This is a genomic window from Pseudomonas sp., from assembly GCF_051660785.1.
GTDB lineage: Bacteria > Pseudomonadota > Gammaproteobacteria > Pseudomonadales > Pseudomonadaceae > Aquipseudomonas.
Window position 1 is genome coordinate 1 of sequence record NZ_JBOFQE010000111.1, and the last position, 57,671, is coordinate 57,671.

The following is a 57,671-nucleotide window of genomic DNA, read 5'->3' on the forward strand; positions in this document are numbered from 1 at the left end:
GGCTTGCTGGCGATCCTGCGCCGCGGTGTGTCAGGCATACCGCATCGCCTGGATCGCCAGCAAGCCGGCTCCTACAAGGATCGCGTTTCAAACCCCAGGTTTGATTCGATCCGCCGGCCGCCGTACTCCGGCAACAATCTTATCCACAGCCTTGGTCGCCGCGACCATGCCAAACGTTGCGGTGACCATCATCACCGCGCCAAACCCGCCGGCGCAGTCGAGCTTCACGCCATCGCCGACAAAACTCTTCTGCAAACAAATGCTGCCATCCGGCTTCGGGTAGCGCAGTTGTTCGGTCGAAAACACGCATGGCACGCTGTAATGACGGGTCACGGTGCGCGAGAAGCCGTAATCACGGCGCAGGGTCGAGCGCACTTTCGAGGCCAACGGATCATTGAAGGTCCGGTTCAGGTCGCAGACCTGAATCAGCGTCGGGTCAATTTGCCCGCCCGCCCCGCCGGTGGTGATGATCTGAATCTTGCGGCGTTTACACCAGGCAATCAGCGCCGCTTTCGCATTCACGCTGTCGATGCAATCGATCACGCAGTCGATGTTCGGCGTGATGTATTCAGCCATGGTCTCGCGCGTCACGAAATCCGCCACGGCGTGCACTGTGCAGTCCGGGTTGATCCCACGTAAACGCTCGGCCATCACCTCGACCTTGGGTTTGCCGACGGTGCTGTCCAGCGCGTGCAACTGACGATTGGCATTGCTGACGCAGACATCGTCCAGGTCAAACAGCGAAATCTCGCCCACGCCACAGCGGGCGATGGCTTCCGCCGCCCAGGAACCCACGCCACCAACGCCGACGATGGCCACATGGGCTGCGCGCAGGCGCTCCAGGCCGTCGATGCCATACAAACGGGCGATGCCTGCAAACCGCGGATCTTCTGTACTCATGACCAATACCCCAAAAACCGGCGCGCATTATAGGGCTACACGGCCACAAGATCTAAGTTACCGCGACAAGTGAAAGAACTTATGCGAAACGGGATTGCCAAACGTAGGGCATTTCCCTGCCAGCTATACGCTCAAGGAATGCCCGGTGTAGGATGCGCGCCCCTTGGCACACGCCGACCGGTCCTTCGTTCCACAGCCTTTGGAACCTGAAATAACTATGTCATCGCGTAAATTTGGACTCAACCTGGTCGTGGTGCTCGCCATCGCAGCCTTGTTTACCGGCTTCTGGGCGCTGATCAATCGCCCGGTTACCGCTCCCAACTGGCCCGAACAGATCTCCGGCTTTTCATACTCGCCGTTCCAGCAGGGTCAGTACCCACAAAAAGAGCAGTACCCGACCGACGATGAAATGCGTCGCGACCTGGAGATCATGAGCAAGCTGACGGACAACATCCGTACTTACTCGGTCGACGGTTCCCTGGGAGACATTCCCAAACTGGCGGAAGAATTCGGTCTGCGGGTCACCCTCGGTATCTGGATCAGCCCGGACGAAGAGCGCAACGAGCGTGAGATCCTGCGCGCCATCGAACTCGCCAACACCTCCCGCAGTGTGGTTCGCGTGGTGGTAGGCAACGAGGCGATCTTCCGTAAGGAAATTACCGCCGCGGAACTCAGCATCATTCTGGATCGCGTTCGCGCGGCGGTGAAAGTGCCGGTGACCACGTCCGAGCAATGGCACGTCTGGGAAGAGAATCCGAGCCTGGCCAAGCACGTCGACCTGATCGCTGCCCACGTCCTGCCGTACTGGGAACATGTGCCGATGGAGCAATCCGGGCAGTTCGTACTCGACCGTGCCCGCGACCTGAAAAAGATGTTCCCGAAAAAGCCGCTGCTGCTGTCGGAAGTCGGCTGGCCGAGCAACGGCCGCATGCGCGGTGGCGCCGATGCATCGCCAGCGGACCAGGCGATTTACCTGCGCACGCTGGTCAACAAGCTCAACCGCCAGGGTTTCAACTACTTCGTGATCGAAGCGTTTGACCAACCGTGGAAGGCCAGCGACGAAGGTTCGGTGGGCGCTTACTGGGGTGTTTTCAACGCGGCGCGCCAGCAGAAATTCAACTTCGAAGGCCCGGTCGTTGCGATCCCGCAATGGCGCGTGCTGGCGGTCGGCTCGGTGGTGCTCGCGCTGCTGTCCCTGACCCTGCTGATGATCGACGGCTCGGCCCTGCGTCAACGCGGCCGTACCTTCCTGACCTTTATCGCCTTCCTCTGCGGATCGGTATTGGTGTGGATCGGCTACGACTACAGCCTGCAATACAGCACCTGGTTCAGCCTGACGGTCGGGGGCCTGCTCGCCCTCGGCGCACTCGGGGTCTTTATCGTGCTGCTGACCGAGGCGCATGAACTGGCCGAAGCGGTCTGGACCCACAAGCGCCGGCGTGAATTCCTGCCTGTGGTCGGCGAATCGGACTACCGACCGAAGGTCTCGATTCACGTCCCTTGCTACAACGAGCCGCCGGAGATGGTCAAACAGACCCTCAACGCCCTGGCCAACCTCGACTATCCGGACTTCGAAGTCCTGATCATCGACAACAACACCAAGGACCCGGCGGTCTGGGAACCAGTGCGCGATTACTGCGAAACCCTCGGCCCGCGCTTCAAGTTCTTCCACGTCGCACCCTTGGCCGGTTTCAAGGGCGGCGCGCTGAATTACCTGATTCCGCACACCGCCAAGGATGCTGAAGTGATTGCGGTGATCGACTCGGACTACTGCGTCGACCCGAACTGGCTCAAGCACATGGTGCCGCACTTCGCCGACCCGAAAATCGCGGTAGTGCAGTCGCCGCAGGATTATCGCGACCAGAACGAAAGCACCTTCAAAAAGCTGTGCTACGCGGAATACAAAGGCTTCTTCCACATCGGCATGGTCACCCGCAACGACCGTGACGCGATTATCCAGCACGGCACCATGACCATGACCCGCCGTTCGGTGCTCGAGGAACTGGGCTGGGCTGACTGGTGCATCTGTGAAGACGCCGAGTTGGGCCTGCGAGTGTTCGAAAAAGGCTTGTCGGCGGCGTATTACCACACCAGCTACGGCAAAGGCCTGATGCCCGATACCTTTATCGACTTCAAGAAGCAGCGTTTCCGCTGGGCCTATGGCGCGATTCAGATCATCAAGCGTCACACCACCAGCCTGTTGCGCGGCAAGGGCACCGAGCTGACCCGTGGCCAGCGTTACCACTTCCTCGCGGGCTGGTTGCCGTGGGTCGCGGACGGCATGAACATCTTCTTCACCGTTGGCGCCCTGTTGTGGTCGGCGGCGATGATCATCGTGCCGCAGCGGGTCGATCCGCCGCTGCTGATTTTCGCGATCCCGCCATTGGCGCTGTTCGTGTTCAAGGTGGGCAAGATCATCTTCCTCTACCGTCGTGCGGTCGGGGTCAACCTCAAGGATGCATTCTGCGCGGCACTGGCCGGGCTGGCGTTGTCGCACACCATCGCCAAAGCGGTGCTGTACGGCTTCTTCACCAGCAGCATTCCGTTTTTCCGCACACCGAAGAACGCCGATAACCACGGCTTCTGGGTGGCGATTTCGGAGGCGCGCGAAGAAGTGTTCATCATGTTGCTGTTGTGGGGTGCGGCACTGGGGATTTACCTGGTGAACGGCATGCCGAGCAACGACATGCGTTTCTGGGTGACCATGTTGCTGGTGCAGTCGCTGCCGTATCTGGCAGCGCTGATCATGGCGTTCCTGTCTTCGCTGCCGAAACCGGCGGTCGCGACAGAGACGGCGCCGGCAGTCTAAATCTTTGCAGATGCACTAAACGGCGGCCAATGGCCGCCGTTTTGCTTTAAGATAACCGCCATTTTGCGGGGCTTGGCGTGATATCCATCCCTGTGGGAACCAGCCTGCTGGCGATGGTAATGTCACAATCACCCTTTATGTTGACTGCCACACCGCTATCGCCAGCAGGCTGGCTCCCACATTTAGTCCGCGCCCAAATTCATGATTCCGGAGTTTTCCATGACGGCCCACGCCGACCTTTCGCCGACCCTTCAACTCGCCATCGACCTGATCCGCCGTCCGTCCGTGACGCCGGTCGACGCCGATTGCCAGAAGCAGATGATGCAGCGCCTGGGCAATGCCGGTTTCACCCTGGAACCGATGCGCATCGAAGATGTGGATAACTTCTGGGCCACCCACGGCAAACACGACGGACCGGTGCTGTGCTTCGCCGGTCACACCGACGTGGTGCCGACCGGCCCGGTGTCCGCCTGGCAGATCGACCCGTTCAACGCGCTGATCGACGAACACGGCATGCTCTGCGGCCGTGGCGCGGCCGACATGAAAGGCAGCCTCGCATCGATGACTGTAGCGGCCGAGCGCTTCGTCGCCGACTACCCGGACCACAAGGGCAAGGTCGCTTTCCTGATCACCAGCGACGAAGAAGGCCCGGCTCACCACGGCACCAAGGCTGTGGTCGAACGCCTAGCCGCCCGCAAGGAGCGTCTGGACTGGTGCATCGTCGGCGAACCGTCGAGCACCACGCTGGTGGGTGACGTGGTCAAGAACGGCCGTCGCGGCTCCCTGGGCGCCAAGCTGACCGTGCGCGGTGTGCAGGGTCACGTGGCGTATCCGCATCTCGCGAAGAACCCGATCCACCTCGCCGCCCCGGCCCTGGCCGAACTGGCTGCCGAGCACTGGGACCACGGCAACGATTTCTTCCCGCCGACCAGTTTCCAGATTTCCAACGTGAATTCCGGCACCGGCGCGACCAACGTGATCCCGGGTGACCTGGTGGCGGTGTTCAACTTCCGCTTCTCCACCGAATCCACCGTCGAAGGCCTGCAAAAGCGCGTCGCCGACATCCTCGACAAGCACAATCTTGACTGGCACATCGACTGGGCGCTGTCCGGCCTGCCTTTCCTGACCGAGCCAGGTGCGTTGCTGGATGCCGTGGCGTCGAGCATCAAGGACATCACCGGCCGTGAAACCAAGGCCTCCACCAGCGGTGGCACTTCCGACGGCCGCTTCATTGCGACCATGGGCACGCAAGTGGTTGAACTGGGCCCGGTCAACGCGACGATCCACCAGGTCAACGAGCGTGTACTCGCTGCCGATCTCGACGTGCTGACCGAAATCTATTACCAGACCCTGATCAAGTTGCTCGCCTGATGCTCGCCTGCCCGATCTGCAGCGAACCGCTGAACGCGGTGGACAACGGCGTGGCCTGCCCCGCCGGGCATCGTTTCGACCGTGCGCGGCAGGGTTACCTGAACCTGCTGCCGGTGCAGCACAAGAACAGCCGCGACCCTGGGGATAACCTTGCCATGGTCGAAGCCCGTCGCGATTTCCTGAACGCCGGCCATTACGCGCCGGTGGCCAAGCGTCTGGCGGAGCTGGCTGCTGAATATGCACCGCAGCGCTGGCTGGACATCGGTTGCGGTGAGGGTTACTACACCGCGCAAATCGCCGAGGCCTTGCCGAACGCTGACGGGTACGCCCTGGACATCTCCCGGGAAGCGGTCAAACGCGCCTGCAAACGCAACCCGCAGCTGACGTGGTTAATCGCCAGCATGGCCCGGGTGCCGTTGGCCTCGGGTAGCTGCCAGTTTCTCGCCAGCGTCTTCAGTCCGCTGGACTGGGAGGAAGCCAAGCGTTTGCTGAGCTCCGGTGGCGGCCTGATGAAAGTCGGACCGACCAGCGGCCATCTGATGGAATTGCGCGAGCGGCTGTACGACGAAGTGCGCGAGTACACCGACGACAAGCATCTGGCGTTGGTACCGGAAGGCATGGCACTGCAACACAGCGAAACCCTGGAATTCAAACTGACGCTTTCAAAGGGTCAGGATCGCGCCAACTTGTTGGCCATGACACCCCACGGCTGGCGCGCCAGTGCTGAACGCCGCACGGCGGTCATCGAACAGGCCGAGCCGTTCGAGGTCACCGTGTCGATGCGCTACGATTATTTCGTACTTCAATAATTTTTGGTTTCGAGCAATGGCTCGAGGCCGGCTAAATCCGCGAATGGATTTTTCAGACCCGCAGTGAGGACATCCATGCGCCAACCCGATATCGAGATTTACCTGAAAGACGCCGACGTCGACTACAAGGCCATCGCCGCCTGGCTCGGCACTGCGTTAGGCCCTTGCACCGACTGGGTCCAGAAAGGCCAGACCTTCAAGTGCAAGGCCGGCAACGTGCCCGTCACCTGGCTACCGAAGGCCGTGGGCAAATGGAACAGCCTGTATCTGGAGAGTGATCAAACCCCGTGGGACGACGACATCGCCTGCGCCCGTGCAGCTTTTGCCGCGCTGAACGTCGAAGTGCGTTGCGCACCGGGTACTTGGGTCGAGGAAGAAGGTGAAGAAACAGCAGATCGCTGGATGCGCATCAGCGCGGATGGTGAAGAAGAGATCACCTGGAAAACTGCTTAAAACCAGCACACAAAACCTGTGGGAGCGAGCCTGCTCGCGATGAGGCCCTGTCAGTCAACATCAGTGTTGAATGTCAGTCAGTCATCGCGAGCAGGCTCGCTCCCACAGTGGTTTTAGGTGATCTGAAGATCGGGTTTACAAGCCCACTACATCTTCGGCCTGCAACCCCTTCTCCCCCGTCACCACGGCGTATTCAACCTGCTGACCTTCAGCCAGCGAACGGTGCCCCTCGCCACGAATAGCGCGGTAATGCACGAACACGTCCACCCCGTCCTCGCGCTGAATAAAGCCGTAGCCCTTGGCGTCGTTGAACCACTTCACATTGCCGGTTTCACGTGTTGCCATCTGTTCATACTCCTTTCTTATTATTGATCGGGCTTTTCGCAGGGAAGCCTCGGGAACATTGCTTGCACTGATAGGTGCCACTGTCTGGCCAGTGCGGGCACGCCGAGTATATGACAGGCAACAAAACTCTCAACAGGAGTTTACTTCACCGCTTTTTTGCCGATTTTCGATGAATCCGGCACACTATCGGCCGCCCGAGCAAACGCTCGGTTTCAATCACTCACGCAGAAGCCGTATGACCCGTTCCCCGCTCCGCCGTCTTGTGTTTGGCACCCTGCGCCGACTGCTCTATCTCTGGGTTCGCTCGGAGACGATCAATCAGTCGTCGTTCACCCTCAACCTCGACCGCAGTCGTCCGGTGTTCTACGTCCTGCAAAACCCTTCGCTGACCGACCTTGCCGTAGTCGACACCGAATGCACCAAGGCCGGTCTGCCGCGCCCGGTGTTACCGGTGTCTGTAGGCAATCTGCTGGAGCCTGCCGCATTCTTCTACCTGACGCCGGAGCCCGACTGGCTCGGTCGTCAGGACAAGCGCGGCGCGCCGCCGACCCTGACCCGTCTGGTCAGCGCCCTGAGCCAGAACGCCGTCGAAGACGCGCAGATCATTCCCGTCAGCGTGTTCTGGGGGCAGTCGCCGGACAGCGAATCGAGCCCGTGGAAACTGCTCTTCGCCGACAGCTGGGCGGTCACCGGGCGTCTGCGTCGCTTGTTGAGCATCATCGTGCTCGGGCGCAAAACCCGCGTGCAGTTCTCGGCGCCGATCCACTTGCGCGAGCTGATCGAGCACGACAAAGGCCACGAGCGCACCGTGCGCATGGCACAGCGGATCCTGCGGGTCCACTTCCGCAACCTCAAAGCCGCCGTCATCGGCCCGGACATTTCCCACCGTCGCAACCTGGTCAAGGGCCTGCTCAATCAGCCGCTGGTCAAGCAAGCGATCCTCGACGAAGCCGAGCGCGAAAACATCTCCCCGGAGAAGGCCAAGGCCCAGGCCCTGCGCTATGGCAACGAGATCGCCTCCGACTACACCTACACCGCGATCCGCTTTATGGAAGTGGTGCTGAGCTGGTTCTGGAACAAGATCTACGACGGCATCAAGGTCAACAACATCGAAGGCGTGCAGAAGGTCGCCCCGGGTTACGAAGTGATCTATGTGCCGTGCCACCGCAGCCATATCGACTACCTGCTGCTGTCCTATCTGCTGTTTCGCAACGGCCTGACCCCGCCCCACATCGCCGCCGGGATCAACCTCAACATGCCGGGCATCGGCGGCCTGCTGCGTCGCGGCGGTGCGTTCTTCATGCGCCGTACCTTCAAGGGCAACCCGCTGTACACCTCGGTGTTCAACGAATACCTGCACACCTTGTTCACCAAAGGTTTCCCGGTCGAGTACTTCGTCGAGGGCGGGCGCTCACGCACCGGGCGCATGCTGCAACCGAAAACCGGGATGCTGGCAATTACCCTGCGCAGCTTCCTGCGTTCATCGCGCATGCCCATCGTGTTCATCCCGGTGTACATCGGTTATGAGCGTGTACTGGAAGGCCGGACTTATCTCGGTGAACTGCGCGGCGCGAGCAAGAAGAAAGAATCGATCTTCGACATTTTCAAAGTGATCGGCGCGCTCAAGCAACGCTTCGGCCAGGTCGCAGTGAACTTCGGTGAGCCGATCAAACTGGCGGAGTTCCTCGACAGCGAACAGCCCGACTGGCGCAAACAGGAACTCGGCCCGCAATTCAAACCGGCGTGGCTCAACGAAACCACCAACCGTTTGGGCGAGAAAGTCGCGCAACACCTCAACGAAGCAGCAGCGATCAACCCGGTGAATCTGGTGGCGCTGGCCTTGCTGTCCACCACCCGGCTGGCGCTGGATGATCGGGCCATGGCACGGGTGCTGGATTTGTACCTGGCACTGTTGCGCAAGGTTCCCTACTCGCCGCACACCACGCTGCCCGAAGGTGATGGCCGGGCGCTGATCGAGCATGTGAAGGACATGGACCTGCTGTCCGAACAGAGTGATGCCCTGGGCAAGATTCTGTACCTGGATGAGCAGAACGCTGTCCTCATGACTTACTACCGCAACAACGTGCTGCACATCTTCGCCTTGCCGGCGCTGCTGGCGAGTTTCTTCCAGAGCGCCTCGCGCATGAGCCGCGAACAGATCCTGCGCTACACCCGGGCGCTGTATCCATACCTGCAGTCGGAACTGTTCATTCGCTGGACGCTGGACGAGCTGGATGGCGTGATCGATCAGTGGCTCGAAGCGTTCGTCGAGCAAGGTCTGTTGCGTTTCGAGAACGACGTTTACCTGCGTCCGGCGCCAAGCTCGCGGCATTTTGTGTTGCTGACTTTGTTGTCGAAGAGCATCGCTCAAACGCTGCAACGCTTCTACATGACCGTGTCATTGCTACTCAACAGCGGCCAGAACAGCATCAGCGCCGAAGAGCTGGAAGACCTGTGCACGGTCATGGCTCAGCGCCTGTCGATCCTGCACGGGCTAAACGCCCCGGAGTTCTTCGACAAGAGCCTGTTCCGCCATTTCATACAAACCATGCTGGATCTCGATGTGCTCAAGCGTGACGAGGCCGGCAAGTTGAGTTATCACGAACTGCTGGGTGAACTGGCCGAAGGTGCGGCCAAACGCGTGTTGCCGGCGGAGATTCGTTTGTCGATCCGTCAGGTGGCGTTGCACCGCAGTGAAGATGCGGCGGATCAGGTCGGCGTGCAGCCTCAGACTTGATGCAATACCTGTGGGAGCGAGCAAGCCCCGCTCCCACCTCAATCGGAACTCTGCGATGAAAAAACTCACTCTATTAGCCATGACCGCGTTGCTGGGAGCCTGTCAGTCGATGCAACCTGGTGCGAAAACCAGCCTCGATGGCGAAGTGTTCTACCTGCAACGCATCGCCCTGCCGCCGAGCGCCATCCTGAGCGTCAGCCTGCAGGACGTGTCCCTCGCCGACGCGCCTGCGGTTGTCCTCGACGAACAGGAAGGTCCGGTCAAAGGCCAGGTGCCGCTGCCGTTTCATCTGAGTTACGATCCGGCCCAGGTCAAACCCGGCCATCGCTATTCGGTCAGCGCACGTATCGAAGTCGACGGCAAACTGATGTTCATCACCACCGAACACCACCCCGTACAGCTTGATGGCAGCGATCCGCAGCCACTGAAAATCCGCGTCGACGCCGTCCGCTAATTGCCTCTTTCGAACAAGGAAGCCGCCATGCTCCGCCCTACCCTTCGCTTCGCCGGCCTCTGCGCAGGCTTGATGATCTCCGCCAGCGCGATGGCGCTGTCGCTCAGTGACCTGTCGCAAAAAGACGCCACCGGCGGCCTCAAGGATGCCCTGACCCAAGGCGCGCAACTGGCCGTCAAACAACTCGGTACTCCGGGCGGTTTCAGCAACAACCCGGACGTGAAAATCGAACTGCCGGGCAAACTGGGCAAAGTCGCCAGCAAAATGAAACAGTTCGGCATGGGTGATCAAGTCACTCAGCTGGAAACCAGCATGAACAAAGCCGCCGAAACCGCTGTGACCCAGGCCCAGCCAATCCTGGTGGACGCGGTCAAGAAGATGAGCGTCGAGGATGCCAAAGGAATTCTCAGCGGCGGCAATGACTCGGCCACCCAGTACCTGAGCAAAACCAGCCGCGAACAGATCCGCGCCAAGTTCCTGCCGATCGTCAAGCAAGCCACCGACCAGGTCGGCCTGGCCAAGCAATACAACACGTTCGCGGGCCAGGCAGCGACCATGGGTGTGCTGGATGCCAAGAACGCCAACATCGAAAGCTACGTGACCGAGCAGGCGCTGAACGGATTGTTCGAGATGATCGGCAAACAGGAAGAAACCATCCGCCAGAACCCGGCGGCTGCGGCGACGAGTCTGGCGAAGAAAGTTTTCGGTACGCTCTAAGCCTTAACACCGATCATGTGGGAGTGGGCTTGCCCGCTCCCACAAAAGATCAGATCGCCGATGCGGCACGCAGAAAGAACACCCACTCACGCCCCATCTTTCTCTTCTCAAACACATTCAACTCCACCAGCCCGTTCAACGTGGCTGAGGCGGTGTTGTATGAGCAGTCCAGATTCTCTTTCACATTGACCGCCGTGAACTCTTTGGCCATCCCACTCTTGGCCACTTGATAAACGGCACGCTGCTTCTCGGTCAGTCGATCGAAAAATCCGGACTCTGCCAGCCAGCGATCAAAGCGTTCCGTATACGCCAGACTTTTCCGATAAGCCTCGGTAAAACCACTGACAGCTCGCAGAATCACCGAACACTGAAAGTCGATGAAATAAGTCAGGTCCAGATCATCCGCCTCGGTATTCAAATAGGATCGCCCGTATTTCACAGGCGCATTGCGCAGCAAGATGCTGATCGCTATATAGCGGAATGCAGAAAAATCATTCTTGAACATGAGCCAGTAGAACAGCGCCCGCGCGACCCGGCCGTTGCCGTCACGGAAGGGATGCTCATAACCCAGGGCAAAATGCAGCGCGATGCCTTTGATCATCGGATGCAGATAATCCGCCTGCTCGGGATCGTGGTGTGACTGGTTGATCCATTCCGACAATGTCCGCAATCGCGAAACCAGACCCACGGCAGGTGGCGGCGTATGAACGGTATTGCCCTGCCCGTCCTGCACCACCACATCGTCGTTGGCCCTGAATTCACCGGGTGAATACTGTGCATCGTCAATCCCCTCGACACCAACGCGATGCATCGCCGTTATCAGCTGGACGCTCAGGGGTTCGTAGCGCTGTTCCCAGGCGAAATTCATCATCTTGTAATTCCCCACCACCATTCGCTCATCCGGTGTGCGCGGCAACCTTTTGCGCTTAAGCATGTCCTTGGCCACTCGCGTGGTGGTAGCCGCACCTTCGAGCTGACTGCTGCTGATGGCTTCGTCTTCGATCAGGTCGTTGAGCAAATAGCTGAAATGCGCATGCTCACCGATCCGGCTGGTCATGTACTCCAGCGCAGCTGTCGTGGCTTGTCGGTCTACCGCCGAAATAGCTTTTTGCGCCAACGGGGTCAGCACGAAGTTGCTCCACTGAACGGGATCACCCAATGGCAGAAGACTTGAATATTGAGCGGTCCGGGCTTTCTTCACCAACGCCCAGCACAGACTCGAGTCCATTCCTGGCGGCCAGCGATAGCGCAATTCGTCGAATGAAAGGTAGCGCCCCTGATCATCCAGCGGCTTGAGTAAGACGAGATAATCCGCAAGGCGCTCTTTGTGAGGCGACTGCGCCAACAGATCAAACACCGGGTCCGGACGTCCCGTGAACAAGGGTGGTTTTTTCACTATTGCTGTCTCAAAAGCTCATTAAACTGAGCCTCGAGTACAGCATTAGGACCTCTCTGACTCAATATCAGAGAGATCCGAGATTGTTGTAGGAAGTCAGACCGACTCTTTCTTGATCCTGAACCACGCCGCATACAACGCTGGCAAAAACAGCAGCGTCAACGCCGTCGCCACGATTAGCCCGCCCATGATCGCCACCGCCATTGGCCCGAAGAACACGCTGCGGGACAACGGGATCATTGCCAGCACCGCCGCGAGCGCCGTTAACACGATAGGTCGGAAGCGCCGCACCGTGGCTTCGATAATCGCTTGCCACGGCTTGAGCCCGGCGGCGATGTCCTGCTCGATCTGGTCCACCAGAATCACCGAGTTACGCATGATCATCCCGGACAACGCGATGGTCCCGAGCATCGCCACAAAACCGAACGGCTGACGGAACACCATCAAAAACAGCGTCACCCCGATCAAGCCCAGCGGCGCGGTCAGGAACACCATTACCGTGCGCGAGAAGCTGCGCAATTGCAGCATCAGCAAGGTCAGCACCACTACGATGAACAGCGGCACGCCGGCCTTCACCGAGTTCTGGCCACGGGCGGAGTCTTCCACGGTGCCGCCGACGTCCAGCAAGTAACCGTCCGGCAATTCGGCGCGGATCGGGTCGAGGGTCGGCATGATTTGTTGCACCAGCGTCGCCGGTTGTTCCTTGCCGTAGATGTCGGCGCGGATCGTCACGTTCGGCAGGCGGTTGCGGTGCCAGATGATGCCTTCTTCGAAGCCGTATTCCAGCGTTGCGATTTGCGACAGCGCCACGCTGCGACCGTTGTCGGTCGGCACCGCCAGACTCGGCAGCAACGACAGTTCGGTGCGCTCATGCAAAGTGCCGCGCAGCAGGATTTCGATCAACTCGTTGTCTTCGCGGTACTGGCTGACACTGGAACCGGTCAGTGAGCTTTGCAGGAACTTCGACAGGTTCGCCGTGCTGACACCCAGCGCCCGGGCGCGGTCCTGATCAACGTTCAAATAGACAACTTTGCTCGGCTCTTCCCAGTCCAGATGCACGTTCACCACGTGCGGGTTCTCGCGAACCTTGGCCGCCACTTTACGGGCCAATGCGCGGACTTCTTCAATGTGCTCACCGGTCACCCGGAACTGCACGGGATAGCCAACCGGCGGACCATTTTCAAGACGTGTGACACGCGAGCGCAGGGCCGGGAACTGTTCGTTGAGGGTTTCGATCAGCCAGGTGCGCAGGGTTTCGCGCTCCTCGATGGTCTTGGCCAGGACCACGAACTGGGCGAAGCTCGCCGCCGGCAATTGCTGGTCCAGCGGCAGGTAGAAACGTGGCGAACCGGTGCCGACGTAGGCCACGTAGTTGTCGATGCCGGCGTGATCTTTCAGCAAGGCTTCAAGGCGTTTGACCTCATCGGCGGTGTTGCTCAGGGACGCGCCCTCAGCGAGTTTCAGATCGACCATCAACTCCAGTCGACCCGAGGCCGGGAAGAATTGTTGCGGCACAAAGCGAAACAGCACGATGGAGCCAATGAACAGCACCACGGTCAGCACGATGACGGTTTTACGCCAGCGCACGCACCACTCCACCAAGCGCCTGACGCGCTGATAGAACGGCGTGCCGTAAGGATCGGGCTGTCCCGTGCCATGCTTGGCGGCATGAATCTTCGCCAGGTCCGGCAGGAGTTTTTCCCCCAGGTACGGCACGAAAACCACCGCCGCAATCCACGAGGCCAGCAACGCGATGGTGACCACCTGGAAGATCGATCGCGTGTATTCGCCAGTGCCCGACTGCGCGGTGGCAATTGGCAAGAAACCGGCAGCGGTGATCAGGGTGCCGGTGAGCATCGGGAACGCGGTGCTGGTCCAGGCGTAACTGGCGGCCTTGATGCGGTCGAAGCCCTGCTCCATTTTGATCGCCATCATTTCCACGGCGATGATCGCGTCGTCCACCAACAAGCCCAGCGCCAAAACCAACGCGCCGAGGGAAATCTTGTGCAGGCCGATGCCGAGGTAATACATGCAGGCGAAAGTCATCGCCAACACCAGCGGAATCGCCAGCGCCACCACCATACCGGTGCGCACGCCGAGGGAGAAAAAGCTCACCAGCAACACAATCGCCAGGGCTTCCACCAACACTTGAACGAACTCGCCGACACCGGTTTTCACCGCCGCCGGTTGATCGGACACCTTGCGCAGCTGCATGCCGGCAGGGAGGTTTTTCTGGATGCGGTCGAACTCGATTTCCAGCGCCTTGCCCAGCACCAGAATGTCGCCACCGTCCTTCATCGCCACCGCCAGGCCGATGGCGTTTTCCGCCATGAAGCGCATGCGCGGTGCCGGTGGATCGTTAAAGCCGCGACGCACATCTGCCACATCGGAAATACGGAAGTTGCGATCACCGACGCGGATCGGGAAGTTCTTGATCTCGTCGACTGTCTGAAAATTCCCCGACACCCGTAGCTGCAATCGCTCGCTGGTGGTCTCGAAGAACCCGGCCGTGGACACCGCGTTCTGTTCTTCGAGGGCTTGCTGCACGGCGGCCAATGGCAAACCGAGCGTTGCGAGTTTGACGTTGGAGAGTTCGATCCAGATTTTCTCGTCCTGCAGCCCGAGCAGATCGACCTTGCCCACGTCCTTGACCCGTTGCAGCTGGATCTGGATGCGGTCGGCGTAATCCTTGAGCACCGCGTAATCAAAACCGTCGCCGGTCAGCGCATAGATATTGCCGAAAGTGGTGCCGAACTCATCGTTGAAAAACGGCCCCTGAATGCCCGGCGGCAAAGTGTGCCGAATGTCACTGATCTTTTTGCGCACCTGATACCACAACTCCGGTATCTGCACCGAATGCATGGAGTCGCGGGCAATGAAGGTCACCTGGGATTCGCCGGGGCGCGAGAACGAGACGATGCGCTCGTATTCGCCGGTTTCCATCAGCTTCTTTTCAATGCGTTCGGTGACCTGGCGCGAGACTTCCTGCGCCGTGGCGCCCGGCCAGTTGGTGCGGATCACCATGGCTTTGAAGGTGAACGGCGGGTCTTCGCTTTGACCGAGCTTGGTGTAGGAAAGCGCGCCGACGATGGCCAGCAAGAGCATCAGGAACAGTACGATCTGGCGATTGCGCAGCGCCCATTCGGAAAGATTGAAACCCATCGGGGATTACTCCTTGTCGGCCAGATTGACCACGCGGTTGGAGCGATCCACCGGGCGCACTTGCTGCCCTTCAAGCAGGACATGGACGCCAGCGGCCACCACCCAGTCGCTGGCATTCAGGCCTTCGAGCACCGGGACGGTTTTCTCGCCGAAGGCACCGACCCGAACCGGGGTTTTCTTCAAGGTGTTGTTGGCACTGACGACCCAGACGTAAGTCGCGCCGTTTTCCGCCGTCAGGGCCGACAGCGGCACAGACAGCGGTATCACGTCAGCGGTCTGGACGAATACCCGGGCGCTTTGGCCGAGTTCGGCCGGGACCTTGCCGCCGGTGAATGAGATTCGCGCAGCGAAGGTGCGGGATTTTGGATCGGCAGCGGGCGACAGTTCACGGATGCGCCCGGCGAAACGCTGATCGGGTTGGGTCCAGAGTTCGACCGACACCGGCTGACCGACCTTGAAGCGGCCGAAGCTCTGTTCCGGCAGGCTGATCAACACTTCACGCTCGCCATCGGTGGCGAGGGTAAACACGGTTTGCCCCGCCGCCACCACTTGCCCGACTTCCACCGCGCGCTTGGCCACCACGCCATCCTGCGGCGCACGCAGCACCGCGTAGCTGGCCTGATTGGTCGAGACGTTGAATTCGGCTTTGATTTGCTTGAGGCGCGCTTCACCGGATCGGTAAAGGTTTTCGGAGTTGTCATACTGCGAACGGCTGACCATCTGACGGTCCATCAGCGTCTTGTAGCGATCACGCTCGGCGCGCACCAGGCTCAGATTGGCTTCGGCGGCGGCCACCTGGGCACGGGTGGCTTCCAGTTGCAGGCGTACGTCCTGGGGATCGAGTTCGGCCAGAGGCTGATCGGCCTTGACCCGCTGCCCTTCTTCAACCAGCCGTCGGCTGACCTTGCCGCCAATGCGAAACGCCAGGTCCGGCTCATAACGAGCCCGCACTTCACCCGGATAACTTTCCATTGCCTGCGCCGAAGGTTCTGGCTGCACCACCATCGCGGGGCGGACAGTGGTTTTCGGCGCCTCTTCGTGGCCACACGCAGACAATAACAACGCCAGACTGACTGGCAACGCGAGGGGCAAGGCATAGCGGAACATGGTGAAGGACCTTTCGCTAATGGTGCTTGGAATAATTATACTGGCGAGTATGTTATTAATAGCAAACTCACCAGTCCAGTATTAAAAGCGAAGAATGTCGAACAATCTTTCAGCACCCAACGGTCCGGGCCGTCCCAAGGATCTGGCCAAGCGCCAGGCCATCCTCGATGCGGCGAAAATTCTGTTTCTGAGTAATGGTTACGCCAGCACCAGCATGGATGCCGTGGCGGCGGAAGCCGGTGTGTCAAAGCTGACCGTCTACAGCCATTTCAACGACAAGGAGACGCTGTTCTCCGCTGCCGTGATGGCCAAGTGCGAAGAGCAGTTGCCCACACTGTTTTTCGAGTTGCCGGACGGTGTTTCGGTAGAAACGGTGCTGCTGAATATCGCGCGCGGTTTTCATCAGCTGATCAACAGCGATGAATCGGTGAACCTGCATCGGCTGATGATGGCCTTGGGCAGCCAGGACCCGAAACTCTCGCTGATCTTCTTCGAAGCCGGGCCGCAACGCATGTTGCATGGCATGGAGCGATTGCTGGCCAAGGTTGATCAGAGCGGCGCGTTGAGCATCGACAAACCGCGCAATGCGGCCGAGCATTTCTTCTGCTTGCTCAAGGGCGCGGGGAATTTTCGCTTGCTGTATGGCTGCGGTGAGCCGGTGACGGGGGATGCGGCCGAAGAGCATGTGCGGGAAGTGGTGGGGTTGTTTATGCGGGCCTACAGGCCTGAGACAGCCTGATAGTTTTTGGTTGTCTGATCTGGTGCCATCGCGAGCAGGGCTCACTCCCACAAGGGTTAGCGCAGATCCTGTGGGAGCGAGCCTGCTCGCGATGGGGGCGACTCGGTCTCAGGGCTTGAGTGCTTTTTTCGGATAGATGTCATACCGACTGGATTTCCCGTCTAGCGCATGACTTGGCTTGGGCCCCGCAATGCAAGGCGCCTTGCGCGGTCGCTTGACCACCACCCGATGACTGGCCAGTGCCAATGCGGCTTCGAGCAGGGCTGGTGCATCCGGGTCATCACCGACCAATGGCCGAAACAGACGCATTTCCTTCTTCACCAACGCCGTTTTCTCACGGTGCGGAAACATCGGGTCGAGGTAAATCACCTGCGGCGGCTCCCCTTCCCAGTTGCGCATCACTTCGATCGAGTTGCCCTTGAGCAACTTCATCCGCGCCACAATCGGCGCAACGTCGAAATCTTCCGCACCCCGGGCCAGCCCATCCTCAAGCAACGCACCAATCAGCGGCTGACGCTCGATCAGGCTCATCTCGCAGCCCAGGCTCGCCAGCACGAACGCATCCTTGCCCAGCCCCGCCGTGGCATCCAGTACACGCGGACGCACGCCCTGCGCGATGCCAACCGCCTTGGCGATCATCTGCCCCGTGCCACCGCCGAACAACCGGCGATGCGCCGCGCCACCTTCGACGAAGTCCACCCGCACCGGCCCTGGTGCGTCCGGCCCGAGTTGTTGCAGTTGCAAACCCTGCTCGCCCACCTGCAGGGCAAACTCGCCGTCATCCACGTGCAACGGCAAGCCCAGGCGTTCGGCCCATTGCTCGGCTTGTGGCTGAAACGCCGGGGCCGAGGCCTCGACGTGGATGCGGCAGGCCGCAGGTTGCTCAATCATGGGAAAACACGCTCAAAAAATTAATGATCGGCAAAAACGGCCGATAACAAAACTAACGAGCATTTTGCCAGAGCTGAGCGTCGACCGAGAAAAATGTCAGGCATTCAATCCACATCCGTTGGCTACATTTCGCGTCATGGCGATTATGGTCTGCGAAATTCACAGGCACTGAGCGGCGTCAGTCACCTGTGGCAGGATTTTTTTGCCCAGGCCCTGGCCGAACAGTCGACCGATGTGGTGCCGGCGTGCGGGACTTTCCCACCGGTTGATCTTGAAAGCCCTGTCGAGCCTACCGTCGGCAGCGAGCTGCTTGCGCACATCGTTTCCCAGCGCGAATGCGATGTGAAAGAAACCGAAGTCAAGCCACCCGAGCCGCTGTTCCTGCCAATCGCCGAGTTCGAAATGGACCTGGCCGACAAACCTTTCCCGCCGTTCCCGGCCGAAGAAATCGTCGCGCAACAGAAACAACAAGACTTCGAAAGTGGCTGGGTGCGTCCGATCGTGCTCACCGCCGGCCAGCCTGTACCCGAAGCCGGCCCGGCGCCACAACCGCGCCCGCTGCGTTTGCCGATCGCTGAATTCGAAATGGACCTGCTGGACAAACCGTTCCCGCCGTTCTCCCCCGAAGAACTGGTGGAGCAACAGAAACAATTCGATTTCGATAACGGCTGGGCTCGCCCGATCGTGCTGCAGAACCTGCGCATCGCCGCCTGACCCTCAACAAAAATCCCTTAGCGACACACCCACCACGGCCCGACATCGACATGAAAGTGATTGCGATGGGCGGCGTTGTAGTCCGGGCTCAACACCACACTGAACAGACCACAGGCGCCATCGCGAACCTGGCGCAGAAACCGTGCGTCCTGATTATCCTTCGGCCAATCCTTGAGCACGCTGATGGCTCGACCGTCAGCCAGGCGGAAACCGGCAATGTCCAACGCATCGGCGCTGGCATGCTGGCTTCGCCGGCCGTTTTCGCGACCGTAGACGTTGCGACAGGCAAAGCTGCCGAGATGATCGACCCGGCTGACGGACTGTCCATACACCGCTTGCGCAGCGGGTTGCAGGGCATGGTGTTCGAACAGGGCAAACGAAACCGCCAGGCGACAACTGGCGAGGAAGCTGCTGCTGAGTGCGACATCGCCGCCCTGCACACGCAAGGTGTTGATCAACGGACACGTCGCGCCGGGGCTGTCGGCCTGATGTGCGACGCGTAAACCGGAGCTGCTCAACGCCTGATCACACAATTGTGGATCATCACGCAGGCTCATCAGTTTGTAGCGCGTCAAAAAATTCGGTTCGGCCTTCACGTCCAGCGGCGCCCAAGGGTTCCATTGGGGTGGCAGCGAGATCCAGCCGCGCCAGACGCCCACGCCCGCCGCACCGATGATCAACAGCATCAACAACAGCCACCACCGAAAACGCATCGTCAGCCTTTGAACAATTGATTAGCCTTGGCATACGGCATGGACCGCGACGTGAACCCGAAGGTGCCCGACGTCTTGATCTCTTCGGCGGCGCGGAAAAACTCGCCGTACGCCGCCAAGGCCAGCGCCGAACCGACGCTGATGCGTTTGACGCCCATTTCGCTCAACTGCTCGACCGTCAATTTGAGCCCACCGGACATCAACACGTTGACCGGTTTGTGTGCCACCGCACGGACCACTGCCAACACGTCTTCAGCGCTGCGCAGGCCCGGCGCGTACAACACGTCGGCACCCGCCTCGGCGAACGCCTGCAAACGGCGGATGGTATCGGCCAGGTCAGGATTACCGTGCAGAAAATTTTCGGCGCGGGCGGTCAACGTAAAAGGGAAAGGCAGGCTGCGCGCCGCTGCGACGGCGGCTTCAATGCGTGCCACGGCGTGTTCGAAGCAGTAGATCGGCGCGTCTTCACGGCCGGTGGCATCTTCGATCGATCCACCGACAGCACCCGCCGCCGCGGCCTGCAAGATACTTTTTGCGCATTCTGCGGGATCGTCAGCAAACCCGTTTTCCAGGTCCACCGCCACCGGCAAGTCGGTTGCCGCGACAATCGCGCGGACGTTCGCCAGCGTATCGTCCAACGTCAACCCGCCATCGGGGCGGGCGTTGGAAAAGGCGTAACCGGCACTGGTGGTCGCCAGCGCCTCGAAACCCAGGCTGGCGAGCATCTTCGCCGAGCCGGCGTCCCAAGGATTGGGAATGACAAAAGCGCCCTCGCGTTCGTGCAGTGCTTTGAACGCCAGGGCTCGAAGGGTTTGCGCATCCATTGGCAGGCTCCTGAAAGGGGGACGAATCCGCCTCAGAGCAGGCCAAGTTGCTCGGCGGCGGGCTCTCTGTATAGCTCAGGCAACGGCGGCAAGCCAGGTAAACGCAGCATCAGTTTTGCGTGAAAACGTTGCGCCAGTCTGGCGGCCAGCAGGTTATCGGCGGTGTGCAGAAAGATGTAGGGCGTACGACCCTCTTCGATCCACTCGGCGATTTTCTCGACCCACGGCGCCAGGAACGGATCGTTCGCCTCAAGCTGGGGATGGCCGATGAAACGAACCTGCGGGAATTGGGTAAACGCTGCCGGACGCGGCGGCACCCTGGGCTTTTTCGATTGGGCGTGGAGCACCGACGGATCGGTCGACGTGCAACTAAACAGCGCGCGCGGATCGAGGCAGATGCGCTCGACGCCACGGTCCAGCAGCAGACGGTTGAGCATTCGCTCGCTATCCCCTTTGGCGAAGAACTCGTCATGCCGCACTTCCACGGCCAACGGTCGCTCAAGAGCTTCAATGAAACCGGCCAGTTCCGGCAATCGCTGCGGGGTGAAGCTTTTCGACAGTTGCAGCCACAGCGGCGAAACCCGTTCGCCGAGCGGGCTCAGCAATTGCAGGAAGGTTTCGGCGGCGGTCAGTTGTTCGCGCAGGTCACCGCCATGGCTGATGTCGCCGGGAAACTTGGCGGTGAAGCGAAAGTGTTCGGGCATGGTCTCGGCCCAGCGTTGCACGGTGCTGGCAGCCGGGCTCGCGTAGAATGTTGTATTGCCTTCTACGGCGTTGAATATTCGGGAATAGAGATTCAGGAATTCGGCGGGTTTGGCGTCGGGCGGATACAGATAATCGCGCCAGGCGTTTTCACTCCATGACGGGCAGCCCAGGTAGTAAGGCAACATCAGATGTACAGATCGAGGCCCATTACATCCGTATCCCAATCCACAAAACCGGCAGTGCTCAGGTAGCTGGCGAGTGCCGTGGCGACACTTTTGCTCATGGCACGGTGGTAGATCATGTCTTGCTGACGGGCCGGAAGATTGCTCAGGCGTTGCGCGGAAGCCTTGGCGGCACGGGCGGCCAGCTGCTCCTCGGACGGAATTTCCAGTTCGCCGTCGATATCGACGTAGTCGTCATCCGCCACCGGGCCTTTGCGGGGCTTGCGCTTGATGGGGTAGGACTGGGAGGAAACGCCGTCTATACGCATGGAGTACATGTCCGGTATCAGTAGTGGCAGTCTAGTGGCACATAACCCACTTCGCAAACCGCCGAGTGATAACTAGAACACAGAAATACGAAAAGGTTTAAAAGCGGGGATCAGAAAGTGACGATTGGCTGCAGTTGGAATGTTCATTGTGGCGAGGGAGCTTGCTCCCGCTGGGCTGCGAAGCGGCCCCAATTGTAGACAGGTACTTCGCGCAGTCAGCATTTACGACTGCTTCGCAGCCGGACGGGAGCAAGCTCCCTCGCCACAGAAACGCGTGGCTCAACGCGCCTTCGGGGTCGCCACTTTGTCGCGCAGATAAACCGGCTGAGCTTCATCCGCCACAATCGCTTCACCGCGTTCCCAGGCAAACCGCGCCAGCGTCAGCAGGTCCTCTGCGTGCGGCAACATGCCTGCGTCCTGCCCGCTCAGGTTGACGGCGATGCGCTCGGCATACCCCCAACCCGTGCCGGCGCCGAACCATTCACCACTGGCATCGGCCGGCAAAGCCGCGACTTCCGGCGGTAACACCGCTTCATTGCCAACCAGGCGCATCTCGCCCGCCGTTTCGCGGTAGCAACCCCAATACACTTCATCCATCCGCGCATCGATGGCGGCCGCGACCTGGCACACGCCGTGTTCGCGATACGCCCGTTGCGCCAGTACCGCCAGGTTGGAGACCGGCAACACCCGGCGATCCAGCGCAAACGCCAGGCCTTGCACCACACCGATGGCGATCCGCACGCCAGTGAATGCGCCCGGCCCACGACCGAAAGCAATGGCATCGACCGCTTGCAGGGTGGTTCCGGCATCGGCGAGCAACTGCTGAATCATCGGCAACAGCTTTTGCGCATGCAGGCGCGGGATCACCTCGTAATGGCTCGTGACTTTGCCGTCATGCAGCAAGGCAACGGAGCAAGCTTCGGTCGCGGTGTCCAGGGCCAGCAAGGTGCTCATCGATGTTTCCGTAAGAGAGGTCAGAAAAAGTGCGCCAGTATAAACAACTACGGCCCGCAAGCGGGCCGTAGACGATAAAGCGATTCAGTCTTTTCAGTTCAGCGCTTCAAGCACCTTGCCGGTGATCGCTTCAACCGAGCCAACACCTTCGATGTGGCTGTACTTCGGTTTGCCCTGAGCGGCGGACAGCTCTTGGTAGAACTTCACCAGTGGCTCGGTCTGGGCGTGGTAGACCGACAGACGATGACGCACGGTTTCTTCGGTGTCGTCTTTGCGCTGCACCAGCTCTTCACCGGTGATGTCGTCTTTACCGGCAATTTTCGGCGGGTTGTAGACGATGTGGTAAACGCGACCGCTGGCCTCGTGAACACGACGACCGGCAATGCGCTGGACGATGTCTTCGTCCTTGACGTCGATTTCGACCACGTGATCCAGCTCGACGCCGGCTTTCACCAGGGCTTCAGCCTGGGGAATGGTGCGCGGGAAACCGTCGAACAGGAAACCGTTGGCGCAATCGGCCTGGCTGATGCGTTCCTTGACCAGATTGATGATCAGGTCATCGGAAACCAGGCCACCGCTGTCCATGACGCTCTTGGCGATCAGGCCCAGCTCGGTGCCGGCCTTGACCGCGGCACGCAGCATGTCGCCGGTGGAGATTTGCGGGATGCCGAACTTTTCGGTGATGAACTTAGCCTGAGTACCTTTACCGGCCCCGGGAGCTCCCAGCAGAATGACGCGCATCGATGTGCTCCTCAATTTTTTATATAGATAACAACGGATTCGCCTCGTGGGGCCAATCTCAAAAACAGGGTCGTGACCGCCCAAACGGCCAAAGGCTGATCAAGATACACAGCAGGCCCGGACCACACAAGCCGCCGAAAGTCGGAGAAACCTGCGCCACGCGTGACCTTTCGACGGGGTACCCCAAGTCGCAACCCCATCATTAACTGTCGCCTTGCAGACCTTTTCAGTCCTTCACCTACAGGCACTCGACACTCGCGCCGGGTGCCTTTCCCCCACGACGAAAACCTTAGCCGGTATTTCGCAAACCGGCAGCAATCCCCGCCACAGACACCAGCAGCGCCTGTTCTACCGGGCTGCCCTGCGCCACTTCCTGTTGCCGCGAACGGGCCAACAGTTCGGCCTGCAATAGATGAAGCGGGTCGAGATAGGTGTTGCGCAGACGGATAAATTCGAGGGTGTCTGGGCTATGTGCCAGTAGCTGAGACTGACCAGTCAGCCCAAGGACCACGGCGCACGCCTGCGACAATAGGTCGCGTAAATGCGCACCCAAAGGGAGCAGATCCGCTTCGACCAGTCGCTCATCGTAGGATCGGGCGATGTCGGCATCGGCCTTGGCCAGGACCATTTCCAGCATATCGATCCGTGTGCGGAAGAACGGCCACTGTTCGCGCATCTGCCCCAACAGCTCGCCTTCACCGCGTTCCAGTGCCTTGCTCAACGCCGCTTCCCAGCCGAGCCAGGCCGGCAACATCAGGCGTGTCTGAGTCCAGCCAAAGATCCATGGAATGGCGCGCAGGCTTTCGATTCCGCCGGCACGGCGCTTGGCCGGACGGCTGCCCAACGGTAAACGGCCCAATTCCTGTTCTGGAGTGGACTGGCGGAAATACTCGACGAACTGCGGATTTTCCCGCACCACGGCGCGGTAAGCCTTGACCCCATCGGCGGCCAATTCGTCCATCAGATGACGCCAGGCCGGTTCCGGTGGAGGGGGCGGCAGCAAGGTCGCTTCCAGCACGGCCGCCAGGTACAGATTGAGGTTTTGCTCGGCGATGTCCGGCAGGCCAAATTTGAAACGAATCATTTCCCCCTGCTCTGTGGTGCGGAAACGTCCCGCTACAGAACCGGGTGGCTGGGACAGAATCGCCGCATGCGCCGGACCGCCACCGCGACCGACGGTGCCACCGCGACCGTGGAACAACAGCAGCTCCACTTGTTGCTCGCGGCAGATATCGACCAGGCGCTCTTGTGCCCGATATTGCGCCCAGGCCGCCGCGGTGGTGCCGGCGTCCTTGGCCGAGTCGGAATAGCCGATCATCACTTCCTGCGACCCTTGCAGGCGTGAGCGATAGCCCGGCAGCAGCAACAATTTTTCAATCACCGGACCGGCGTTATCGAGGTCGGCGAGGGTTTCGAACAGCGGCACCACGCGCATTGGCCGCAACACGCCAGACTCTTTGAGCAGCAACTGCACGGCGAGCACGTCGGAAGCGGCGCCGGCCATGGAGATCACATAAGAGCCGAGCGAAGCCCCCGGGGCGGCGGCAATTTCCCGGCATGTCGCCAGCACTTCGGCGGTATCGGCCGACGGTTTGAAATACGCCGGCAGCAACGGCCGACGGTTGTTCTGTTCACGCACCAGGAAAGCGATGCGCTCTTCCTCGCTCCAGTCTTCGTAGCGACCGAGACCGAGGTAGTCGGTAATTTCAGTCATCGCCGCCGTGTGTCGGGACGAGTCCTGACGCACATCGAGCCGCACCAGGAACAAGCCGAAAGTCACCGCGCGGCGCAGGCAATCGAGCAGCGGACCGTCCGCGATCACGCCCATGCCGCACTCGTGCAAAGACTGATAGCACAGCTCCAACGGATCCAGCAGATCACGGTTGTTGTGCAGCACATCGGCTGGCGCGGGGGTGGTGGCCGTCAACGAGGCATGCGCCCAGTTACGCGTCGCTCGCAGACGTTCACGCAACTGCTTAAGCACCGCGCGATAAGGTTCGGCGCTGTCCCCGGCCTTGGCTTTCAGCGCATCGCTGGCCTGCTGCATCGACAGTTCGGCGGCGAGCTGATCAACATCGCGCACGTACAAATCAGCCGCCATCCAGCGCGCCAGGAGCAAGACTTCGCGGGTCACGGCGGCCGTCACGTTCGGGTTGCCGTCGCGGTCGCCGCCCATCCACGAGGCGAAGCGGATCGGCGCGCCTTCCAGTGGCAAATGCAGGCCGGTGGCGGCATGCAGGGCTTTATCGGCCTTGCGCATATAGTTCGGGATCGCCTGCCACAGCGAATGCTCGATCACCGCGAAACCCCATTTGGCTTCGTCGACCGGCGTCGGCCGCGTGCGGCGGATTTCTTCGGTGTGCCAGGCTTCGGCGATCAGGCGTTGCAACTTCGCGTGGATCTGTTCGCGCTCGGCTGTCGTCAGGTCGCGATGATCCTGGGCCGCCAGTTGCGCGGCGATGGCGTCGTATTTCTGGATCAGCGTGCGGCGCGCCACTTCGGTCGGGTGAGCGGTGAGTACCAGTTCGATCTCCAGCCGCCCCAATTGCCGGGCCAGGGATTCGGCGCTATGGCCTTCGGCGCGCAGGCGTGCGAGCAATTCCGGCAGCACCCGTGATTCGAACGGGGCCGGCTGCGACTCTTCGCGGCGGTGAATCAGCTGATACTGCTCGGCGATATTGGCCAGGTTGAGAAACTGGTTGAACGCCCGCGCCACCGGCAGCAACTCTTCTTCGCTCAATTGGTTGAGGCTGGCGCTCAGCTCGGCATCCATCGAACCGCGACGGTCGGCTTTGGCGCCCTTGCGGATCTGCTCGATCTTGTCGAGAAAGCCGTCCCCGTACTGCTCACGAATGGTGTTGCCCAACAGCTCACCCAACAGGTGAACGTCCTCGCGCAAGCGTGCATCAATATCGGTCATCAGCAGTTCTCCAGCGAAAATCCAGGTGTCTTGGAATGCCATGCTCTGATAGCAGAGAGTGCCGCTCTAAAGCGCTTCTTACAAGCAGACGACGAAGGGGCGTTAAACCTTGTGCGTTCGAGCTAGTCTGAAGAGTAAGCCGTACAACGGCTTGCCGCCGACCATTGGCGGACACTCACACCGCCTGCCACGAGCAGGAGCGCAATGAGGTTTTTATGAAAATCCGTGAACTTGCCCAGCATTGGGAAGAAAACGCCAAAGGTCGCCTGACCGACACTGGCTACAGGATTCATCTGGACATGGAAGCCGCCGCACGACTGGCGGCGATCACCGAAATGTACCCCAAACGCCAACCCGAAGAACTGCTTGGCGAGTTGATCGGCGCCGCGCTGGAAGAGCTGGAAAAGAGCTTTCCTTACGTGAAAGGAGCGACCGTGGTGGCCACCGATGAAGAAGGTGATCCGCTGTACGAAGACATCGGTCCGACCCCGCGCTTTCTTGCGTTGTCCCGTCGTCACTTGCACGATTTGTCATCCGGTGACGACAAGCAAAAACACTAAATTCCCTCGCCGAACCCTGTGGGAGCGAGCCTGCTCTCGATGCGGGCTGACATCCGGTATTTATGTCGCCTGACACACCGCTATCGCGAGCAGGCTCGCTCCTGCAATTAGCTTGCGTACCCCTTCAAAAATGCGTGTTCCCGAGTCTCTAAAAGGTCGGGAATACCGCCGCACATTGCCAAAGTTCCCGATTTAGAGCCTTGTCCGTTCGGTCAAAGTTTTTTCAGGCGTAAGGCCATCTTCTCTGAACTTTTGAAAAACGCCTCGGGTCACAGCCATTAACCACGCCTGGGACGGCCGTTTCAGAACACCCCCGGAAATCGACGGTTACGGCTCCTTGCCCAGCATGGATTTTTAAGTTTTTCAGGAGTTATACCAATGGAGTTGAAGACCATGAAGACCCGAACTGCCAAATCCTCGTTCACCCAGCTGCGCGGTCTGAAACTGGCTGCCCTGGCAATCGGCAGCAGCTTCGTACTGGCCGGTTGCGCTGGCAACCCGCCGACCGAGCAATTCGCCGTGACCCAATCCGCTGTGAATGGCGCCGTCAGCGCCGGTGGCACCGAGTTCGCCGCCGTGGAAATGAAGTCCGCGCAGGACAAGCTCAAACAAGCCGAAATCGCTATGCATGACAAAAAGTATGCAGAAGCCAAAGTGCTGGCCGAACAGGCTGAGTGGGACGCTCGCGTAGCCGAACGCAAAGCCCAGGCACTGAAAGCCGAACAAGCTGTGAAGGACTCCCAGAAAGGGGTTCAGGAACTGCGTCAGGAAAGCCAGCGCACTGTGCAGTAAGCGCGCATCCCGACCTCAGACTTGAAGCTCTTATCGATAGAAAGGACGAATTATTATGCGTAAACAATTGATGATCCCCGCTCTCCTTGCCGCAAGCGTCGCACTGGCTGCTTGCTCCACCCCGCCCAACGCGAATCTGGAACAGGCCCGCACTAACTACAGCGGCCTGCAAGCCAACCCGCAGGCCAGCAAAGTGGCGGCGCTGGAAACCAAGGACGCCAGCGATTATCTGGACAAGGCTGACAAGGCTTATCTGGACAAGAAAGATCCGAACGAGGTCGATCAGTTGGCCTACCTGACCAATCAGCGTGTTGAAGTGGCGAAGCAGACCATTGCTCTGCGTACCGCTGAAGCCAACCTGAAAAACGCATCGGCGCAACGTGCACAAGCGCGTCTTGACGCTCGCGACCAGCAGATCAAGCAGTTGCAAGCCAGCCTGAATGCCAAGCAGACCGATCGCGGTACGTTGGTGACGTTCGGTGATGTGCTGTTCGCAACCGATCGTGCTGACCTGAAATCCAGCGGTCTGGTGAACATCAACAAACTGGCGCAGTTCCTTCAGGAAAACCCTGATCGCAAAGTGATCGTCGAGGGTTACACCGACAGCACCGGCACCGCGAGCCACAACCAGTCGCTGTCCGAGCGTCGTGCCGGTTCCGTGCGCACGGAGCTGGTAAAAATGGGCGTTGATCCAGCGCGCATCGTTGCGCAGGGTTATGGCAAGGAATACCCGGTTGCAGAAAACACCAGCACCTCGGGTCGTGCGATGAACCGTCGTGTGGAAGTGACCATTTCCAACGACAACCAGCCAGTGATCCCACGTTCGGCTATCAGCTCGAACTAAGCCTCACCTGCTGAAACACAAAAGCCCCGCCTGAGTCGATCAGGCGGGGCTTTTTATCTCTGCAATCTCACAAACCCTGTGGGAGCGAGCCTGCTCGCGATTGCGATCTGACCTTTAACATTGATGTCGACTGACAAAACGCTATCGCCGGCAAGCCGGTCTCACTCCTACATTTGATCTCTGTTGCAATCAGGATCGGGTTATTGCTCAAGTTTCTGCGGGGTTTCCTCGCCCATGCAACGCACGGCTTTTTTCTGGCTGTTGACCAATACGCCGGTCAAGCCTTTCTGTTCGGTGTCGAACATCACCAGCACGCCATCGATGCACTGGGCCACTTGCGACGCAGGTTCGAGTGAGACTTTGTAGTCTTCGCCCGGCACGGTCTTGAGCATGGTGAAGTCGCTGAGCAGCAGCGCATCTTCGGGTTTGGCGAAGTGCAGGTAGCCGTAGAACCACAGGGCGCCAACAGTGCCGAGGATGCTGCAGATACCGGTGATGATCAGCGGGATGGCGTTACGTTCTTCACTCATTGCGGACTCTCTGAGGGTTCATCTTCTGAATGCTTGGGTGCCGGGTAATTGGGGATTTCACCCAAACGGCGCAGGCCGTTGAAATGCTGCGGGTCTTCGAGATAACGCAGCATGACCTTGCGCCAGACCGGGTCGGCGAATGTCTGCACATGACCACCCCGGGTCAATTGCAGCACGCGCGGCGGCGGCGCAGCTTGATACAGACGGATGCCGTTGGAAAGGGGCACGATCGGATCGTCGATGCTGTGGTAGATCAGTTTCGGCACGCCGTTGAGCTGCGCCATGGAATTGATCGCGCTGTCGCCGTCTGGCACCAGCCACGACAGCGGCACTTGGAAAGCCCAGGTCAGCCAGGAATTGCTCAGGGCGAACCGGCCGATGCTGCGATAGCTGGCGGGCACGCCGTCGAGGACGAAGGCCTTGAGTTGTTTCTGTCGTTCGGGGTGCTGAACCAGGTAATGCACGGCCATTGAACCACCGAGGCTCTGGCCGAGCAGGATCAGCGGTTTGCCTTTGACCTCTGGGGCCTGATCGAGCCACTTGAACGCGGCGTCGATGTCCTGATAAATCGCCGGCAGACTCGGCTCGCCTTCGGACAGTCCGTAACCGCGATAATCGATCAACAGCACCTGGTAGCCTTCCTCCGGCAACCACCAGCTGCCGCCCAGATGCATCGGCAGATTGCCGCCATTGCCGTGCAGATGCAGCACCGTGCCCTTGACCTCGACGCCTTTTTTCGCCGGCAGCCACCAAGCGTTCAGCCTGAGGCCATCGGCGGTGGTGAGGGTCACTTCGCGGTATTCGAGCTTGGCTTTTTCCGGGGTAAATATCTGGCCGGGTTCGGGGTAAAACAGCAGGGAGCTGCAACCGCTCAAGGTCAGGAGAAGGCAGAAGATGCCGAGGACTCTCATCCGTTGAAACCCCGCTGTGAATGTTGGAATTTGTAAGCCTGACACAATCATTGTGGCGAGGGAGCTTGCTCCCGCTGGGCTGCGAAGCGGCCCCCAGCATTCTTTCAGCGATGCCGTGCAGGCAGGTTTCGCGGCTGCTTCGCACCCGGGCGGGAGCAAGCTCCCTCGCCACAGGTGTTGGGGTGATTCTTAGAGAATGTTGGAGTAATCCGCTTCGATCCGGTCCAGGCTCAGGTGGTTGAGGAAGTTGGAGAAGCACATCCACGCCGACAGCGCGTTCATGTCGCGGAACTGATCCGGCAAATACTTCGGCGGCACCACCAACCCTTCGTCCACCAACTGGCGCAAGGTGCGCATGTCTTCCAGCGTGGTCTTGCCGCAAAACAGCAGCGGAATCTGCTCAAGCTTGCCTTTGCGCACGGCCAACTGAATGTAGTTGTAAACCATGATAAAGCCCTTGAGGTAGGACAAGTCTTTGGTAAATGGCAGCCCGGTCGGCACCGAACCACGGAACACCCGGCTGGCGTTGCCGTAGCTTTCAGCCATTTCGAAACCTTGCTCGCGGAAGAACTCGAAGATCTGCAAGAAGTCCGCGCCCTCCTCCACCATGTGAATGGCGCGTGTGCGGTTGGTCAGTTTGCGCAGGCGGCTTGGGTAGGAAGCGAAGGTGATGATTTCCATCAGGATCGCCAGGCCTTCCTGGGTCACCGTCGACGACGGCGGGCCTTTGGAGAGGAAGGTGCAGATCGGCTGGTTCAGCCCGTTGAGCGTGGTGCCCACGTGGACCAACCCTTCATGGACTTCCAGGGCGCGCACGTCACGTTCGTTGAACATCGCATCGGTGCGAATCTTGATGTAATCGGCGCCAGCCGCCGCATCGGCCACGATACCGTCAGACTCGAATACCCGGATGGTTTCCTCGGCTTCGCCAAACACCTTGCTCAGCCGGGTCTGCAGTAAATGCACGGCGTCCTTGGCGGTGAGGATTTTCGGCTCGTCCTTCAGATCGCCGCGGCCATCAATGTTGTTCAGGTAATCGGAGAGCATCAGGCCGAGGTCGGAAAGGGTCGGATCGCCGGCATGGAACGCGTCGGATGCGGCGCCGTACAGCTCTTGGGAAATCAGCCCGAAATCCTCGGTGCCGCGCGCTTCGAGCATGCGCACCACCATCCGGTATTCCTTGCACATGCGCCGCATGATCTGGCCGACCGGGTTGAACTGGCCGAGCTGACGGGTGATGTCACGCTCGATGTTCTGGAACTCCAGCTTTACTTTGCTCGAATCAAACGACAGCGGCCGGTTGAGGTAATAGTCGCGGTCCACCGCCGGCATTTCCTTGCCCTTGGCCTTGAGGAAACCCTTGCGGATGCTGTCATCCCACTTGACCGCATCGAGGACGCGAATCGGCGTCTGTGCCAGCACAATGCGATCGGACAAAATGCGTATCGTCTGCTGGTAATCGTCCACCCGAAACTCCTGTAGAAAAACCGTTAGGTGCTGGCTTTATTTAACTTCAGCTTTGGTTTTGGCCAGGCGCTGATAGCGCACCGCCTCGACAAAGACATCGGAATTGGCCGGATCATCGAGGTAAGCAAAGACCTGATCCATGTTGTTGCTGATCAACACGCCTTCGCCGTCGTCGGTCTGAAAGCCTTCACCGCTCAGGACTTTTTGCCCCAGGGCCTGGTTGATCTGCTCGAGATCGAGGTTATAGACCACCAGTTCGTGCTTATCGGTGAGCTCAAAACCAGCGATCGTGAAATGCCCGCCGAACTGCGCCGGAACCTTGGCCGACAGGTACCAGCGACTGCCATGGCGCGACACTGTGAAGGGGTAGGCTTCACGCTCCCTGGGGTTGGCCTTGAAGTAGCTGACCGCCTGATAGCGATTGTCGCCCAGGCGCGTCAGTTCAAGGTTCATCGGCTCGCCCCACGCGTTGGTGCTGGTCCACTTGCCGAGTAAACCTTTGGGCGCGGGGTCGCTGGCGGGCAGTGGGTCCTTGAAGGTCACCAGACAGCCACTGAGCAGCAGGAACGACAAGGCGATCACAACGACACGCCAGGCTTTCATTCAACACTCCCTATGAACATACATCGCCCTCAAGTGGCCACCTACCCTGTGGGAGCGAGCCTGCTCGCGATAGCGGAGTGTCAGGCAACAGAGATGTTGAATGTCAGACCGTAATCGCGAGCAGGCTCGCTCCCACAGGGATTCGCCTCCACTCAGGAATCAAACAGACGCCAATACCAGGTGCATGTAGCGATTGAGGATACCGAGCATTTCGGCTTCGGCGACAGGCTCGGCGTCGTTGAGCAGGCCCTGATATTCCATCCGTCCGATAATCGCCGTCAACACCTTGGCATCCTGTTGCGGTTCGCGTGAACCCAAAACCTGGAAAAGCTGGCACGTGCCCTGTAGCAGGATTTGCTGATGTGAACGTACCAACAGCGCCAGGCGCGGGTTCAGCAGCGCTTCCTGACGGAACGCCTGCTCGGCCATCAAGTGTTCGCGGCGGTTGATCAGTTGCCGGTGCACATAGTCCGCCATCAGCCGCGCAATGTCGTCCGCCAGTTGCGAGCGCGACTCGGGACTACCGTCGCCGCTGACCACCATCTCGCGCAGCAGGCCCTCGTTGTTGACCCACAACTTGGCCATGAAAGCCGCGCTGCGTTCCACGTACTGGGCGAAGGTATCGGTGAGCAAGTCATCGATATCCTTGAAGTAATAAGTGGTGGCTGACAGCGGCACACCGGCCTCGGCCGCCACCGCACGGTGACGCACAGCCCGCACGCCATCACGCACGACGATGCGCATCGCCGCATCGAGAATGTCCTGTCGACGCTGCTCGCTGCCCTGTCGGCTGGCCTTGCGGCCCTGGTACTGAACGCTTTCAGCGACCGCAGTGGCGACGCCCGCTGCACCTTCTTGAGCAATTGCACGGTTCACGACAGGTATTCCTCTCTTACTTCAAAAGTAACCATTTGATACGTTTGTACCAGACAGGCAATAAAAAGCCGCCTGTTATAGGCGGCTTTTTTATTGAAACACTTACGCTTGCGGCCGCATGTGCGGGAACAGGATCACGTCGCGGATCGACGGTGAGTTGGTCAACAACATCACCAGACGGTCGATGCCGATGCCTTCACCGGCCGTTGGCGGCATACCGTACTCCAGCGCGCGAACGAAGTCGGCGTCGTAGTGCATGGCTTCGTCGTCGCCCGCGTCCTTGTCGGCCACCTGCGCCATGAAGCGCTCGGCCTGGTCTTCCGCGTCGTTCAACTCGGAGTAGGCGTTGGCGATTTCACGGCCACCGATGAACAGTTCAAACCGGTCGGTGACGCTTGGGTTTTCGTCGTTACGACGGGCCAGCGGCGACACTTCGAACGGGTATTGAGTGATGAAGTGCGGCTGCTCCAGCTTGTGCTCGACCAGTTCTTCGAAAATCATCACCTGCAATTTGCCCAGGCCTTCAAAGCCCAGCACCTTGGCGCCGGCCTTCTTGGCGATGGCGCGCGCCTTCTCGATGTCGGTCAGGTCGTCAGCGGTCAGCTCAGGGTTGTACTTGAGGATCGAGTCGAACACCGACAGACGCACGAACGGTTCGCCGAAGTGGAACACCTTGTCGCCGTACGGCACGTCGGTGCTGCCCAGAACCAGCTGCGCCAGTTCCCGGAACAGTTCTTCGGTCAGGTCCATGTTGTCTTCGTAGTCGGCGTACGCCTGATAGAACTCCAACATGGTGAATTCAGGGTTGTGACGGGTCGAAACGCCTTCGTTACGGAAGTTGCGGTTGATCTCGAACACTTTTTCGAAGCCGCCGACAACCAGGCGCTTGAGGTACAGCTCAGGCGCGATGCGCAGGAACATTTCCATGTCCAGCGCGTTGTGGTGCGTCTCGAAGGGCTTGGCCGCCGCGCCACCCGGGATGGTTTGAAGCATCGGCGTTTCGACTTCGAGGAAGTCACGCTTCATCAGGAAGCTGCGGATGTGTGCAATCACTTGCGAACGCACGCGGAACGTCTGGCGCACCTCTTCGTTGACGATCAGGTCAACGTAGCGCTGACGGTAGCGCTGTTCGGTGTCGGTCAGGCCGTGGTGCTTGTCCGGCAGCGGGCGCAGCGACTTGGTCAGCAGGCGCACGTCGGTCATTTCAACGTACAGGTCGCCCTTACCGGAACGGGCCAGGGTGCCAACGGCGGCAATGATGTCGCCCATGTCCCAGGTTTTCACCGAGGCCAGGGTGTCTTCGGACAGGGTCTTGCGGTTGACGTAGACCTGGATGCGACCGGTCATGTCCTGGATCACCATGAACGAGCCACGGTTGAGCATGATGCGACCGGCAACCTTGACCGGGATCGCAGCCTCTGCCAGCTCTTCCTTGGTCTTGTCCGCGTACTGTTTCTGCAAGTCTTCGCAGTAGTTGTCGCGGCGGAAGTCGTTGGGGAAGGCATTGCCCTTGGCGCGCTCGGCAGCAAGCTTTTCCTTGCGCAGGGCGATCAGGGAGTTTTCTTCCTGTTGCAGGGCTTGCGGGTCGAGTTCTAGGTCGCTCATGTCTTTAAATATTCCATCAGGTTCGTTGCCCCCGGCCGTAGGCCGGGGATCGCCAGCAAGCCGGCTCCTACAGGGGGATCGTGTTACAGGCCTTGTTTCAGGCTCGCCACCAGGTATTCGTCGATATCGCCGTCGAGTACCTTGTCGCAGTCACTGCGTTCGATGTTAGTGCGCAAATCCTTGATTCGCGACGCATCGAGCACGTAAGAGCGAATCTGGTGACCCCAGCCGATGTCCGACTTGGTGTCTTCCAGGGCCTGGGAGGCGGCGTTGCGTTTCTGCACTTCCTGCTCGTACAAGCGCGCCCGCAACATTTTCATCGCGGTGTCTTTGTTGGCGTGCTGGGAGCGTTCGTTCTGGCAGCTGACCACGGTGTTGGTCGGTACGTGAGTAATCCGTACGGCCGAGTCGGTGGTGTTTACGTGCTGGCCACCGGCACCCGAGGAGCGGTAGGTGTCGATGCGCAGGTCCGACGGGTTGATGTCGATTTCGATGTTGTCATCGATTTCCGGCGACACGAACACGGCCGAGAACGAGGTGTGGCGACGGTTGCCGGAGTCGAACGGGCTCTTGCGCACCAGACGGTGCACGCCGATCTCGGTGCGCAGCCAGCCAAAGGCGTATTCGCCCTTGATGTGGACCGTGGCGCCCTTGATCCCGGCGACTTCACCGGCGGACAGTTCCATGATGGTCGCGTCGAAACCGCGTTTGTCAGCCCAGCGCAGGTACATGCGCAGCAGGATGTTGGCCCAGTCCTGTGCCTCGGTACCGCCGGAGCCGGCCTGGATGTCCAGGTAGGCGTTGTTGGCGTCCATTTCACCGCTGAACATGCGACGGAATTCGAGTTTTTCCAGCGACTCGCGCAGGCGCTCGACTTCGGCAGCGACGTCATCGACGGCGGCCTGGTCTTCTTCTTCGGCGGACATCAGCAGCAAATCTTTTGCGTCGGCCAGACCGCTGTGCATTTCGTCGAGGGTTTCGACGATCTGCGCCAGCAGCGACCGCTCGCGGCCCAGTTCCTGAGCGTACGACGGGTTGTTCCAGACAGCCGGATCTTCAAGCTCGCGATTGACTTCAGTCAGACGCTCATGCTTTTGATCGTAGTCAAAGATACCCCCGAATAGTTTCGGAGCGCTCGGACAGGTCCTTGATACTGTTAAGGATCGGGTTGATTTCCATGGCGGGCAGCACTCGTTGGCGAACTTTTGAAAGCCGGCGAGTATAACGTAATCAAGCTGTCACGGCAGCCCGCCTGGCGGCTTTAGCGGGTTCTTTATCGGGCTTGAGATCGCTCCCCCTCACCCTAAACCCTCTCCCCGAGGGGCGAGGGGACTGACCTAAGTGTCTTTCGAAATACTGCGACCTGAAAATTCCGAGTCGAACTCAGGTTCTGAAAAGCCCCCCATCGGCTCCCTTTCCCCCTCTCCCCTGTGGGGCGGTCCGACGTTTCGGGAGGGCTGGGGTGAGCGGTCGATTCGTAATTTCACTCAATACCAACCTGATTGCGCCCATTGTTCTTTGCCAGGTACAGCCCCTTGTCCGCCGCCGAGATCAATTGCCGGCAGTCACTGCCCTGCTGCGGGATCATCGTCGACAAACCGATGCTGATGGTCAGGCTTGAGCCTTCGCTGGGAAAAATGTGTGGAATCTTCAGTGCCTCCACGGTGAGACGGAGTTTTTCCGCCACCAGGCGTGCACCACCCGGCGTGGTATTGGGCAGCACCAGGACAAACTCTTCACCGCCGTAACGGGCCGGCAGGTCCGACGGTCGGGCGCTGGCATCGCGAATCGCGGTGGCGACTTTACGCAGGGCTTCATCGCCTTCGAGGTGGCCAAAACTGTCGTTGTAGGACTTGAAATAGTCGACATCAATCATCAACAGCGACAATTGACTCTGATCACGCAGCGAACGGCGCCATTCCAGTTCCAGGTACTCGTCGAAGTGGCGGCGGTTAGACAGTCCGGTCAAACCATCGGAGTTCATCAACCGTTGCAATACCAGATTGGTATCGAGCAACTGCTGCTGGCTGACCCGCAACGCGCGGTAGGCCGCATCGCGTTGCAACAGCGTCATGTAGGAGCGCGAGTGATAGCGAATGCGCGCCACCAGTTCGATGTTGTCCGGCAGCTTGACCAGGTAATCATTGGCCCCGGCCGCAAACGCCGCGCTCTTGATCAGCGGGTCTTCCTTGGTCGACAGGACAATGATCGGAATGTTCTTGGTCGCCGGATGGTTACGGTATTCACGCACCAGGCTGAGGCCGTCAAGGCCGGGCATCACCAGGTCCTGCAGAATGACTGTCGGTTTGATGCGGATCGCTTGCGCGATAGCCTGGTGCGGGTCGGCGCAGAAGTGGAAGTCGATATTGTCTTCGTTCGACAACCCGCGGCGCACCGCCTCGCCGATCATCGCCTGATCGTCCACCAACAACACCATGGCAGCGTTTTCGTCAGTCTTGAAGTCGTCGAGTTGTAAGTCAGTCATGTGCGGTCACCTGAATACTGCCTGGGCCAGGATTGTGGTGAAAAGTCTTCATTTTGGGAAAATCTCCAGCAATCGTGGCGCTATCTTGTCCAGTGGGCGAACTTCCACGGCGGCATCGATGGCCGCTGCCGCTTTCGGCATTCCGTAAACCGCACTGCTTTGTTGGTCCTGAGCGATGGTCAGGTAGCCCTGTTGGCGCATGAGTTTAAGCCCCTGCGCGCCGTCGCGCCCCATACCGGTGAGCAAAACACCCACGGCATCGCCGTTCCAGTAACTGGCCACGCTCTCGAAGAACACATCGATCGAGGGCCGATAGATCTCGTTGACCGGTTCGGCGGTGTAGGCCAGCGTACCGTTTTTCAGCAAGCGAATATGGTGGTTGGTGCCCGCCAGCAACACCGTGCCGGGCTGCGGAGGTTCGCCTTCCTGAGCCAGGCGCACGTTCAGGCCGCTGGCGCTGCTGAGCCATTCGGCCATGCCGGCGGCGAATACCTGATCAACATGCTGTACCAGCACAATCGCGGCCGAAAAATCCCGTGGCAGGCCCTTGAGCAAGACTTCCAGCGCAGCCGGACCGCCTGCGGACGAGCCAATCGCGACCAGTCGCTGACGAGAAGCCGAACTGCGCAGCGGGCTGGGGGCCGGTCGTTCCCGGTTGCCCTTGTCGCCAATCAGCCAGCCGATGTTCATGATCTTGCGCAACAACGGCGCCGCCGCCTCTTGGGCATTGCCCGCGCCAAGGGCCGGGGTGTCGACCACGTCCAGCGCGCCGTGGCCCATGGCCTCGAACACCCGATGCACGTTCTGCTGACGGTCGACCGTGACAATGACGATGGCACAGGGCGTCTCGGCCATGATCCGCCGAGTGGCTTCCACGCCGTCCATGACTGGCATGATCAGGTCCATCAGGATCAGGTCCGGGGTATTTTCGGCGCAGCGCTGCACCGCATCCGCGCCATTGCCGGCGACCCAGACCACTTCATGCGCCGGTTCGAATGCCAAGGCGCGGCGCAGGGCCTCCACGGCCATGGGCATGTCGTTGACGATCGCTATCTTCATGCCCGCGCTCCTCCGATGAGCTCAACCACTGCATCAAGCAGGGCGTCGTCATGAAAACTGGCTTTGGCTAGATAATAGTCGGCTCCGGCGTCCAGTCCACGACGACGGTCCTCTTCGCGATCTTTATAGGACACCACCATCACCGGCAGCGATTGCAGGCGATTGTCCTGGCGCAACAAAGACACCAGTTCGATGCCGTCCATGCGCGGCATATCAATGTCGGTGATCAGCAGATCGAAATCCTCCGAACGCAGGGCGTTCCAGCCATCCATACCGTCAACCGCCACGGCCACGTCGTAACCGCGATTAAGCAGCAACTTGCGCTGCAACTCGCGCACGGTCAACGAATCGTCGACCACCAGAATCCGTTTGCGAGCCGCCTCAACCGCCAGGCTGCCCTGACGGGCAATCCGCTCCAGACGCCCGGTGTTGAGCAGTTTGTCCACCGAGCGCAGCATGTCTTCGACGTCGACGATGAGCACTACCGACCCATCGTCGAGCAGGGCTCCGGCAGAAATGTCCTGCACCTTGCCCAGACGTTCGTCCAGCGGCAATACGACCAATGTCCGCTCGCCGATAAACCGCTCCACTGCCACCCCGTAAATCGCCTCGCGTTCGCGGATCACCACGACTTTCAGGGTTTGCTGACTGCTCGCATTCGCTGGCCGCTGCAACAGCTGACTGGCGGCGACCAGCCCGACGTGCCGGCCCTCGTACCAGAAGTGCTGACGCCCTTCGACCTGAACGATGTCCGCCGGCTCCAGATCGCACATGCGCTCAATGTGCGCCAGCGGAAAGGCGTACGCCTCGTAACCGACTTCCACCACCAGACTGCGCACCACCGACAGCGTCAGCGGCACTTCGAGGTGAAAGCGGCTGCCCTCGCCCGCCGTCTGCTCCAGCACCACCGCGCCGCGCAACTGACGGACCATGTGCTGAACCGCATCCAGGCCGACGCCGCGCCCGGACACTTCGGTCACCTTGTCGCGCAGGCTGAAACCCGGCAGAAACAGAAACGTCAGCAGCTCTTCTTCGCTCAATCGGGCAGCGGTTTCCGCCGGGGATAACTGCCGTTCGATGATGCTGCGGCGGACCTTTTCCAGATCGACGCCGTAACCGTCATCACTCAACTCCAGCACCAGCAGGCCGGCTTGATGGGAGGCTCGCAGACGAATCAGCCCTTCTTCAGGTTTGCCAGCGAGCACACGTTGCTCGGGGGACTCGATGCCGTGATCCACGGCGTTGCGCAGCAAGTGCGTGAGCGGCGCTTCGAGTTTTTCCAGGACGTCGCGATCCACCTGGGTTTTCTCGCCCTCGATCTCCAGCCGCACCTGTTTGCCGAGGCTGCGTCCGAGGTCGCGGACCATGCGCACTTGCCCGCCCAACACGTCGGCAAACGGCCGCATGCGACAAGCCAGCGCGGTGTCGTACAGAACCTGCGCCCGTTGACTGGCTTGCCAGGCGAACTCATCCAGTTCGGCGTTTTTTTCCACCAGCAGTTGCTGGGACTCGGCCAGCAACCGCCGGGCATCGCTCAGGGCTTCCTGAGCTTCGAGGCTCAAGGCATGTTCCTTGAGGTGGACGTTGAGGTTTTCCAGCGCTCGCAGGCCATTGCTCTGCATCCGTTTGAGTCGCTGCATGGTGGCCAGGTGCGGCTTGAGTCGCTGGGTTTCCACTAGGGATTTGCTCGACAGATCGAGCAGGCTGTTCAAGCGTTCGGCCGTGACGCGCAGCACGCGTTCGCCAGTATCGGTGGTGCGCCGGGTCCTTTTCGCGGGTTCTGCGGGCGGCTCGGCGAGCGGAATCAGGGCTTCGACCGTTGGCGCGAGCGCTTCAGGCTCGGACTCAGTGATGAACGGCGCGATCGGCGTGCTGATTGGCGCGGCCAACGCCAGCGGATCCAGCAACCGCGCCATCAGTGCCACATAGGCCTCGATGTCCGCCGCCCCGGGATTGTTATTCGGCGTCGCAATGCGCATCAGCAAATCGGTGCCTTGCAGCAAGGCGTCAATGTGCTCGGGCCGCAGATACAGGCGCCCCTCCTGCGCGCTGACCAGGCAGTCTTCCATCACATGGGCGACGCTGACGCCAGCATCGACCCCGACAATCCGCGCCGCGCCTTTGAGCGAGTGGGCCGCGCGCATGCACGATTCAAGGTGATCGGCCTGGGTCGGATCGCGTTCAAGCGCCAAAAGACCTGCGCTCAGCACCTGAGTCTGGGCTTCGGCTTCGAGGCTGAACAGTTCCAGCAACGAGGCATCGCGCATCTGCTCGGGGGTCATGTGAGGCTCCGGGTCACGGCGGACAACAGCTGTTCTTCATCCAGCCAACGCAGGCTGCGACCTTTGAATTGCAACACGCCCCGGGTGTATTTGGCGCTGGCCTGGGTGCCGGATTGCGATGCGGCATCGAGAATCCGCTCGTCGATGGCGTGAATGCCGTCCACTTCGTCCACCGGCACCACCACCGGCCCACCTTGGGCAGCGATGATCAGCATCCTCGGCATCACACGCGCACCCGACGCCACGCTGCTGGTGCCGTCGAGCCCGAGCAGCTCCACCAGCGACAGGCACGCCACCAAAGCACCGCGCACGTTCGCCACGCCGAGCAGGGCCCGGGAACGCTGGTGCGGCAACGAATGAATCGCTTGCAGCGGCGCCACTTCCACCAGGCTGCGGGTGGCCAGGCCCAGCCATTCTTCGCCGAGACGGAACATCAGCAGCGAGCGGGTTTTCACGTCGACTTCGACCGCCACCGAAACCTGCTCGCGATCGTCCTGCTGCAAGGCGTAGCGGTCGAGCAAACGCGTGGCCGCGGCGGAATACACCGCGCAGTTGCGGCAGTGAATGTGTTCGATCAGCAGCGGGCAGGACTTGTCGCCGTGGATACCGATACGGTTCCAGCAGTCGTCGATGGCTTGGGCATCTTCATGGGTGACGCTCAAGGTGTCGGCGACCTTCATCGTTTACGCTCACTGTCGGCGGCGCGCTCGCTGCGGGCAGCGCGGTCCTGCAATCTTTTGGCTCCCGCCGTGTCGCCCTGGGATTGCAGCAAGGCGGCCAGGTGCATCAACGCGTCGGGGTGTTGCGGTTCGAGGTACAACGCCTTGCGATAAAAACCCTGGGCTTCGAGGACTCTGCCGGCGACATCGCTGAGCAGCCCCAGCCAGTAAAACACCTGGGCCACCGGTTCGTGGCTGCGCAAATAGCGTTCGCAAGCGGCGCGGGCCTCGGCGCTTTTGCCCTCGTTGGCCAGCGCAGCGATGTTCGCCAACAAGGCGGCAGCGTCCGAGGGTTTCGGGGAGACGGTCGGAGGCGTAATGGTTGCGAACGGACGATTGCGCACGGGTGGCGGTGTCACGCTGCGCACCGGTTGGCGCACTGGCAGCGGTGTCGGCACGAAGACTGGCATCGGCTCAGGTGCAGGCGCGCTCTGGCGGCTGAACGCAAAAGACTGCGGTATGCCAATCGAGCGCATGCCGAAACGACCGAGTAAATTGCCTTCTGCCGGACCGATAAACAGCACGCCGTCGACATGGGTCAGGCGCTTGAGCACTTCGAAGACTTGCTGCTGGGTGGGCAGATCGAAATAGATCAGCAGGTTGCGGCAGAACACAAAATCGTAAGGCGGCTCACTGGCCAGCAAGGCCGGATCGAGCAGATTGCCGACCTGCAAACGCACCTGTTCCAGCACTCGCGCGTTGAGTCGGTAGCCGTCTTCTTCGGCACTGAAATGGCGCTCGCGAAACTCGATGTCCTGGCCGCGAAACGAATTCTTGCCGTACCGCGCGCGCCTGGCTTTTTCCACCGACAGCGGGCTGACGTCCATGCCTTCGACCTTGAACTGATGCGGTTTGAGTCCGGCATCAAGCAAGGCCATGGCGATGGAGTACGGCTCCTCGCCAGTGGAACACGGCAGGCTGAGAATCCGCAGCGCACGCATGTTGTTGATGTCGGCCAAACGCTGGATGGCCAGTTTCGCCAGGGTCGCGAAAGACTCCGGGTAGCGGAAAAACCAGGTCTCGGGAACGATCACCGCTTCGATCAACGCCTGCTGTTCGTCCCGCGAACCTTGCAGCGTGTGCCAATACTCATCCGCCGTCAGCGCCCTGGACGCCGTGCTGCGCTGGCGCACCGCGCGCTCGATGATTGCCGGGCCCACCGACGTCACGTCGAGGCCGATGCGTTCCTTGAGGAAATCGAAAAAACGCTGGTCGCTGCTCATGGCCGTTCCTCCAGCAGCGCCAGGTCCAGCGGTGGCGAAGGAAACAGCAGCGCGCGCACCTGATCATCGAGCAAATCAGCAACCCGCACCCATTGCAGCAAACCCTGGGCGTCTTCACGCACCGGCCCCAGATAGGGCGCCTGGCGATTGTCCAGGCCGTAGGGTTTAAAGTCCGCCGGATTGCAGCGCAAGGTGTCGGTGGCCTGCTCCAGAATCAGCCCGAGCAACTGTGAAGGTGTCTGCTCATTCGGCCAATAGTGCACGAGCACCAGCCGCGTACTGGTGCGGGCTTGCGCCGGCTGACCAAAGGTCAGGGCGCTGAGGTCGATCACCGGCACCACCACGCCGCGATAGGCGAATACACCGGCGACCCAATCCGGTGCCTTGGCAATCGGCTTCAATGGCAGGCGCGGCAACACTTCGGCCACTTCCCGCGCCTGCAAGGCATAGCGTTCGTTGCCGATGCGAAACAGCAGAAACAACGCGTGTTTTGCCGGCATCACCGCGCCGCGCTTGACCACAAGTTCGCTCATCAGACTTTGAATCGCGAGACGCCGCCCCGCAGCCCGACGGCCACCTGGCTCAGCTCGTCAATGGCGAAGCTGGCCTGGCGCAGGGACTCGACGGTCTGGCTGCTGGCATCGCCCAACTGCACCAGCGCATGGTTGATCTGCTCGGCGCCGGTGGCTTGCGCCTGCATGCCTTCGTTAACCATCAACACCCGCGGCGCCAGCGCCTGAACCTGGTGGATGATCTGCGACAGCTGCTCGCCGACCTGCTGCACTTCGGACATGCCACGGCGCACTTCTTCAGAGAATTTGTCCATACCCATGACCCCGGCCGACACCGCCGACTGGATCTCGCGCACCATCTGCTCGATGTCGTAAGTAGCGACGGCAGTCTGGTCCGCCAGACGCCGCACTTCGGTAGCGACAACGGCAAATCCGCGACCGTATTCACCGGCCTTTTCGGCTTCGATGGCGGCGTTCAACGACAACAGGTTGGTCTGGTCGGCGACTTTGACGATCGTCACGACGACTTGGTTAATGTTGCCGGCCTTCTCGTTGAGAATCGCCAGTTTGGCGTTGACCAGATCCGCCGCCCCCATCACCGAGTGCATGGTCTCTTCCATGCGCGCCAGGCCTTGCTGCCCGGAACCGGCCGCTACCGAGGCTTGATCGGCGGCGGTGGAGACTTCGGTCATGGTGCGCACCAGATCTCGCGAAGTCGCGGCGATTTCACGGGACGTTGCGCCGATTTCGGTGGTGGTGGCGGCGGTTTCGGTGGCGGTGGCTTGCTGCTGCTTGGAGGTCGCGGCGATCTCGGTCACCGACGTGGTGACCTGCACTGAGGAGCGCTGGGCCTGAGACACGAGCGAGGTGAGCTCGGTCATCATGTCGTTGAAGCCGGTTTCTACCGCATTGAATTCGTCTTTGCGTTCAAGGTTCAGACGGCCGCTGAGGTCGCCGGTCCGCATGATTTCGAGGATCTGCACAATCCGGTTCATCGGCGCCATGATCGCGCGCATCAACAGCAAACCGCAGAGGCCGGCAGCCAATACCGCGACCAACAGGGAAATGCCCATGATGACTTTCGCGGTAATCACGGCGTCATCGATGGCCGCGATGTCCTGATCGGCCACCGCTTTGTTTTCGCGGATGATGTCATTGAGCTTCATACGACCTGCGGTCCAGGCCGGGGTCAGTTGCTCGTTGAACAGTTTGATGGCGTCGGCTTCCTGATTGCGCTTGTGCAAGTCGAGCACAGCGGCAAGGACCTTGTTGTAATCGTCATGGAGTTTTTCAAAAACGGCGTATTCGACTTTGTCTTCCTCCGTGGTGACGGTGCCCTGGTAATTCTTCATCTGCTCCAGCAGTCGCGCCTCGAAGTTTTTGAAGCTCTCGGCTTCTTCAGTGCTGAAACCCTGCCCCTCTTTCAAACCGAGCATTTCCTGAGTCCGAAGGTAGGTGTCGACCCAGGCGCTGCGAACCATCGAGCTGTAATACAACCCGGGCAACGCGTCCTCACGAACACTGGCTTCGCTGGTTTCAATCTTCAAAAGCCGCGAATACGAGACGACGACCATCAGCAACATGATGGCGATAATCACCGCAAAGCTCGCCAAAATGCGTTGGCGCAACGTCCAGTTCTTCACAGTCAGTCCTCGGGGTGGCTCAAATGCTGGGGAGTATAGCTGAGGGTGTTTCATTTATAAGACGGGGGTTTGGCAGTTCTCGACCATAGAAGGGGAAACGGCAGTAGAGCCTCTGGAGCGGGACTTTGCGTTAGATCGAGTGGCGAGTACCAAGGGTGAATTGCCGCTGGGATTTGTAACGCGGCTGACAATGCCTTCGTCGGAACGCCGCCGCGGAGCCGGCTCGCTCCTACAGTTGACCGCGTCCGGCAGGACGCCTCGGTCGAGTGTGGGAGCGAGCCTGCTCGCGAAGGCGTTCCGACGAATAACGATGACGCGGTTTAACTGACCGCAAGATTTACAGGGAAGCCTGTCGCACCTGCTTCTCCAGTTCGGCCTTCAAACCAGGTTCCAGCTTCAACTGCCGCGCCAACTCATCCAGATACGACTTCTCCATGAAGCTCTCCTCATCCACCAACATCACGCTGGCGATATACATCTCGGCCGCCATTTCAGGTGTGCTGGCCGCGCGGGCCACTTCCGTCGGGTCGAGCGGCTTGCTGAGTTCGGCGTGCAGCCACTGCTGCAATTCCTGATCGTTGTCGAGTTTGGTAAATTCGCCTTCGATCAATGCGCGCTCGCGATCATCAACGTGACCATCGGCCTTGGCCGCGGCAACCAATGCCTTGAGAATCGCCTGGCTGTGCAGTTCGACTTGCGCAGGTGGCAAACGATCAAGTGTCTGCGGCTCAGTCTTCGGCGCAGTGCCCTGCTGGGCCTGCCAGTTGCCATAAGCCTTGTAGGCAATGACGCCGAGTGCCGCGAGGCCACCGTAGATGGCGACTTTGCCGCCGACGTTGCGGGCCTTTTTGCTGCCGAGCAACAGGCCCATGGCGCCAGCCGCCAGTGCGCCACCGCCCGCGCCGGAGAGCAACCCGCCGAGGCCGCCCGAGCCAGTGCTGCCGCCAAGCAACCCGCCCAACCCACCGCTGGACGACTTGCTTTGATTTGCCCCGGCCTTGTTCTGCATCAGGTCCTGACCGGACTTGAGTAGTTGATCGAGCAATCCACGCGTATTCATTTTTCCGCCTCCAGGAAAGGGGTTATCCGGACACTTAAGGCCACCAGCCTAGAACGAAAGTGCCCGGCGACCGGGGACGAGAGTGCTTCTGGATGTTGCCTGGAAAAACCTGGCCATCGATTAAAGCGATATACACTTAAGCGAATCTATAAAAACCGCCCACCGGGTATTTCCCCATGATGACCTTGCGTCAGATTCGTCACTTCATCGCCGTGGCCGAGACCGGCTCGATCTCCGCCGCCGCGCAAACCGCGTTCATTTCCCAATCGACATTGACCCTGGCGATCCAGCAACTGGAAGAGGAGATCGGCGTCGGCCTGTTTAACCGACACGCCAAGGGCATGAGCCTGACGCATCAGGGCCATCAGTTCCTGCGCCAGGCGCACTTGATTCTGGCCACGGTGGACAACGCCAAACGCAGCCTGCAACAAAGCACCGACCAGGTCGCCGGCCAGTTGATTATCGGCGTGACCAGTCTGGTGGCCGGTTACTACCTCGCGGATCTGCTCACTCGTTTCCAGCGCGCTTACCCCAACGTCGAAATCCGCGTGATGGAGGACGAGCGGCCGTACATCGAGCATTTGCTGGTCAGTGGCGAAATCGACGTCGGCGTATTGATCCTTTCCAACCTCGAAGACCGCCACGCCTTGCAGACCGAAGTGCTGACTCACTCGCCCCATCGGTTGTGGTTGCCGGCCCAGCATCCGCTGCTGGAACACGACAGCATCAATCTCGCCGACGTAGCCCGTGAACCGCTGATTCAGCTGAACGTCGACGAAATGGACCGCAACGCCCAGCGCATGTGGTCGGCCGCGTCATTACAACCACGAATCACCTTGAGAACAGCCTCGACGGAAGCTGTGCGAAGCCTGGTGGCCGCCGGTTTAGGCGTATCGATCCAGCCAGATATGACCTACCGCCCTTGGTCACTGGAGGGCGACATCATCGAAGCTCGGCCGATTGCCGACCTGAGCCAGACGCTCGACGTTGGCCTCGCCTGGCGCCGTGGCACCGCGCGCCCGGCGTTGGTGGACCCGTTCCTGACCGTCGCCCGCGAACAACCCCACGGCGGGCGCAAGCCATCTATTTAATCGAACGCCACCTTCAGTATTTAGAATTTGTCGACCTCGGGCCCGCGCACTAGTCTTGCTACATCTATAAGACGGCCGGGCCCCAGTCACAGGGAGCAGCATGGCCACACAAGAAAAGAGAACCCGAAAAATGACTGGCGCGCAGACCCCGTTGTTCACCGCGTTGTTGATCGATGGCGAATTGGTCGCGGGCCAGGGTTTCGTCGAACCGATCCTCAACCCGGCCACCGGGGAAGTACTGACCCACATCGCCGAAGCCAGCACCGAGCAAGTCGAAGCCGCGATCCTCGCGGCCCACCGCGCCTTCGCCGGCTGGTCGCGGACCACGCCGCAGCAACGCTCGACCCTGTTGCTGGACATCGCTAACGCCATCGAAAAACAAGCCGACCTCCTCGCCCGCCTTGAATCCTTGAACTGCGGCAAGCCGTTGCACCTGGCCCGTCAGGATGACTTGAGCGCGACGGTCGATGTATTCCGCTTTTTCGCCGGCGCCGTGCGCTGCCAGACCGGCCAGCTCAGCGGCGAGTACCTGCCGGGCTACACCAGCATGGTGCGTCGCGATCCGATTGGCGTGGTGGCATCAATTGCGCCGTGGAACTACCCGATCATGATGGCCGCGTGGAAAATCGCCCCGGCCCTCGCTGCCGGCAACACGCTGGTGTTCAAACCTTCCGAACACACGCCGCTGTCGATTCTGGCCCTGGCGCCGGCGCTGGCCGAGATCCTGCCGCGCGGCGTGATCAACATTGTCTGCGGTGGCGGTGAAGGCGTCGGCAGCCACTTGGTCAGCCATCCCAAAGTGCGCATGGTGTCGCTGACCGGCGATATCGTCACCGGGCAGAAAATCCTCCAGGCCGCGGCGAAAACCCTGAAGCGCACGCACCTTGAGCTCGGCGGCAAAGCGCCGGTGATCGTCTGCAACGATGCGGACATCCAAGCCGTGGTCGAAGGCGTGCGCACCTACGGCTATTACAATGCCGGCCAGGATTGCACCGCGGCCTGCCGTATTTATGCACAGGCTGGAATTCATGATCGCCTGGTGGCCGAACTCGGCGCAGCGGTCAGCAGTTTGCGCTTCGCCGGCAAGCGCGATGCCGACAACGAGATCGGCCCGCTGATCAGCACCCGCCAACGGGACCGTGTTGCCAGTTTCGTCGAGCGTGCCCTCGGCCAGCCACACATCGAACGAGTGACCGGCGCGGCGGTGCATTCCGGCGCCGGCTTCTATTACCAGCCGACGCTGCTGGCAGGTTGCAAACAGAGCGATGAAATCGTCCAGCGCGAAGTGTTCGGGCCGGTGGTGACCGTGACCCGTTTCGATGGACTTGAACAAGCCGTGGACTGGGCCAACGACTCGGAATACGGCCTCGCCTCCTCGGTCTGGACCCAGAACCTCGATAAAGCCATGCAGGTCGCGGCGCGCTTGCAGTATGGCTGCACCTGGATCAACAGCCATTTCATGCTGGTCAGCGAAATGCCCCACGGCGGCCTGAAACGTTCGGGCTATGGCAAAGACTTATCCAGCGATTCGCTTCAGGACTACAGCGTGGTGCGGCACATCATGGCGCGCCACGGCCAGCATCTCTGACTACGCTAATAACAAGCCGCTAACGGCATGCTTCACCACGTTCACAACTGCCCCGACCATAATTAAAGAAGAGGGAATTCCCATGTTCGTGCACAAGACCGCACTGTTCAGTGCAATCACCACGGCCCTGCTGGCCAGCGCCAGCCTCCAGGCCGCCGAACCGCTGAAAGCCGTCGGTGCCGGCGAAGGTCAGCTGGATATCGTGGCGTGGCCCGGCTATATCGAACGTGGCGAAAGCGACAAGGCTTACGACTGGGTGACCGGTTTCGAGAAGGAAACCGGCTGCAAGGTCAATGTGAAGACTGCGGCGACGTCCGATGAGATGGTCAGCCTGATGTCCAAGGGCGGTTACGACCTGGTGACAGCGTCGGGCGATGCCTCGTTGCGGTTGATCGCCGGCAAGCGTGTGCAGCCTATCAACACCGCGTTGATCCCGAACTGGAAGAACATCGACCCTCGCCTCAAGGACGGGCCTTGGTACGTCGTCAATAAACAAACCTATGGCACCCCGTATCAGTGGGGTCCGAACGTGTTGATGTACAACACCAATGTCTTCAAGACCGCCCCGGACAGCTGGAGCGTAGTGTTTGAAGAGCAGACCCTGCCGGACGGCAAGTCCAACAAGGGCCGGGTCCAGGCATACGACGGCCCGATCTACATCGCCGATGCGGCGCTCTATCTCAAAGCGAAACAGCCGGAACTGGGGATCAAAGACCCCTACCAGCTCAACGAAGCGCAATACAAAGCGGTACTGGACCTGCTTCGCAAGCAGCAGCCTTTGATCCACCGCTACTGGCATGACGCGACCGTGCAAATGAGCGACGTCAAAAACGAAGGTGTCGTGGCTTCCAGCACCTGGGGCTACATGGTCAATGGGCTGGTGGCGGACAAGCAGCCTGTTGCTTCGGTCATTCCCAAGGAAGGTGCGACGGGCTGGGCCGACACCACCATGCTGCACGCCGACGCCAAGCACCCGAACTGCGCCTACAAGTGGATGGACCATTCGCTGCAACCGAAAGTCCAGGGTGACCTGGCGGCCTGGTTCGGTTCGTTGCCGTCGGTTCCTGAGGGTTGCAAAGCGAGCGAGCTGCTCGGCGCAGAGGGTTGCAAAACCAACGGTTTCGACCAGTTCGAGAAAATCGCCTTCTGGAAAACCCCGCAGGCTGAAGGCGGCAAGTTCGTGCCGTACAGCCGCTGGACCCAGGACTACATCGCGATCATGGGTGGCAGATAGATCTCGGAAACGACTCGGTCGGCTCCCTTTCCCCCTCTCCCCTGTGGGGCGGTCCGACGTTTCGGGAGGGCTGGGGTGAGGGGTGGTTTTTGACTCCACCTCGATTCCTGGGAATGACCGACACCGCGGCCCTCACCCCCCGCCCTCTCCCGGAGGGAGAGGGAGCTAAAAGCAGGTCGCGTACACCGCAACGATTCAGATTTTTCAGATGTCCTGGCAGGGCCGCTGTGATGGCCCTCGCCTTTTCGGAGCACCGCACCATGACGCTTGCAGTCCAGTTCACCAACGTTTCCCGTCAGTTCGGCGAAGTGAAGGCCGTTGACCGGGTTTCCATCGATATCCAGGACGGCGAGTTCTTTTCCATGCTGGGCCCTTCCGGTTCGGGCAAAACCACGTGTTTGCGCCTGATCGCCGGTTTTGAACAACCGAGCGCAGGCTCTATCCGGATTCATGGCGAAGAAGCCGCCGGGCTGCCGCCGTATGAGCGTGACGTCAACACGGTGTTTCAGGATTACGCGCTGTTCCCGCACATGAACGTACTCGACAACGTCGCCTACGGTTTGAAAGTCAAAGGCGTCGGTAAAGCCGAACGCCATAAACGTGCTGAAGAAGCCCTCGACATGGTCGCCCTCGGCGGCTACGGCGAGCGCAAACCGGTGCAACTCTCCGGCGGTCAGCGCCAGCGCGTGGCCCTGGCCCGCGCCCTGGTCAATCGCCCTCGCGTCTTGCTGCTCGACGAGCCGTTGGGTGCCCTCGATCTGAAGCTGCGCGAACAGATGCAAAGCGAGTTGAAAAAGCTGCAACGCCAGCTCGGCATCACCTTCATCTTCGTCACCCACGACCAGACCGAAGCGCTGTCGATGTCCGACCGCGTGGCCGTGTTCAACAAGGGCCGCATCGAGCAGGTCGACACACCGCGAAATCTCTACATGAAACCGGCGACCACTTTTGTTGCTGAATTCGTCGGCACCTCCAACGTGATTCGCGGTGATCTGGCGAAGCAATTGAGCGGCAACCCACAGCCGTTTTCGATTCGCCCGGAACACGTGCGTTTCGCCGAAGGCCCGCTGGCCAGTCACGAGATTGAAGTCAGCGGCTTGCTCCACGACATTCAGTACCAGGGCAGCGCCACGCGCTATGAACTGAAACTGGAAAATGGCCAGACCCTCAATATCAGCCAGGCCAACGTACAGTGGCTGGACGTCAGCGCCCAGCACCAGACCGGGCAACGCATCAGCGCACGCTGGGCGCGCGAGGCGATGATCCCGTTGCACGACACCGTTGTCGGCGGGGTGTGAGATGACCAGCGTGGCTATCCCTCAAACCCCGGCCGGCGGATCGCCGTTACGCAGGTTTTCCAACCTGCTGTATCGCCGACCGAATTTTTACCTGTCGCTGCTGCTGGTGCCGCCGCTGCTGTGGTTCGGCGCGATCTACCTCGGTTCGCTGCTGGTGTTGCTGTGGCAAGGCTTCTACACCTTCGATGACTTCACCATGGCGGTCACGCCGGACCTGACCCTGGCGAATTTCGCCGCGCTGTTCCAGCCGTCGAACTTCGACATCATCCTGCGTACGCTGGGCATGGCCGTCGTCGTCTCGATCGCCAGCGCCATCGTCGCGTTCCCGATTGCCTATTACATGGCGCGTTACACCACCGGCAAGACCAAGGCATTTTTCTACATCGCGGTGATGATGCCGATGTGGGCCAGTTACATCGTCAAGGCCTACGCCTGGACCTTGCTGCTGGCCAAAGGCGGCGTGGCGCAGTGGTTCGTACAACACTTGGGACTGGAGCCGGTTTTACAGTTCGTGCTGGGCATTCCGGGGGTGGGCGGCAGCACCTTGTCGACCTCGCACCTGGGCCGTTTCATGGTGTTCGTCTACATCTGGCTGCCGTTCATGATCCTGCCGATCCAGGCTTCGCTGGAACGTCTGCCGCCATCACTGTTGCAAGCCTCGGCCGACCTTGGAGCAAAGCCGCGCCAGACCTTCATGCAGGTGATTCTGCCGCTGTCGATTCCGGGCATCGCGGCCGGTTCGATCTTCACCTTTTCCCTGACCCTGGGCGACTTCATCGTGCCGCAACTGGTGGGCCCGCCGGGTTACTTCGTCGGCAGCATGGTTTATGCACAGCAAGGCGCGATCGGCAACATGCCGATGGCGGCGGCCTTCACGCTGGTGCCGATTGTGTTGATCGCCATTTACCTGACTATCGTCAAACGATTGGGGGCCTTCGATGCACTCTGACTCTTCATCACAAGGGCAGGCTTCCATCGGATTGAAAATCGCAGCCTGGGGCGGGTTGGTGTTTCTGCACTTCCCGATCCTGATCATCTTCCTCTACGCCTTCAACACCGAAGACGCGGCGTTCAGCTTTCCGCCCAAGGGTTTCACCCTGAAGTGGATCGGCGTGGCGTTCTCCCGTCCCGACGTGCTGGAAGCGATCAAGCTGTCGCTGCAGATTGCGACCGTCGCGACCTTGATCGCATTGGTCCTCGGCACGCTCGCGTCGGCGGCGTTGTACCGGCGGGATTTCTTCGGCAAGCAAGGCATCTCGCTGATGTTGATTTTGCCAATCGCGTTGCCGGGGATTATTACCGGGATCGCATTGCTGGCGACCTTCAAGACTTTGGGGATCGAGCCGGGGATGTTCACCATCATCGTCGGCCACGCGACCTTCTGCGTAGTGATCGTCTACAACAACGTCATCGCCCGTTTGCGCCGCACTTCGCACAGCTTGATCGAGGCGTCGATGGACCTCGGTGCCGATGGCTGGCAGACCTTCCGCTACATCGTCCTGCCGAACCTCGGCTCGGCAATGCTGGCCGGCGGCATGCTCGCGTTTGCGCTGTCGTTCGACGAAATCATCGTCACCACCTTCACCGCCGGGCATGAACGCACGTTGCCGCTGTGGCTGCTCAACCAGCTCAGTCGCCCACGGGACGTGCCGGTGACCAACGTCGTCGCGATGCTGGTGATGATGGTGACCATGCTGCCGATTCTCGGCGCCTATTACCTGACCCGGGGAGGTGAAAGCGTTGCGGGGAGTGGCGGGAAGTAAATTCATAACAGACACCACTATCCCCTGTGGGAGCGAGCCTGCTCCGGGCGGCGTTCCGACGATGAGGCCATCACATTCAGCATGGATGGTGGCTGACACACCGCCATCGTCGGATCGCCGCCCGGAGCCGGCTCGCTCCCACAGGGTCGGGTTTCAAAACAAGAACTGCTTTGAAGAGGACAAATGCCATGCAAACCAAACTCTTGATCAACGGCCAACTGATCGACGGCGACGGCCCCGCCCAACCGGTATTCAACCCAGCCCTCGGTCGTGTGCTGGTGGAAATCAACGAAGCCAGCGAAGCCCAGGTCGATGCCGCCGTGCGTGCCGCCGATGCCGCCTTCGAAGGCTGGTCGCAAACCACGCCGAAAGAACGCTCGCTGCTGCTGCTCAAACTCGCCGACGCCATCGAAGCCCACGGCGAAGAGCTGGCCAAGCTGGAATCGGACAATTGCGGCAAACCCTACAGCGCCGCGCTGAACGACGAGATCCCGGCGATTGCCGACGTGTTCCGTTTCTTTGCCGGCGCCAGCCGTTGCATGAGCGGTTCGGCGGGCGGCGAATACTTGTCAGGCCACACCTCGATGATCCGCCGCGACCCGGTCGGGGTGATCGCCTCCATCGCGCCGTGGAACTACCCGCTGATGATGGTCGCCTGGAAAATCGCCCCGGCCCTCGCCGCCGGTAATACCGTGGTGCTCAAGCCGTCGGAACAAACCCCGTTGACCGCATTGCGTCTGGCTGAACTGGCGTCGGAAATATTCCCGGCCGGCGTGCTCAACCTGGTCTTCGGCCGTGGTCCTACCGTGGGCAGCCCGCTGGTCACCCACCCGAAAGTGCGCATGGTCTCGCTGACCGGTTCGATAGCCACCGGTTCGAACATCATTTCCAGCACCGCCGACAGCGTCAAACGCATGCACATGGAACTGGGCGGCAAGGCCCCGGTGATCATCTTCGACGACGCCGATATCGACGCCGCCGTGGAAGGCATTCGCACCTTCGGTTTCTACAACGCCGGCCAGGATTGCACCGCCGCCTGCCGCATCTACGCGCAGGAAGGTATCTACGACAAATTCGTCGAGAAACTCGGCGAAGCGGTCAGCAGCATCAAGTACGGGTTGCAGGATGATCCGTCGACCGAGCTGGGTCCGTTGATCACTGCACAGCACCGTGACCGCGTGGCCGGGTTTGTCGAACGTGCCGTGGCGCAACCGCATATTCGTTTGGTCACTGGCGGCAAGGCTGTGGAGGGGAATGGGTTTTTCTTCGAACCGACTGTGTTGGCGGACGCTCAGCAGGACGACGAAATCGTTCGTCGCGAAGTGTTCGGGCCGGTGGTGTCGGTGACCAAATTCACCGATGAAGCACAAGTGCTGGGTTGGGCCAACGATTCGAACTACGGCCTGGCGTCGTCGGTCTGGACCTCGGATGTCGGTCGTGCGCATCGCTTGTCGGCACGCTTGCAGTACGGCTGCACCTGGGTGAACACGCACTTCATGCTGGTCAGCGAAATGCCCCACGGCGGTCAGAAATTGTCCGGTTACGGGAAGGACATGTCCATGTACGGGCTGGAGGACTACACCGTCGTTCGGCATGTGATGTTCAAGCACTGAAAATGCATCGCAGGCAAGCCAGCTCCCACAGGGATTGCGCTGAACCTGTGGGAGCCGGGCTTGCCCGCGATGGTGTCACCCCGGTTTCAAGGCAGAAACCGGCACCACGCACCACCAGGTTCCAAAGCAGAAAACCAAAACAATAACCACCGATCCGGGCAGTGCCTCTACGGCCCCGCCACGGTTTCGGACATCCGAAATCTGCCGATTTTCCGGAGCTGACACACCATGACTACACCCGAACTTTCCCCATCTGTTGCCGACAGCGATGCCGAGCAACTACGCAAGCTGGGCTACACCTCGAACTTCAATCGCAGCATGAGCCTGTGGGAAAACTTCGCCCTGGGCTTCACTTATCTCTCTCCGGTCGTAGGGGTTTATACCCTGTTCGGCCTGTGCCTGGCCGCCGGTGGGCCACCGATGTTCTGGGCCTATTTGCTGGTCGGTTGCGGCCAGTTGCTGGTGTGCCTGATCTTCGGCGAAGTGGTCTCGCAATTCCCGATTTCCGGTGGCGTCTACCCGTGGGCTCGGCGCCTGGTGGGCAAGCGCTGGGCGTGGATGGTCGGCTGGATCTACTCCATCGCCCTGTGCGTCACCATCGCTGCTGTTGCGGTGGGTGCCGGTCCGTACCTGGCCGCGATGATGGGCTTTGAACCGAGCAATAACACCAACATCGTCATCGCATTGTTCCTGACGCTGTTCGCCACCCTGGTCAACCTCAGCGGCACCAAAGTGCTGGCGCGGATCGCCATGTTCGGCTTCCTCTGCGAACTGGTCGGCGCAGTTATTGTTGGCGTTTACCTGCTGATCTTCGAGCGTCACCAGTCGATCAGCGTGTTGTTCAACACCTTCGATATCAGCATCGACGGCTCGTACTTGCCGGCCTTCCTCACCGCCTCGCTGGCGGGAATGTTCCTGTACTACGGCTTCGAGGCCTGCGGCGATGTCGCCGAAGAAACCCCGAACCCGAGTAAACAGATTCCGGTGGCCATGCGCATGACCATCTACATCGGCGGCGTCGCGGCAATGTTCGCCTGCCTGGCGCTGATCCTCGCCGTACCGGACATGCAAGCCGTGATCAACGGCACCGACAAAGACCCGGTCACCACCATCCTCAACAACGCCTTCGGCCCGGTCGGCTCGAAAGTGGTCATGGGCGTGGTGATGATTTCCTTCATCTCCTGTGTCATCAGCCTGCAAGCGGCGGCGAGTCGTCTGCTGTATTCCTACGCCCGGGATGAAATGGTCATCGGCAGCTCACTGCTGAAAAAGATCTCTCCTACGACACAAGTACCCGTTGCTGCGCTATTCGTGTCCGGCGTCCTGCCCGCGTTGATCATTATTCTTGGCTTCTTCCTGCAAGACGCCGTGGCAACCATCGTCAGCTTCGCCGCGATCGGCATCTACCTGGCGTTCCAGATGATCGTGCTCGCGGCGCTTTATGCGCGCATGAAAGGCTGGAAACCGAGCGGCAAATTCACCCTCGGCGCTTGGGGTTGGGCGGTGAACATCGGCGCGCTGGTTTACGGCGTCGGCGCAATCATCAACATGGCCTGGCCGCGTACGCCGGATGCGGCGTGGTACATCAACTATGCGATGGTGTTGAGTACGGCGATCGTGATTGGGTTGGGGTTGATTTACATGTGGTTGGCCAAGCCGTATGACCATGGGACGGCGCCTGCGGGGGATGCATGGAAGGTTAGTCGGTAAGGTTTTACCCTTTCGGTACCATTAGTGGTGCCGGCGCTGAAACATCCCCTTTCTCTCACTTCTAGAGAAAGGGGAGTCAGTTACAGCTATTGACTGAAGAGAAAGCCATCAAAGTAACAGTTCTGCTTGATCGTGTTTCAGCAAAGATATGCGATCGAAAAGCTTGATTTTTTCATCTGCCTTTTGTTTAGCGTAATCCGACATAAACGCTACAAGCTCCTCAAGCTGACTCACATCCCCTACCACCTTGAAGGCTTTTTCTTTATTAACGAAAACGAGCGACTTTTTCTTTCGAGACAAAAGTTCAATTACGTTACTCAGTGTCCCAGTACTTTTTGCATCCCATATCATCAAGCCGTAATCAGCGGCCTCAGCCATGACAACATCCTTCGCCGTAAAAAAAGCTCGCGACCCTTTGGAGTGCTTGGTTTCCACTGTTCTAGCCGGCCATTTCCCCAGATTGTTTCGCGGGACCACGCCACTGCAATAAATAGTAGTTTTAGATCGAGTCAAGCTCAATAAATACTCTTGAATAGATGTGTCGGCTCCGCCTGCGTCACCAACCACGACATCAAACTCTGAATCAACGATATTATTGATACGCTCTTTAACCTTCGGATCAAGGTGTTTGATAGTAATAGAGCCCGCAATAAATACTGTTGTCATCTATCTCATTTCCAAGTTAATGCCGCGACGTAGATTTTCCCAACCTTGGGATACTTACGCAAAGCAGCACAGGCGGCATCCATTGACGCCCCGCTGTCAAACAAATCATCAACAACCAAAACATTCCAACAGCCTGTACTGGTAATTTGATCATTCACACTAAAGCTAGCACCAATAGCAGCAACCTTTTCAACCTTGGAATGCAAATCTTTAAGCGATTGCCCCGTAGCGGACTTTCGGAGTAAATCCGAGAATACAGGCTTTCCGATTATTCGCCCTAGCTCCATCGCCACCTCAGTAACGGGTTGTCTTGCACGTACATTCGAAGCCGGCATAGGGACTACGAATCCTACTTGAGTAAGCTTAGGTAAAACATTCGCAGCTACAGCTTGAGCAAGAGGGCCCACCTGGCTCCAATCCTTCTGGTATTTGAGCTGGTAGGTTGCCTGTCCTACCTCGGTACGATGGTTATCGAATCGGGGGTTTCCGTGCTCATCGTCCCCTAGAAAGGTACTACTTATCATGTGCTTGTCCAGCACCCATCCCAAGTCCCAAGGTCCGTTGATCTGTTTGAGGGATACTTTCAAGGCGTTCTCCATTTTTAAGCCTGTCCGTTAAGCACCGAAATTTCCTTGGCGCTTTTTGACCATAGGCAATGAAAAACAGAGATTCCAGTCAAACGCCGCGTGGCGCTGACTCTTATGCAAAAACAGGAAATTCCTACAGACCGAACCTTCCGGTAAAAGCTCCAATTCCTACAACATGCGGCGCCAGAGTAGACTTGGCGCCGCGAGCGCCTGACCGATAGGCTTTACCTCGTCGCTGCCAAATCAGCGACCCGGTGTCGAAGCCGGAACAAGTCAAAACGGTGCTTGCGTGCCCCCATAGAACTGCGGCTGTTTTATGCCTTCAGTTCTGTTTTATGGCGGGCCGTGTGGCGCGGGCCTTTCGGCTTCCGTTTTGATTGGAAGTGTCCCGACTTCGAACGCCACTCGGTTCGCCACCCAACCTGTCGAAGGGTTGGTGGCGACTTTCCTACTCAAAACGGAAGTCACTTCATGTCAGCACACGCTCAAAACTCGCTTCTTCCTCATTTCACCCCCACCGTCTTCACCCGCCACAACCGCTTCCTCCACGCTTTCATGCAGGACAACCAAGCCTGGTTCTGCGTCCAGGATCTCGGTCGCTTGATGGGCCGCCCGATGGACCAACGCCTCACCCTAAAACTCGATCCCGATCAACGCCGATACGTCTGGTTGCTGAAGGACGGCAAAACCGTCGAATCATTGATGGTCAGCGAATCGGGAATGTATGCCCTGCTAGTCCATCATTTCATCCCGGAAAACCGAAACCTGCGCCAATGGTTGAGCAACGAAGTCATCCCCGTGCTGCGTGATTCGAGTGCGCCATCTGTGGATAACATTCCAAGCCTGAGTTCATTGCAGTGGGCAGGCATCTCGGTGCCGCTGTTGCATTGGCAGCATCAAGCGTGGATCAAGTGGCGGGACATGCCCGATCTGATGCAGTCACAACGACCGTTCACGATCGTGGGCACTTGCAGTTGAAGGTAGGGTGAAAGTATGAAA

At 59.9% G+C, this 57,671-nt stretch carries 51 protein-coding genes; 21 read left to right on the plus strand and 30 right to left on the minus strand.

All coding sequences use genetic code 11. The features are described from left to right. Positions 1 to 87: 87 nt before the first annotated feature. Positions 88 to 906 (minus strand): tRNA cyclic N6-threonylcarbamoyladenosine(37) synthase TcdA, encoded by an 819-nt coding sequence (gene tcdA / locus ACRC4F_RS30230; protein WP_438662596.1) that lies wholly within the window; start codon positions 904 to 906, stop codon positions 88 to 90. A 211-nt stretch (positions 907 to 1,117) separates the two neighbouring features. On the opposite strand from tcdA, the gene ACRC4F_RS30235 reads away from it, so the two are divergent. The 4 genes from ACRC4F_RS30235 (at position 1,118) to ACRC4F_RS30250 (ending at position 6,342) form a co-directional block, all read left to right on the plus strand. Then, a complete protein-coding gene (locus ACRC4F_RS30235; RefSeq protein WP_438662597.1) occupies positions 1,118 to 3,709 on the plus strand; it encodes a glycosyltransferase in 2,592 nt (863 codons plus the stop codon). Between the two features lie 219 nt (positions 3,710 to 3,928). Continuing rightward, entirely contained in the window at positions 3,929 to 5,080 is a 1,152-nt protein-coding gene (gene dapE / locus ACRC4F_RS30240; RefSeq protein ID WP_438662598.1) for a succinyl-diaminopimelate desuccinylase, read from the plus strand. Beyond that, complete coding sequence (locus ACRC4F_RS30245) at positions 5,080 to 5,889, plus strand: putative RNA methyltransferase (protein WP_438662599.1); 810 nt, start codon at positions 5,080 to 5,082, stop codon at positions 5,887 to 5,889. Before dapE ends, ACRC4F_RS30245 begins: the two co-directional genes overlap by 1 nt. A gap of 75 nt (positions 5,890 to 5,964) precedes the next feature. Next, a complete protein-coding gene (locus ACRC4F_RS30250) occupies positions 5,965 to 6,342 on the plus strand; it encodes a hypothetical protein (RefSeq protein ID WP_438662600.1) in 378 nt (125 codons plus the stop codon). A 135-nt stretch (positions 6,343 to 6,477) separates the two neighbouring features. Here the strand turns inward: ACRC4F_RS30250 and ACRC4F_RS30255 are convergent, their stop codons facing one another. Next, positions 6,478 to 6,687, minus strand: a complete 210-nt coding sequence (locus ACRC4F_RS30255) for a cold-shock protein (protein ID WP_010462862.1) — start codon at positions 6,685 to 6,687, stop codon at positions 6,478 to 6,480. Positions 6,688 to 6,922: 235 nt separating this feature from the next. On the opposite strand from ACRC4F_RS30255, the gene plsB reads away from it, so the two are divergent. From plsB to ACRC4F_RS30270, 3 genes are read left to right on the plus strand one after another with little or no spacing between them, the layout of a single operon-like run. After that, positions 6,923 to 9,424 (plus strand): glycerol-3-phosphate 1-O-acyltransferase PlsB, encoded by a 2,502-nt coding sequence (gene plsB, locus ACRC4F_RS30260; RefSeq protein WP_438662601.1) that lies wholly within the window; start codon positions 6,923 to 6,925, stop codon positions 9,422 to 9,424. Between the two features lie 55 nt (positions 9,425 to 9,479). Beyond that, positions 9,480 to 9,878, plus strand: a complete 399-nt coding sequence (locus tag ACRC4F_RS30265; protein ID WP_438662602.1) for a YbaY family lipoprotein — start codon at positions 9,480 to 9,482, stop codon at positions 9,876 to 9,878. A 27-nt stretch (positions 9,879 to 9,905) separates the two neighbouring features. Further along, the gene (locus tag ACRC4F_RS30270; protein WP_438662603.1) at positions 9,906 to 10,595 is read left to right on the plus strand and encodes a DUF4197 domain-containing protein; all 690 of its coding nucleotides are present in this window, start codon (positions 9,906 to 9,908) and stop codon (positions 10,593 to 10,595) included. Between the two features lie 49 nt (positions 10,596 to 10,644). On the opposite strand, the gene ACRC4F_RS30275 is transcribed toward ACRC4F_RS30270, so the two are convergent. The 3 genes from ACRC4F_RS30275 to ACRC4F_RS30285 all read right to left on the minus strand — a co-directional run bounded on the left by ACRC4F_RS30275 (position 10,645) and on the right by ACRC4F_RS30285 (position 16,260). Then, entirely contained in the window at positions 10,645 to 11,991 is a 1,347-nt protein-coding gene (locus ACRC4F_RS30275) for a Fic family protein (protein ID WP_438662604.1), read from the minus strand. Positions 11,992 to 12,087: 96 nt separating this feature from the next. Further along, on the minus strand, positions 12,088 to 15,153 hold the full coding sequence (locus ACRC4F_RS30280) for an efflux RND transporter permease subunit (RefSeq protein WP_438662605.1): 3,066 nt from the start codon (positions 15,151 to 15,153) through the stop codon (positions 12,088 to 12,090). 6 nt (positions 15,154 to 15,159) lie between these two features. Then, positions 15,160 to 16,260, minus strand: coding sequence for an efflux RND transporter periplasmic adaptor subunit (locus ACRC4F_RS30285; protein ID WP_438662606.1), 1,101 nt, complete (start codon positions 16,258 to 16,260; stop codon positions 15,160 to 15,162). Between the two features lie 94 nt (positions 16,261 to 16,354). Between ACRC4F_RS30285 and ACRC4F_RS30290 the strand changes: the two genes are divergently transcribed. Next, entirely contained in the window at positions 16,355 to 16,999 is a 645-nt protein-coding gene (locus tag ACRC4F_RS30290) for a TetR/AcrR family transcriptional regulator (RefSeq protein WP_438662607.1), read from the plus strand. Between the two features lie 108 nt (positions 17,000 to 17,107). Here ACRC4F_RS30290 and ACRC4F_RS30295 read toward each other — a convergent pair whose 3' ends face one another. Continuing rightward, a complete protein-coding gene (locus tag ACRC4F_RS30295; protein WP_010462878.1) occupies positions 17,108 to 17,890 on the minus strand; it encodes a class I SAM-dependent methyltransferase in 783 nt (260 codons plus the stop codon). Between the two features lie 93 nt (positions 17,891 to 17,983). On the opposite strand from ACRC4F_RS30295, the gene ACRC4F_RS30300 reads away from it, so the two are divergent. Beyond that, positions 17,984 to 18,604: an energy transducer TonB gene (locus ACRC4F_RS30300; RefSeq protein ID WP_438662608.1), complete on the plus strand. Its 621-nt coding sequence runs from the start codon at positions 17,984 to 17,986 to the stop codon at positions 18,602 to 18,604. A gap of 17 nt (positions 18,605 to 18,621) precedes the next feature. On the opposite strand, the gene ACRC4F_RS30305 is transcribed toward ACRC4F_RS30300, so the two are convergent. From ACRC4F_RS30305 to ppc, 7 genes are all read right to left on the minus strand, one after another. Beyond that, positions 18,622 to 19,317 (minus strand): extensin-like domain-containing protein, encoded by a 696-nt coding sequence (locus tag ACRC4F_RS30305; protein WP_438662609.1) that lies wholly within the window; start codon positions 19,315 to 19,317, stop codon positions 18,622 to 18,624. Positions 19,318 to 19,319: 2 nt separating this feature from the next. Next, the gene (locus tag ACRC4F_RS30310; RefSeq protein ID WP_438662610.1) at positions 19,320 to 20,141 is read right to left on the minus strand and encodes an isocitrate lyase/PEP mutase family protein; all 822 of its coding nucleotides are present in this window, start codon (positions 20,139 to 20,141) and stop codon (positions 19,320 to 19,322) included. Between the two features lie 32 nt (positions 20,142 to 20,173). Beyond that, the gene (locus ACRC4F_RS30315; protein WP_438662650.1) at positions 20,174 to 21,034 is read right to left on the minus strand and encodes a DUF72 domain-containing protein; all 861 of its coding nucleotides are present in this window, start codon (positions 21,032 to 21,034) and stop codon (positions 20,174 to 20,176) included. Beyond that, positions 21,031 to 21,336, minus strand: coding sequence for a hypothetical protein (locus ACRC4F_RS30320; protein WP_438662611.1), 306 nt, complete (start codon positions 21,334 to 21,336; stop codon positions 21,031 to 21,033). The genes ACRC4F_RS30315 and ACRC4F_RS30320 overlap by 4 nt, the downstream gene beginning before the upstream one ends. A gap of 279 nt (positions 21,337 to 21,615) precedes the next feature. Next, the gene (gene tsaB / locus ACRC4F_RS30325) at positions 21,616 to 22,290 is read right to left on the minus strand and encodes a tRNA (adenosine(37)-N6)-threonylcarbamoyltransferase complex dimerization subunit type 1 TsaB (protein ID WP_438662612.1); all 675 of its coding nucleotides are present in this window, start codon (positions 22,288 to 22,290) and stop codon (positions 21,616 to 21,618) included. Positions 22,291 to 22,383: 93 nt separating this feature from the next. Next, positions 22,384 to 23,031 (minus strand): adenylate kinase, encoded by a 648-nt coding sequence (gene adk / locus ACRC4F_RS30330; protein WP_218437095.1) that lies wholly within the window; start codon positions 23,029 to 23,031, stop codon positions 22,384 to 22,386. Positions 23,032 to 23,320: 289 nt separating this feature from the next. Continuing rightward, positions 23,321 to 25,951 (minus strand): phosphoenolpyruvate carboxylase, encoded by a 2,631-nt coding sequence (gene ppc, locus ACRC4F_RS30335; protein ID WP_438662613.1) that lies wholly within the window; start codon positions 25,949 to 25,951, stop codon positions 23,321 to 23,323. Positions 25,952 to 26,166: 215 nt separating this feature from the next. On the opposite strand from ppc, the gene ACRC4F_RS30340 reads away from it, so the two are divergent. From ACRC4F_RS30340 to ACRC4F_RS30350, 3 genes are all read left to right on the plus strand, one after another. Beyond that, complete coding sequence (locus ACRC4F_RS30340; protein WP_438662614.1) at positions 26,167 to 26,511, plus strand: pilin assembly protein; 345 nt, start codon at positions 26,167 to 26,169, stop codon at positions 26,509 to 26,511. A 378-nt stretch (positions 26,512 to 26,889) separates the two neighbouring features. Next, positions 26,890 to 27,303: a DUF4398 domain-containing protein gene (locus ACRC4F_RS30345; RefSeq protein WP_438662615.1), complete on the plus strand. Its 414-nt coding sequence runs from the start codon at positions 26,890 to 26,892 to the stop codon at positions 27,301 to 27,303. A gap of 55 nt (positions 27,304 to 27,358) precedes the next feature. Beyond that, complete coding sequence (locus ACRC4F_RS30350; protein ID WP_438662616.1) at positions 27,359 to 28,147, plus strand: OmpA family protein; 789 nt, start codon at positions 27,359 to 27,361, stop codon at positions 28,145 to 28,147. Between the two features lie 200 nt (positions 28,148 to 28,347). On the opposite strand, the gene ACRC4F_RS30355 is transcribed toward ACRC4F_RS30350, so the two are convergent. From ACRC4F_RS30355 to ACRC4F_RS30425, 15 genes are all read right to left on the minus strand, one after another. Further along, complete coding sequence (locus ACRC4F_RS30355) at positions 28,348 to 28,677, minus strand: hypothetical protein (RefSeq protein ID WP_438662617.1); 330 nt, start codon at positions 28,675 to 28,677, stop codon at positions 28,348 to 28,350. Next, entirely contained in the window at positions 28,674 to 29,588 is a 915-nt protein-coding gene (locus ACRC4F_RS30360) for an alpha/beta hydrolase (RefSeq protein ID WP_438662618.1), read from the minus strand. Before ACRC4F_RS30360 ends, ACRC4F_RS30355 begins: the two co-directional genes overlap by 4 nt. Positions 29,589 to 29,777: 189 nt before the next feature. Beyond that, positions 29,778 to 31,055, minus strand: coding sequence for a flavohemoglobin expression-modulating QEGLA motif protein (locus ACRC4F_RS30365; RefSeq protein WP_438662619.1), 1,278 nt, complete (start codon positions 31,053 to 31,055; stop codon positions 29,778 to 29,780). 36 nt (positions 31,056 to 31,091) lie between these two features. After that, positions 31,092 to 31,658 (minus strand): hypothetical protein, encoded by a 567-nt coding sequence (locus tag ACRC4F_RS30370; RefSeq protein ID WP_438662620.1) that lies wholly within the window; start codon positions 31,656 to 31,658, stop codon positions 31,092 to 31,094. A 159-nt stretch (positions 31,659 to 31,817) separates the two neighbouring features. After that, positions 31,818 to 32,534 (minus strand): TetR/AcrR family transcriptional regulator, encoded by a 717-nt coding sequence (locus tag ACRC4F_RS30375; RefSeq protein ID WP_438662621.1) that lies wholly within the window; start codon positions 32,532 to 32,534, stop codon positions 31,818 to 31,820. 102 nt (positions 32,535 to 32,636) lie between these two features. Then, entirely contained in the window at positions 32,637 to 34,139 is a 1,503-nt protein-coding gene (lysS, locus tag ACRC4F_RS30380; RefSeq protein WP_438662622.1) for a lysine--tRNA ligase, read from the minus strand. A gap of 83 nt (positions 34,140 to 34,222) precedes the next feature. Next, a protein-coding gene (prfB, locus tag ACRC4F_RS30385; protein WP_102593528.1) for a peptide chain release factor 2 occupies positions 34,223 to 35,318 on the minus strand; the annotation gives its coding sequence in 2 pieces (ribosomal slippage) (positions 34,223 to 35,245 and positions 35,247 to 35,318; 1,095 coding nt in all). A 304-nt stretch (positions 35,319 to 35,622) separates the two neighbouring features. Further along, positions 35,623 to 36,624 (minus strand): diguanylate cyclase domain-containing protein, encoded by a 1,002-nt coding sequence (locus tag ACRC4F_RS30390; RefSeq protein WP_438662623.1) that lies wholly within the window; start codon positions 36,622 to 36,624, stop codon positions 35,623 to 35,625. A gap of 48 nt (positions 36,625 to 36,672) precedes the next feature. Then, positions 36,673 to 37,683 carry a chemotaxis response regulator protein-glutamate methylesterase gene (locus ACRC4F_RS30395; RefSeq protein ID WP_438662624.1) on the minus strand — a complete coding sequence of 337 codons (1,011 nt, stop codon included), beginning with the start codon at positions 37,681 to 37,683 and terminating at the stop codon, positions 36,673 to 36,675. Further along, positions 37,680 to 39,965, minus strand: a complete 2,286-nt coding sequence (locus tag ACRC4F_RS30400) for a hybrid sensor histidine kinase/response regulator (protein ID WP_438662625.1) — start codon at positions 39,963 to 39,965, stop codon at positions 37,680 to 37,682. The genes ACRC4F_RS30395 and ACRC4F_RS30400 overlap by 4 nt, the downstream gene beginning before the upstream one ends. Continuing rightward, on the minus strand, positions 39,962 to 40,645 hold the full coding sequence (locus tag ACRC4F_RS30405) for a chemotaxis protein CheW (protein ID WP_438662626.1): 684 nt from the start codon (positions 40,643 to 40,645) through the stop codon (positions 39,962 to 39,964). Before ACRC4F_RS30405 ends, ACRC4F_RS30400 begins: the two co-directional genes overlap by 4 nt. Then, entirely contained in the window at positions 40,642 to 41,907 is a 1,266-nt protein-coding gene (locus tag ACRC4F_RS30410; protein WP_438662627.1) for a CheR family methyltransferase, read from the minus strand. Before ACRC4F_RS30410 ends, ACRC4F_RS30405 begins: the two co-directional genes overlap by 4 nt. Then, positions 41,904 to 42,440 (minus strand): chemotaxis protein CheW, encoded by a 537-nt coding sequence (locus tag ACRC4F_RS30415; RefSeq protein WP_438662628.1) that lies wholly within the window; start codon positions 42,438 to 42,440, stop codon positions 41,904 to 41,906. Before ACRC4F_RS30415 ends, ACRC4F_RS30410 begins: the two co-directional genes overlap by 4 nt. Beyond that, complete coding sequence (locus tag ACRC4F_RS30420) at positions 42,440 to 44,062, minus strand: methyl-accepting chemotaxis protein (protein WP_438662629.1); 1,623 nt, start codon at positions 44,060 to 44,062, stop codon at positions 42,440 to 42,442. The genes ACRC4F_RS30415 and ACRC4F_RS30420 overlap by 1 nt, the downstream gene beginning before the upstream one ends. 337 nt (positions 44,063 to 44,399) lie before the next feature. Next, a complete protein-coding gene (locus ACRC4F_RS30425; protein WP_438662630.1) occupies positions 44,400 to 45,122 on the minus strand; it encodes a tellurite resistance TerB family protein in 723 nt (240 codons plus the stop codon). A gap of 176 nt (positions 45,123 to 45,298) precedes the next feature. Between ACRC4F_RS30425 and ACRC4F_RS30430 the strand changes: the two genes are divergently transcribed. The 8 genes from ACRC4F_RS30430 (at position 45,299) to ACRC4F_RS30465 (ending at position 55,419) form a co-directional block, all read left to right on the plus strand. After that, on the plus strand, positions 45,299 to 46,213 hold the full coding sequence (locus ACRC4F_RS30430) for a LysR family transcriptional regulator (RefSeq protein ID WP_027924928.1): 915 nt from the start codon (positions 45,299 to 45,301) through the stop codon (positions 46,211 to 46,213). Between the two features lie 130 nt (positions 46,214 to 46,343). After that, positions 46,344 to 47,801: a gamma-aminobutyraldehyde dehydrogenase gene (locus ACRC4F_RS30435; protein WP_438662631.1), complete on the plus strand. Its 1,458-nt coding sequence runs from the start codon at positions 46,344 to 46,346 to the stop codon at positions 47,799 to 47,801. An 82-nt stretch (positions 47,802 to 47,883) separates the two neighbouring features. After that, on the plus strand, positions 47,884 to 49,035 hold the full coding sequence (gene ydcS / locus ACRC4F_RS30440; protein ID WP_438662632.1) for a putative ABC transporter substrate-binding protein YdcS: 1,152 nt from the start codon (positions 47,884 to 47,886) through the stop codon (positions 49,033 to 49,035). Between the two features lie 260 nt (positions 49,036 to 49,295). After that, the gene (locus ACRC4F_RS30445; RefSeq protein ID WP_438662633.1) at positions 49,296 to 50,333 is read left to right on the plus strand and encodes an ABC transporter ATP-binding protein; all 1,038 of its coding nucleotides are present in this window, start codon (positions 49,296 to 49,298) and stop codon (positions 50,331 to 50,333) included. A gap of 1 nt (position 50,334) precedes the next feature. Then, a complete protein-coding gene (locus ACRC4F_RS30450; protein WP_438662634.1) occupies positions 50,335 to 51,282 on the plus strand; it encodes an ABC transporter permease in 948 nt (315 codons plus the stop codon). Beyond that, positions 51,272 to 52,096 (plus strand): ABC transporter permease, encoded by an 825-nt coding sequence (locus ACRC4F_RS30455; RefSeq protein ID WP_438662635.1) that lies wholly within the window; start codon positions 51,272 to 51,274, stop codon positions 52,094 to 52,096. The genes ACRC4F_RS30450 and ACRC4F_RS30455 overlap by 11 nt, the downstream gene beginning before the upstream one ends. A 188-nt stretch (positions 52,097 to 52,284) precedes the next feature. Further along, positions 52,285 to 53,709 (plus strand): gamma-aminobutyraldehyde dehydrogenase, encoded by a 1,425-nt coding sequence (locus ACRC4F_RS30460; protein WP_438662636.1) that lies wholly within the window; start codon positions 52,285 to 52,287, stop codon positions 53,707 to 53,709. A 228-nt stretch (positions 53,710 to 53,937) separates the two neighbouring features. Beyond that, positions 53,938 to 55,419 carry an APC family permease gene (locus ACRC4F_RS30465; RefSeq protein ID WP_438662637.1) on the plus strand — a complete coding sequence of 494 codons (1,482 nt, stop codon included), beginning with the start codon at positions 53,938 to 53,940 and terminating at the stop codon, positions 55,417 to 55,419. Positions 55,420 to 55,527: 108 nt separating this feature from the next. On the opposite strand, the gene ACRC4F_RS30470 is transcribed toward ACRC4F_RS30465, so the two are convergent. Both ACRC4F_RS30470 and ACRC4F_RS30475 read right to left on the minus strand, forming a co-directional pair. Next, complete coding sequence (locus tag ACRC4F_RS30470) at positions 55,528 to 56,085, minus strand: hypothetical protein (RefSeq protein WP_438662638.1); 558 nt, start codon at positions 56,083 to 56,085, stop codon at positions 55,528 to 55,530. Between the two features lie 5 nt (positions 56,086 to 56,090). Further along, positions 56,091 to 56,672, minus strand: a complete 582-nt coding sequence (locus ACRC4F_RS30475) for a ComF family protein (RefSeq protein WP_438662639.1) — start codon at positions 56,670 to 56,672, stop codon at positions 56,091 to 56,093. Positions 56,673 to 57,143: 471 nt separating this feature from the next. Between ACRC4F_RS30475 and ACRC4F_RS30480 the strand changes: the two genes are divergently transcribed. Next, positions 57,144 to 57,650 (plus strand): BRO-N domain-containing protein, encoded by a 507-nt coding sequence (locus tag ACRC4F_RS30480; RefSeq protein WP_438662640.1) that lies wholly within the window; start codon positions 57,144 to 57,146, stop codon positions 57,648 to 57,650. The last annotated feature ends 21 nt before the right edge of the window (positions 57,651 to 57,671 follow it).

Bases quoted from the DNA above. Each gene is read 5' to 3' on its own strand.
- ACRC4F_RS30235 (WP_438662597.1), top strand. From the start codon at position 1,118: ATGTCATCGCGTAAATTTGGACTCAACCTGGTCGTGGTGCTCGCCATC.
- dapE (WP_438662598.1), top strand. From the start codon at position 3,929: ATGACGGCCCACGCCGACCTTTCGCCGACCCTTCAACTCGCCATCGAC.
- ACRC4F_RS30245 (WP_438662599.1), top strand. From the start codon at position 5,080: ATGCTCGCCTGCCCGATCTGCAGCGAACCGCTGAACGCGGTGGACAAC.
- ACRC4F_RS30250 (WP_438662600.1), top strand. From the start codon at position 5,965: ATGCGCCAACCCGATATCGAGATTTACCTGAAAGACGCCGACGTCGAC.
- ACRC4F_RS30255 (WP_010462862.1), bottom strand. From the start codon at position 6,687: ATGGCAACACGTGAAACCGGCAATGTGAAGTGGTTCAACGACGCCAAG.
- plsB (WP_438662601.1), top strand. From the start codon at position 6,923: ATGACCCGTTCCCCGCTCCGCCGTCTTGTGTTTGGCACCCTGCGCCGA.
- ACRC4F_RS30265 (WP_438662602.1), top strand. From the start codon at position 9,480: ATGAAAAAACTCACTCTATTAGCCATGACCGCGTTGCTGGGAGCCTGT.
- ACRC4F_RS30270 (WP_438662603.1), top strand. From the start codon at position 9,906: ATGCTCCGCCCTACCCTTCGCTTCGCCGGCCTCTGCGCAGGCTTGATG.
- ACRC4F_RS30280 (WP_438662605.1), bottom strand. From the start codon at position 15,153: ATGGGTTTCAATCTTTCCGAATGGGCGCTGCGCAATCGCCAGATCGTA.
- ACRC4F_RS30285 (WP_438662606.1), bottom strand. From the start codon at position 16,260: ATGTTCCGCTATGCCTTGCCCCTCGCGTTGCCAGTCAGTCTGGCGTTG.
- ACRC4F_RS30290 (WP_438662607.1), top strand. From the start codon at position 16,355: ATGTCGAACAATCTTTCAGCACCCAACGGTCCGGGCCGTCCCAAGGAT.
- ACRC4F_RS30295 (WP_010462878.1), bottom strand. From the start codon at position 17,890: ATGATTGAGCAACCTGCGGCCTGCCGCATCCACGTCGAGGCCTCGGCC.
- ACRC4F_RS30300 (WP_438662608.1), top strand. From the start codon at position 17,984: ATGTCAGGCATTCAATCCACATCCGTTGGCTACATTTCGCGTCATGGC.
- ACRC4F_RS30305 (WP_438662609.1), bottom strand. From the start codon at position 19,317: ATGCGTTTTCGGTGGTGGCTGTTGTTGATGCTGTTGATCATCGGTGCG.
- ACRC4F_RS30310 (WP_438662610.1), bottom strand. From the start codon at position 20,141: ATGGATGCGCAAACCCTTCGAGCCCTGGCGTTCAAAGCACTGCACGAA.
- ACRC4F_RS30320 (WP_438662611.1), bottom strand. From the start codon at position 21,336: ATGCGTATAGACGGCGTTTCCTCCCAGTCCTACCCCATCAAGCGCAAG.
- tsaB (WP_438662612.1), bottom strand. From the start codon at position 22,290: ATGAGCACCTTGCTGGCCCTGGACACCGCGACCGAAGCTTGCTCCGTT.
- adk (WP_218437095.1), bottom strand. From the start codon at position 23,031: ATGCGCGTCATTCTGCTGGGAGCTCCCGGGGCCGGTAAAGGTACTCAG.
- ppc (WP_438662613.1), bottom strand. From the start codon at position 25,951: ATGACCGATATTGATGCACGCTTGCGCGAGGACGTTCACCTGTTGGGT.
- ACRC4F_RS30340 (WP_438662614.1), top strand. From the start codon at position 26,167: ATGAAAATCCGTGAACTTGCCCAGCATTGGGAAGAAAACGCCAAAGGT.
- ACRC4F_RS30345 (WP_438662615.1), top strand. From the start codon at position 26,890: ATGGAGTTGAAGACCATGAAGACCCGAACTGCCAAATCCTCGTTCACC.
- ACRC4F_RS30350 (WP_438662616.1), top strand. From the start codon at position 27,359: ATGCGTAAACAATTGATGATCCCCGCTCTCCTTGCCGCAAGCGTCGCA.
- ACRC4F_RS30355 (WP_438662617.1), bottom strand. From the start codon at position 28,677: ATGAGTGAAGAACGTAACGCCATCCCGCTGATCATCACCGGTATCTGC.
- ACRC4F_RS30360 (WP_438662618.1), bottom strand. From the start codon at position 29,588: ATGAGAGTCCTCGGCATCTTCTGCCTTCTCCTGACCTTGAGCGGTTGC.
- ACRC4F_RS30370 (WP_438662620.1), bottom strand. From the start codon at position 31,658: ATGAAAGCCTGGCGTGTCGTTGTGATCGCCTTGTCGTTCCTGCTGCTC.
- lysS (WP_438662622.1), bottom strand. From the start codon at position 34,139: ATGAGCGACCTAGAACTCGACCCGCAAGCCCTGCAACAGGAAGAAAAC.
- ACRC4F_RS30390 (WP_438662623.1), bottom strand. From the start codon at position 36,624: ATGACTGACTTACAACTCGACGACTTCAAGACTGACGAAAACGCTGCC.
- ACRC4F_RS30395 (WP_438662624.1), bottom strand. From the start codon at position 37,683: ATGAAGATAGCGATCGTCAACGACATGCCCATGGCCGTGGAGGCCCTG.
- ACRC4F_RS30400 (WP_438662625.1), bottom strand. From the start codon at position 39,965: ATGACCCCCGAGCAGATGCGCGATGCCTCGTTGCTGGAACTGTTCAGC.
- ACRC4F_RS30405 (WP_438662626.1), bottom strand. From the start codon at position 40,645: ATGAAGGTCGCCGACACCTTGAGCGTCACCCATGAAGATGCCCAAGCC.
- ACRC4F_RS30410 (WP_438662627.1), bottom strand. From the start codon at position 41,907: ATGAGCAGCGACCAGCGTTTTTTCGATTTCCTCAAGGAACGCATCGGC.
- ACRC4F_RS30415 (WP_438662628.1), bottom strand. From the start codon at position 42,440: ATGAGCGAACTTGTGGTCAAGCGCGGCGCGGTGATGCCGGCAAAACAC.
- ACRC4F_RS30425 (WP_438662630.1), bottom strand. From the start codon at position 45,122: ATGAATACGCGTGGATTGCTCGATCAACTACTCAAGTCCGGTCAGGAC.
- ACRC4F_RS30430 (WP_027924928.1), top strand. From the start codon at position 45,299: ATGATGACCTTGCGTCAGATTCGTCACTTCATCGCCGTGGCCGAGACC.
- ACRC4F_RS30435 (WP_438662631.1), top strand. From the start codon at position 46,344: ATGACTGGCGCGCAGACCCCGTTGTTCACCGCGTTGTTGATCGATGGC.
- ydcS (WP_438662632.1), top strand. From the start codon at position 47,884: ATGTTCGTGCACAAGACCGCACTGTTCAGTGCAATCACCACGGCCCTG.
- ACRC4F_RS30445 (WP_438662633.1), top strand. From the start codon at position 49,296: ATGACGCTTGCAGTCCAGTTCACCAACGTTTCCCGTCAGTTCGGCGAA.
- ACRC4F_RS30450 (WP_438662634.1), top strand. From the start codon at position 50,335: ATGACCAGCGTGGCTATCCCTCAAACCCCGGCCGGCGGATCGCCGTTA.
- ACRC4F_RS30455 (WP_438662635.1), top strand. From the start codon at position 51,272: ATGCACTCTGACTCTTCATCACAAGGGCAGGCTTCCATCGGATTGAAA.
- ACRC4F_RS30460 (WP_438662636.1), top strand. From the start codon at position 52,285: ATGCAAACCAAACTCTTGATCAACGGCCAACTGATCGACGGCGACGGC.
- ACRC4F_RS30465 (WP_438662637.1), top strand. From the start codon at position 53,938: ATGACTACACCCGAACTTTCCCCATCTGTTGCCGACAGCGATGCCGAG.
- ACRC4F_RS30470 (WP_438662638.1), bottom strand. From the start codon at position 56,085: ATGACAACAGTATTTATTGCGGGCTCTATTACTATCAAACACCTTGAT.
- ACRC4F_RS30480 (WP_438662640.1), top strand. From the start codon at position 57,144: ATGTCAGCACACGCTCAAAACTCGCTTCTTCCTCATTTCACCCCCACC.